Origin of the sequence: Micromonospora cabrerizensis (genome assembly GCF_022230955.1) — a bacterium.
GTDB classification, from domain to species: Bacteria; Actinomycetota; Actinomycetes; order Mycobacteriales; family Micromonosporaceae; genus Micromonospora; species Micromonospora cabrerizensis.
Map to the genome: position 1 here is coordinate 1 of NZ_JAKKFI010000043.1, position 56,629 is coordinate 56,629.

At 68.8% G+C, this 56,629-nt stretch carries 52 protein-coding genes (1 of these 52 cut by a window edge); 20 read left to right on the forward strand and 32 right to left on the reverse strand.

Going from position 1 to position 56,629, the window contains the following annotated elements; all coding sequences use genetic code 11:
- Positions 1-51 precede the first annotated feature (51 nt).
- The 4 genes from LADH09A_RS04350 to LADH09A_RS04365 are packed head-to-tail and all read right to left on the reverse strand — an operon-like array spanning position 52 to position 4,354.
- Positions 52-1,275 (reverse strand): mandelate racemase/muconate lactonizing enzyme family protein, encoded by a 1,224-nt coding sequence (locus LADH09A_RS04350; protein ID WP_238643425.1) that lies wholly within the window; start codon positions 1,273-1,275, stop codon positions 52-54.
- 1 nt (position 1,276) lies between these two features.
- Positions 1,277-2,104, reverse strand: coding sequence for a carbohydrate ABC transporter permease (locus tag LADH09A_RS04355; RefSeq protein ID WP_238643426.1), 828 nt, complete (start codon positions 2,102-2,104; stop codon positions 1,277-1,279).
- Positions 2,104-3,078 (reverse strand): carbohydrate ABC transporter permease, encoded by a 975-nt coding sequence (locus tag LADH09A_RS04360; protein ID WP_238643427.1) that lies wholly within the window; start codon positions 3,076-3,078, stop codon positions 2,104-2,106. Before LADH09A_RS04360 ends, LADH09A_RS04355 begins: the two co-directional genes overlap by 1 nt.
- 10 nt (positions 3,079-3,088) lie before the next feature.
- Positions 3,089-4,354 carry an ABC transporter substrate-binding protein gene (locus tag LADH09A_RS04365; protein WP_238643428.1) on the reverse strand — a complete coding sequence of 422 codons (1,266 nt, stop codon included), beginning with the start codon at positions 4,352-4,354 and terminating at the stop codon, positions 3,089-3,091.
- Positions 4,355-4,500: 146 nt separating this feature from the next.
- Between LADH09A_RS04365 and LADH09A_RS04370 the strand changes: the two genes are divergently transcribed.
- Positions 4,501-5,271, forward strand: coding sequence for a FadR/GntR family transcriptional regulator (locus LADH09A_RS04370; RefSeq protein WP_238643429.1), 771 nt, complete (start codon positions 4,501-4,503; stop codon positions 5,269-5,271).
- A 77-nt stretch (positions 5,272-5,348) separates the two neighbouring features.
- Here LADH09A_RS04370 and LADH09A_RS04375 read toward each other — a convergent pair whose 3' ends face one another.
- From LADH09A_RS04375 to LADH09A_RS04385, 3 genes are all read right to left on the reverse strand, one after another.
- Positions 5,349-6,734, reverse strand: coding sequence for an RICIN domain-containing protein (locus LADH09A_RS04375; protein WP_238643430.1), 1,386 nt, complete (start codon positions 6,732-6,734; stop codon positions 5,349-5,351).
- Between the two features lie 443 nt (positions 6,735-7,177).
- Complete coding sequence (locus LADH09A_RS04380) at positions 7,178-8,644, reverse strand: endo-1,4-beta-xylanase (RefSeq protein WP_372492222.1); 1,467 nt, start codon at positions 8,642-8,644, stop codon at positions 7,178-7,180.
- A gap of 455 nt (positions 8,645-9,099) precedes the next feature.
- Positions 9,100-10,107: a PaaX family transcriptional regulator gene (locus tag LADH09A_RS04385; protein WP_238643431.1), complete on the reverse strand. Its 1,008-nt coding sequence runs from the start codon at positions 10,105-10,107 to the stop codon at positions 9,100-9,102.
- Between the two features lie 263 nt (positions 10,108-10,370).
- On the opposite strand from LADH09A_RS04385, the gene LADH09A_RS04390 reads away from it, so the two are divergent.
- Entirely contained in the window at positions 10,371-11,690 is a 1,320-nt protein-coding gene (locus LADH09A_RS04390; protein WP_238643432.1) for an extracellular catalytic domain type 1 short-chain-length polyhydroxyalkanoate depolymerase, read from the forward strand.
- A 211-nt stretch (positions 11,691-11,901) separates the two neighbouring features.
- Here the strand turns inward: LADH09A_RS04390 and LADH09A_RS04395 are convergent, their stop codons facing one another.
- On the reverse strand, positions 11,902-13,386 hold the full coding sequence (locus LADH09A_RS04395; protein WP_238643433.1) for an arabinofuranosidase catalytic domain-containing protein: 1,485 nt from the start codon (positions 13,384-13,386) through the stop codon (positions 11,902-11,904).
- Positions 13,387-13,670: 284 nt separating this feature from the next.
- Complete coding sequence (locus tag LADH09A_RS04400; RefSeq protein WP_238643434.1) at positions 13,671-15,506, reverse strand: RICIN domain-containing protein; 1,836 nt, start codon at positions 15,504-15,506, stop codon at positions 13,671-13,673.
- A gap of 298 nt (positions 15,507-15,804) precedes the next feature.
- Here LADH09A_RS04400 and LADH09A_RS04405 point away from each other — a divergent pair, with 298 nt between their 5' ends.
- Genes LADH09A_RS04405 through LADH09A_RS04420 form a run of 4 tightly spaced genes read left to right on the forward strand, consistent with a single transcriptional unit; the run spans position 15,805 to position 20,600 of the window.
- Entirely contained in the window at positions 15,805-17,043 is a 1,239-nt protein-coding gene (locus LADH09A_RS04405) for a sugar ABC transporter substrate-binding protein (protein ID WP_238643435.1), read from the forward strand.
- A gap of 28 nt (positions 17,044-17,071) precedes the next feature.
- Positions 17,072-18,034 (forward strand): carbohydrate ABC transporter permease, encoded by a 963-nt coding sequence (locus LADH09A_RS04410; RefSeq protein WP_238643436.1) that lies wholly within the window; start codon positions 17,072-17,074, stop codon positions 18,032-18,034.
- A complete protein-coding gene (locus LADH09A_RS04415) occupies positions 18,031-18,855 on the forward strand; it encodes a carbohydrate ABC transporter permease (RefSeq protein ID WP_238643437.1) in 825 nt (274 codons plus the stop codon). Before LADH09A_RS04410 ends, LADH09A_RS04415 begins: the two co-directional genes overlap by 4 nt.
- A gap of 32 nt (positions 18,856-18,887) precedes the next feature.
- Positions 18,888-20,600 (forward strand): amylo-alpha-1,6-glucosidase, encoded by a 1,713-nt coding sequence (locus LADH09A_RS04420; protein WP_238643438.1) that lies wholly within the window; start codon positions 18,888-18,890, stop codon positions 20,598-20,600.
- A gap of 10 nt (positions 20,601-20,610) precedes the next feature.
- Here LADH09A_RS04420 and LADH09A_RS04425 read toward each other — a convergent pair whose 3' ends face one another.
- The gene (locus LADH09A_RS04425; RefSeq protein ID WP_238643439.1) at positions 20,611-21,624 is read right to left on the reverse strand and encodes a LacI family DNA-binding transcriptional regulator; all 1,014 of its coding nucleotides are present in this window, start codon (positions 21,622-21,624) and stop codon (positions 20,611-20,613) included.
- 199 nt (positions 21,625-21,823) lie between these two features.
- Here LADH09A_RS04425 and LADH09A_RS04430 point away from each other — a divergent pair, with 199 nt between their 5' ends.
- The gene (locus tag LADH09A_RS04430; protein WP_238643440.1) at positions 21,824-23,296 is read left to right on the forward strand and encodes an arabinofuranosidase catalytic domain-containing protein; all 1,473 of its coding nucleotides are present in this window, start codon (positions 21,824-21,826) and stop codon (positions 23,294-23,296) included.
- A gap of 108 nt (positions 23,297-23,404) precedes the next feature.
- On the opposite strand, the gene LADH09A_RS04435 is transcribed toward LADH09A_RS04430, so the two are convergent.
- Complete coding sequence (locus LADH09A_RS04435) at positions 23,405-23,632, reverse strand: hypothetical protein (protein WP_238643441.1); 228 nt, start codon at positions 23,630-23,632, stop codon at positions 23,405-23,407.
- Positions 23,633-23,733: 101 nt separating this feature from the next.
- Here LADH09A_RS04435 and LADH09A_RS04440 point away from each other — a divergent pair, with 101 nt between their 5' ends.
- Together LADH09A_RS04440 and LADH09A_RS04445 are read left to right on the forward strand one after the other, a co-directional pair.
- Entirely contained in the window at positions 23,734-24,318 is a 585-nt protein-coding gene (locus tag LADH09A_RS04440; RefSeq protein WP_238643442.1) for a VanZ family protein, read from the forward strand.
- Positions 24,319-24,479: 161 nt separating this feature from the next.
- Positions 24,480-25,082 carry a class I SAM-dependent DNA methyltransferase gene (locus tag LADH09A_RS04445; RefSeq protein WP_238643443.1) on the forward strand — a complete coding sequence of 201 codons (603 nt, stop codon included), beginning with the start codon at positions 24,480-24,482 and terminating at the stop codon, positions 25,080-25,082.
- Between the two features lie 132 nt (positions 25,083-25,214).
- On the opposite strand, the gene LADH09A_RS04450 is transcribed toward LADH09A_RS04445, so the two are convergent.
- Positions 25,215-25,361, reverse strand: a complete 147-nt coding sequence (locus LADH09A_RS04450; RefSeq protein WP_238643444.1) for a hypothetical protein — start codon at positions 25,359-25,361, stop codon at positions 25,215-25,217.
- A gap of 84 nt (positions 25,362-25,445) precedes the next feature.
- Here LADH09A_RS04450 and LADH09A_RS04455 point away from each other — a divergent pair, with 84 nt between their 5' ends.
- Complete coding sequence (locus tag LADH09A_RS04455; protein ID WP_238643445.1) at positions 25,446-26,294, forward strand: phosphotransferase; 849 nt, start codon at positions 25,446-25,448, stop codon at positions 26,292-26,294.
- 71 nt (positions 26,295-26,365) lie between these two features.
- Here the strand turns inward: LADH09A_RS04455 and LADH09A_RS04460 are convergent, their stop codons facing one another.
- From LADH09A_RS04460 to LADH09A_RS04480, 5 genes are all read right to left on the reverse strand, one after another.
- Positions 26,366-26,977 (reverse strand): HIT family protein, encoded by a 612-nt coding sequence (locus LADH09A_RS04460; protein ID WP_238643446.1) that lies wholly within the window; start codon positions 26,975-26,977, stop codon positions 26,366-26,368.
- Positions 26,978-27,043: 66 nt separating this feature from the next.
- Positions 27,044-27,514, reverse strand: coding sequence for an SRPBCC family protein (locus LADH09A_RS04465; protein ID WP_238643447.1), 471 nt, complete (start codon positions 27,512-27,514; stop codon positions 27,044-27,046).
- Positions 27,515-27,665: 151 nt separating this feature from the next.
- Positions 27,666-28,142 (reverse strand): SRPBCC family protein, encoded by a 477-nt coding sequence (locus LADH09A_RS04470; RefSeq protein WP_238643448.1) that lies wholly within the window; start codon positions 28,140-28,142, stop codon positions 27,666-27,668.
- Positions 28,139-28,459, reverse strand: coding sequence for an ArsR/SmtB family transcription factor (locus LADH09A_RS04475; protein WP_238643449.1), 321 nt, complete (start codon positions 28,457-28,459; stop codon positions 28,139-28,141). The genes LADH09A_RS04470 and LADH09A_RS04475 overlap by 4 nt, the downstream gene beginning before the upstream one ends.
- 101 nt (positions 28,460-28,560) lie before the next feature.
- Entirely contained in the window at positions 28,561-28,782 is a 222-nt protein-coding gene (locus tag LADH09A_RS04480; RefSeq protein ID WP_238643450.1) for a hypothetical protein, read from the reverse strand.
- A gap of 153 nt (positions 28,783-28,935) precedes the next feature.
- Between LADH09A_RS04480 and LADH09A_RS04485 the strand changes: the two genes are divergently transcribed.
- Positions 28,936-30,063: a hypothetical protein gene (locus tag LADH09A_RS04485; RefSeq protein ID WP_238643451.1), complete on the forward strand. Its 1,128-nt coding sequence runs from the start codon at positions 28,936-28,938 to the stop codon at positions 30,061-30,063.
- Between the two features lie 18 nt (positions 30,064-30,081).
- Here LADH09A_RS04485 and LADH09A_RS04490 read toward each other — a convergent pair whose 3' ends face one another.
- The 4 genes from LADH09A_RS04490 to LADH09A_RS04505 all read right to left on the reverse strand — a co-directional run bounded on the left by LADH09A_RS04490 (position 30,082) and on the right by LADH09A_RS04505 (position 34,550).
- Complete coding sequence (locus tag LADH09A_RS04490; protein WP_238643452.1) at positions 30,082-31,092, reverse strand: mechanosensitive ion channel family protein; 1,011 nt, start codon at positions 31,090-31,092, stop codon at positions 30,082-30,084.
- 293 nt (positions 31,093-31,385) lie between these two features.
- Positions 31,386-32,933: a ricin-type beta-trefoil lectin domain protein gene (locus LADH09A_RS04495; protein WP_238643453.1), complete on the reverse strand. Its 1,548-nt coding sequence runs from the start codon at positions 32,931-32,933 to the stop codon at positions 31,386-31,388.
- Between the two features lie 361 nt (positions 32,934-33,294).
- Complete coding sequence (locus tag LADH09A_RS04500) at positions 33,295-33,678, reverse strand: VOC family protein (protein ID WP_238643454.1); 384 nt, start codon at positions 33,676-33,678, stop codon at positions 33,295-33,297.
- Between the two features lie 119 nt (positions 33,679-33,797).
- Positions 33,798-34,550 (reverse strand): alpha/beta fold hydrolase, encoded by a 753-nt coding sequence (locus LADH09A_RS04505; RefSeq protein ID WP_238643455.1) that lies wholly within the window; start codon positions 34,548-34,550, stop codon positions 33,798-33,800.
- Between the two features lie 285 nt (positions 34,551-34,835).
- On the opposite strand from LADH09A_RS04505, the gene LADH09A_RS04510 reads away from it, so the two are divergent.
- Positions 34,836-35,444 (forward strand): TetR/AcrR family transcriptional regulator, encoded by a 609-nt coding sequence (locus LADH09A_RS04510; protein ID WP_238643456.1) that lies wholly within the window; start codon positions 34,836-34,838, stop codon positions 35,442-35,444.
- A 16-nt stretch (positions 35,445-35,460) separates the two neighbouring features.
- Here the strand turns inward: LADH09A_RS04510 and LADH09A_RS04515 are convergent, their stop codons facing one another.
- Positions 35,461-36,696: a low temperature requirement protein A gene (locus LADH09A_RS04515; protein ID WP_238643457.1), complete on the reverse strand. Its 1,236-nt coding sequence runs from the start codon at positions 36,694-36,696 to the stop codon at positions 35,461-35,463.
- 99 nt (positions 36,697-36,795) lie between these two features.
- Here LADH09A_RS04515 and LADH09A_RS04520 point away from each other — a divergent pair, with 99 nt between their 5' ends.
- The gene (locus LADH09A_RS04520; protein WP_238643458.1) at positions 36,796-37,365 is read left to right on the forward strand and encodes a hypothetical protein; all 570 of its coding nucleotides are present in this window, start codon (positions 36,796-36,798) and stop codon (positions 37,363-37,365) included.
- Positions 37,366-37,665: 300 nt separating this feature from the next.
- Here LADH09A_RS04520 and LADH09A_RS04525 read toward each other — a convergent pair whose 3' ends face one another.
- Positions 37,666-38,010 carry a hypothetical protein gene (locus LADH09A_RS04525; protein ID WP_238643459.1) on the reverse strand — a complete coding sequence of 115 codons (345 nt, stop codon included), beginning with the start codon at positions 38,008-38,010 and terminating at the stop codon, positions 37,666-37,668.
- A 175-nt stretch (positions 38,011-38,185) separates the two neighbouring features.
- Between LADH09A_RS04525 and LADH09A_RS04530 the strand changes: the two genes are divergently transcribed.
- Positions 38,186-38,659, forward strand: a complete 474-nt coding sequence (locus tag LADH09A_RS04530) for a hypothetical protein (RefSeq protein WP_238643460.1) — start codon at positions 38,186-38,188, stop codon at positions 38,657-38,659.
- A 775-nt stretch (positions 38,660-39,434) separates the two neighbouring features.
- Here the strand turns inward: LADH09A_RS04530 and LADH09A_RS04535 are convergent.
- Entirely contained in the window at positions 39,435-40,208 is a 774-nt protein-coding gene (locus tag LADH09A_RS04535; RefSeq protein WP_238643461.1) for a hypothetical protein, read from the reverse strand.
- A gap of 404 nt (positions 40,209-40,612) precedes the next feature.
- On the opposite strand from LADH09A_RS04535, the gene LADH09A_RS04540 reads away from it, so the two are divergent.
- On the forward strand, positions 40,613-42,889 hold the full coding sequence (locus LADH09A_RS04540; protein WP_238643462.1) for a glycoside hydrolase family 44 protein: 2,277 nt from the start codon (positions 40,613-40,615) through the stop codon (positions 42,887-42,889).
- Positions 42,890-43,064: 175 nt separating this feature from the next.
- Here the strand turns inward: LADH09A_RS04540 and LADH09A_RS04545 are convergent, their stop codons facing one another.
- Positions 43,065-44,042: a GNAT family N-acetyltransferase gene (locus LADH09A_RS04545; RefSeq protein WP_238643463.1), complete on the reverse strand. Its 978-nt coding sequence runs from the start codon at positions 44,040-44,042 to the stop codon at positions 43,065-43,067.
- A 204-nt stretch (positions 44,043-44,246) separates the two neighbouring features.
- On the opposite strand from LADH09A_RS04545, the gene LADH09A_RS04550 reads away from it, so the two are divergent.
- Positions 44,247-44,786 (forward strand): RNA 2'-phosphotransferase, encoded by a 540-nt coding sequence (locus tag LADH09A_RS04550; RefSeq protein ID WP_238643464.1) that lies wholly within the window; start codon positions 44,247-44,249, stop codon positions 44,784-44,786.
- Positions 44,787-45,163: 377 nt separating this feature from the next.
- On the opposite strand, the gene LADH09A_RS04555 is transcribed toward LADH09A_RS04550, so the two are convergent.
- Positions 45,164-46,621: an SMI1/KNR4 family protein gene (locus tag LADH09A_RS04555; protein WP_238643465.1), complete on the reverse strand. Its 1,458-nt coding sequence runs from the start codon at positions 46,619-46,621 to the stop codon at positions 45,164-45,166.
- A gap of 558 nt (positions 46,622-47,179) precedes the next feature.
- Positions 47,180-47,800 (reverse strand): TetR/AcrR family transcriptional regulator, encoded by a 621-nt coding sequence (locus LADH09A_RS04560; protein WP_238643466.1) that lies wholly within the window; start codon positions 47,798-47,800, stop codon positions 47,180-47,182.
- Positions 47,801-47,984: 184 nt separating this feature from the next.
- Between LADH09A_RS04560 and LADH09A_RS04565 the strand changes: the two genes are divergently transcribed.
- Positions 47,985-48,440, forward strand: coding sequence for an anthrone oxygenase family protein (locus tag LADH09A_RS04565; RefSeq protein WP_238643467.1), 456 nt, complete (start codon positions 47,985-47,987; stop codon positions 48,438-48,440).
- Positions 48,441-48,483: 43 nt separating this feature from the next.
- Here LADH09A_RS04565 and LADH09A_RS04570 read toward each other — a convergent pair whose 3' ends face one another.
- Positions 48,484-49,065 carry a TetR/AcrR family transcriptional regulator gene (locus LADH09A_RS04570; protein ID WP_238643468.1) on the reverse strand — a complete coding sequence of 194 codons (582 nt, stop codon included), beginning with the start codon at positions 49,063-49,065 and terminating at the stop codon, positions 48,484-48,486.
- On the opposite strand from LADH09A_RS04570, the gene LADH09A_RS04575 reads away from it, so the two are divergent.
- A complete protein-coding gene (locus LADH09A_RS04575) occupies positions 48,983-49,978 on the forward strand; it encodes a hypothetical protein (RefSeq protein ID WP_238643526.1) in 996 nt (331 codons plus the stop codon). The two genes, LADH09A_RS04570 and LADH09A_RS04575, sit on opposite strands and share 83 nt — an antisense overlap.
- A 197-nt stretch (positions 49,979-50,175) precedes the next feature.
- On the opposite strand, the gene LADH09A_RS04580 is transcribed toward LADH09A_RS04575, so the two are convergent.
- Together LADH09A_RS04580 and LADH09A_RS04585 are read right to left on the reverse strand one after the other, a co-directional pair.
- Positions 50,176-50,316 (reverse strand): hypothetical protein, encoded by a 141-nt coding sequence (locus LADH09A_RS04580; protein WP_238643469.1) that lies wholly within the window; start codon positions 50,314-50,316, stop codon positions 50,176-50,178.
- Positions 50,317-50,680: 364 nt separating this feature from the next.
- Complete coding sequence (locus LADH09A_RS04585) at positions 50,681-51,154, reverse strand: MarR family winged helix-turn-helix transcriptional regulator (RefSeq protein ID WP_238643470.1); 474 nt, start codon at positions 51,152-51,154, stop codon at positions 50,681-50,683.
- 228 nt (positions 51,155-51,382) lie between these two features.
- On the opposite strand from LADH09A_RS04585, the gene LADH09A_RS04590 reads away from it, so the two are divergent.
- Together LADH09A_RS04590 and LADH09A_RS04595 are read left to right on the forward strand one after the other, a co-directional pair.
- Positions 51,383-52,318, forward strand: coding sequence for an NADP-dependent oxidoreductase (locus tag LADH09A_RS04590; RefSeq protein ID WP_238643471.1), 936 nt, complete (start codon positions 51,383-51,385; stop codon positions 52,316-52,318).
- A gap of 319 nt (positions 52,319-52,637) precedes the next feature.
- Entirely contained in the window at positions 52,638-53,045 is a 408-nt protein-coding gene (locus LADH09A_RS04595) for a carboxymuconolactone decarboxylase family protein (protein ID WP_238643521.1), read from the forward strand.
- Positions 53,046-53,324: 279 nt separating this feature from the next.
- On the opposite strand, the gene LADH09A_RS04600 is transcribed toward LADH09A_RS04595, so the two are convergent.
- Positions 53,325-54,368 (reverse strand): DUF808 domain-containing protein, encoded by a 1,044-nt coding sequence (locus LADH09A_RS04600; RefSeq protein WP_238643472.1) that lies wholly within the window; start codon positions 54,366-54,368, stop codon positions 53,325-53,327.
- A gap of 341 nt (positions 54,369-54,709) precedes the next feature.
- Positions 54,710-56,629: the 3' end of a ThuA domain-containing protein gene (locus tag LADH09A_RS04605; protein WP_238643473.1), read on the reverse strand. 1,941 nt of this gene lie beyond the right edge of the window; 1,920 of the gene's 3,861 nt are visible here — the last part of the coding sequence; its start codon lies off the right edge, out of view — the gene reads right to left on this strand; its stop codon occupies positions 54,710-54,712.

A 56,629-nucleotide genomic window follows, 5' to 3' on the forward strand; every position in this document is an offset into this window, starting at 1 on the left:
GGTGCACCGCCGCGGCGGTGCACCCACGCTCCCGTTGATGTGGTGGTCAGCTCAGTGCCGCGCGGTGGGCGCCACGTCGTTGTGCGAGTTCAGCGAAACGATGGGCACCTGGGGGCCGGGGATGATGCCGTCGACCCCGGCCAGCAGCCGACGGCCGGCCCGCTCGGGCCGGACGTTGGGGCTGTCGGCCGTCTGCGCCTGCGGGCGGCGGTTGGCGGCCCGGATCAGCTCCTCGTCGACCCGGACGCCCAGCCCGGGTGAGTCGCCGAGGACGAAGGCACCATCCTCGACGTGCAGGTCGATGGAGACCCCGACCGGTCGGTGAAGGTCCTGCAACTCGCTGGTCAGGTGGTTCGGCACCGAGGTCGCGGCGTGCAGCAGCCCGACCGGGCTGTTGCCGATCGGGCTGACCGGCAGGTCGTGGGCGTGTGCCAGGGCGGACGTCCGCAGGAAGTGGGTGACCCCCCAGACAGCGGCCATCTGGACGACGTCGACCGCGCCGGCGGCGATCAGCGGGCGGTACTGCTCGAGCCCGGTGAGGTTCTCCCCGGTGGCGACCGACGCACACACTCCTCGGCTCACCGCGGCGTGGCCCTCGGCGTCCCAGCGTCGGACGGGCTCCTCGATCCAGATGAGGTCCAGGCTGCGTTCGAGTTCGCAGACGTGCCGAACGGCCTGCTTTCGGGTCCACGCCTCGTTCACGTCGAGCATCAGACCCGGCCGGCGACCGTGGCCGGCCTCGGTCAGGACGTCCCTGACCAGGCCGAGTCGGTGCCGGTCGCGCTCGATGTCGAGGCCACCCTTGAGCTTGGCGGCCCGCAGACCGTGGCTGGCGTAGACCTCGTACTCGGAGACGAGCTCGTCGTCGGTCAGCCCGATGTCCAGGCCGGAAGCGTAGGCGGGAACCCGCCGGTCGCGTCCGCCCAGCAGCCGCCACAACGGCTCGCCTGCGGCCTGCGCCTTGATGTCCCAGAGCGCGGTGTCGAGAGCACCGATGGTGCCGAACACCGGGCCGGCGTGGCCCGCCTTGAAGGTGTGCCGCAACATGCGGTCGTAGAGGGTCGTCACCGCGCGCGGGTCCTCGCCCTCGATGGCGGCGAAGACCCGCTCGATCTCGACGTGCGGCCCGAGGCCGATTCCCGAGATGCCCTCGTCGGTGTCGACGACGACGATCGAGACCGGGACCACCCCGTCGGCGAAGACGCCGTTGGCATCGCCGACCGGCCGCCCCCATTCCTGGACCGTGGTGAGCGTCCGATATCCCGTGATGCGCATGTCAACCCTTCGTGGAACCGGCGGCTACACCGTCGGCAATTTGGCGCTGGAGGAACAGGTAGACCAACAGGACGGGTATGGCGGCGATCAGCACCCCGGAGGCGAAGGTGGGGATGTTGTCGGAGTACTGCCCGCGCAACGAGGTCACCCCGATCATCAGCGTCCGGTGCTCGGCCGAGGGCATCATCACCAGCGCCATGAGGACGTCGTTCCAGCAGAACAGGGCGTTGAGGATGCCGACCGACAGCAGCGCCGGGGTGCCCAGCGGCAGCATGATCCGGCGGTACACGCCGTACACGGTGCTGCCGTCAATCCGCGCGGCGTCGACGATCTCTGGCGGGATGCCCTTGTAGTAACTCGTCATGAGAAAGACCGTGAAGGGCAGGAACTGGGCCACGTAGACCAGGATCAGGCCCGGGTACGTGTCGATGAGCGCGGTGTCGGCCATGATCCGGGCGAGCGGCACCATGATCACCTGGAACGGGATGAAGAGCCCCGCGAGGCAACCCAGGAACAGCGCCGACGAGCCGCGGAACCGCAGTTGGCTCAGGGCGAAGCCGGCCATCGATCCGAACAGCAGCAGCAGGAACACCGACACCGTCACCACGAACAGCGAGTTGACGAAGTAGCGGCCCATGCCGACGCTGGTCCACGCCGTGCTGATGTTCTCCCAGCGTAGGGCGTCGGTCAGGCCGAACCGGTCGAGGATGTAGTCACGCCGGGTCTTCATCGCGACGTTGGCGGTGAACAGCAGGGGGTAGATCGTCGCCAGGGCGAGCAGCGACATGGGGATGGCGATCAGCCACCGTCCCAGGCGGAGGCGAGACATCAGTCCTCCTTTCCGGAACGTTCGAGCAGCTTGATCTGCAACAGCCCCACCACAAGCATGATCATGAAGAGGATCGTCGAGGCCGCCGACGCGAGAGCCGGACGGTTCATCTGGCCCTGCTGCTTCCAGATGTAGAACTCCGGTAGGTACGTCGACCCCTCCGGGCCGCCGCTGGTCATGATGTAGAGGAGGCCGAACATCGAGGTCAGCATCCCGATCATCGTGGTCACGAAGACGAACTGGATGGTGCGCGAGAGGGCCGGGACGATCACGTGCCAGACCACCTGGCGCAGCGACGCCCCGTCCACCCGGGCCGCGTCCAGCAGCGCGGGGTCCAGCGTGGCGAAGCCGGCGAGGAACACCACCAGGGCCATCCCGAAGGTGGCCCAGATGTGCACGCCGACCACCATGAACATCGCGATGTCCGGGTCACCGAGCCAGTCGATCGGATCGACACCGACCGAGGAGAGGACGGCGTTGAGGGGGCCGTCGAAGGCGAGCAGCAGGTTGAAGATCGCACCGACGATGACCGGTGAGAGCACCGCGGGAAAGAAGTAGACGCTGCGGTAGAAGCGGTGACCCGGCACCCGCAGGTAGATGAACGTCGCGAGCAGCCCGGGGATCGCCACCGCCACCGGCAGCAGCAGCACCAGCAGCCCGACGTTCTTCAGCGCGGTCTGGAACAGCGGGTCGGCGAAGAGCTCGCGATAGTTGCCGAAACCGACAGCCGTCCCGTTCTGCGCGCCGTCGCCGGTGAAGGAGAAGTTGACGCCGAGGATCAGCGGGTAGAGCCGCAGCAGCACGATGATCAGGACGGCCGGAAGGACCAGGATGTAGGGGGCGTAGCGCTCGGCCCCCAGGCCACCACGGGTGCGACGGGGTCGTGTGCCGCTCCGATGCGTGGCGGGGGTGACCGCCGCCCCGCCGGCCCGCCCGGCCGAAGCCGGACGGACCGACGGTTGCGTGTTTCCCATTGGCACGAGGTCAGCCCGCCTGGTCGGAAGCGGCCAACTGCTTCACCACCTCGTCGACGGTGATCGACCCGCTGAGCAGTTGCTGGGAGAGGCGCCCCATCAGGTCCAGCGTCTTCGAGGAGAGCGCCACGTGCAGGGCGGGCTTGCCGCTCTTCAGCTCGCTGACGAGCGTGGCGACGGCCGGCCCGGCCTGCGACACGTCGATGGTGGTGTCGGCGGCGATCGCGCCGGCGTCGGCGTAGAAGGCCTTCAACGCGTCGGCCGAACTCAGGGAGCGCACCAGGTCGGCGGCCACCTTCGGGTCCTTGGTCCACTTGGCGACCGCGTAGCCGATGCCACCGTCGTACGGGAGGCTCGGGGTGGTGCCGGCGGTGACGACCGGGGCCTTCATGACGCCGAGCTTCTCCGGGGTGAGGAACTCGTTGAAGTCCTGCCAGTGCCCCACGTCCGACATGAGACCCATGACGTGCGCGGCCTTACCGGACTGGAAGAGGGCGAAGGAGTCGTTGAACATGGCGGTCGAGTTGGCCCCGTCGCTGTTCATCTTCTTGTCGCCGGTCTCCTTCCAGGTCTGGAAGACCCGCTTGACGTTTGCCGAGTTCCAGTCGCGCTTGCCGGTGATCCAGGCGTCGTACTCCGCGGCGGTGAGGGTGGTCGAGCCCATGCTGGAGAGCCAGAACTGGATGCCGACGCCCTCCTTGTTGCCGAGGGCGAAGCACTTGGAGCCGGCCTTGGCGATGGCGGCGCAGTCGGCGGTGAACTTGTCCCAGGTGGTGGCCGGGCTCGCCGGGTCGAGGTTCGCCTTCTGGTAGATCGCCTTGTTGTAGTAGATCGGGTAACCCTGGAGCGTCACCGGGGCGGCGTAGGTCTTGCCGTCCTTGCCGAACGCCTCCCAGCCGGCCAACCGCTGCCTGTCCTCGGCCACGTAGTCGTCGAGCGGCACCAACGCGTCCACCCGGTCGCGGATCTGGCCACCACCGTTGAACAGCATGACGTCCGGGCCCTTGCCGGACTGGATGGCCGCACCGAGCAGCGTGTAGTACTGGTCGAAGGGCTGCGCGACGAACTCGACAGTGACGTCGGGGTGCTTCTTCTTGAAGTCGGCCTTCGCCTTGTCCAGATACGATTTGGCGAACGGCTCGCCGGACTTCCAGTCCCACACCACCAACTTGCTGTCCGACCCACCGCTGGACTTGCCCGAGTCGCTGGCACTTCCGCAGCCGGTCAGGGCCAGTCCCACAACGAGGACGGCCGACCATATTGCGCGCTGTCTCATCAGTTGTTCCCTCTGAACGTGGGGTGGCCGACGGACAGGCCGCCATGCCAATGTTGATCGGAAAGTAACTCGTATGACGTGTGACGTCAATACTCGGCCGTAGACTGGTGCGGACGTCGTGCCACGGCGAGTCATTCGGAGGGGACATGACGCCAGCGCAGGAGACAGCCCTGAACAATCCGGTGACCCCGGCGTGGGTGCGTCGACCGACCAACCTCGCCAGGGCGGTCACCGCCGAACTCGTGCAACGCATCGTCCGTGGCGTACACCCGTCCGGCACGTCCCTGCCTCCCGAACCGATCCTCTGCGAGACCTTCTCCGTGAGCCGGACCGTCGTCCGGGAAGCCGTCAAGATCCTTCAGGAGAAGGGGTTGGTGCAGGTCCGTCAGGGCGCCGGCACCATGGTCACCCCACCGTCACACTGGGACATGCTCGACGAGCTCGTCCTCGCGGCCACCATCGCCGAGGACGACAGCCTCGCCATCCTCGACGACCTCGTCGTCACCCGGCGGGTGCTGGAGTCGGACATGGCGAACGTCGCCGCCCGCCTCGCCGACGACGAGACCGTCGACCGGCTGCGGGCCATGGTGGACCGGATGGACGAACTCGTCGACGACCACGTCACGTACCACGACCACGACCGGGCCTTCCACGACACGATCATGCAGGCATCCGGCAACCGCATCGCCCGCGGCGTCGTGCGGGCACTGGAGAGCCAGGTCATCAACACCGCGCGCTACATGGGCCGCACCGAACGCTCGCTGTGCGTGGCATCCAACAAGGGCCACCGACGCATCTACGAGCGCATCGCCGCCCACGACTCCGAGGGCGCCGCCGAGGCGATGTTCACCCACATCACCGAGGCCTGGCTGGTCCGCCGCAGCGGCTCGGGCAAGCCGGTACGTCTCCAACGCTGAGGGCGGCAGCGCCCGCTCCGTGAAACCGGAGCAGGCGCCACCGCCCATGTCAGCGCCGACCGGGCCGGCGACCGGGGTCAGGAGAACTGCGCGAAGAACCTCCAGATCTCACCCTTGGTCCAGGTCGTGATGCCGCTCTCGGCGTAGGTGCCGTCCACCGGGCCGGGCATGTGACCGTTGTCGTACGCGGCCCACTGCACGGGGTAACCGGACCGGCAGCCCGAGTAGGTGGTCGTGATGTGGGTGCGGCTGCCCGCGCCCGGCTCGGGCGGGTTCTGCGCCGCACAGCCGTTGTTGCGGACGAACGTGTCCCGCAACGACCGCCCCTGACCGATGCTCAGGACGTTGTCCGAGATGCCGTGCAGCCCGAAGTACGCGATGGGCTGCGTGCCGCCGCTGCACCCGCTGATCTGCCCGCCGGAGATGACCGCGACGGCCCGGAAGACGGTGGGCCGTGCGCAGGCGAGGGCATAGCTCATGCCGCCACCCCAGCTGAAGCCGAGGGCGAAGCGCTGCCTCGGGTTGACGCAGAGGCTGCTCTCGATCCGGGTGATCATGTCATCGACGAAGGTGATGTCCTCACCGCCGGCGTTGCCCCAACCGTTGCCGAACCCCTGGGGTGCGACCAGGATCGCGCTGTTGTTCGACTGCTCCTGCTGCCCGTAGTAGGACCACGGGGTCCCGCTGGTGCCGCCGGAGGAGATGTCCTGCATGGTGCCGCCGCGCCAGTGGAACGCGAAGATCAGCCGATACGGGTTGCTGTTGTTGTAGTTGGTGGGCACCCGCAGGATGAAGGTACGGCTCTTGCCGTTGGTCTGGATCGTGTGCGTGCCGCTGGAGAGCGTCGGCGCCTTGCCGCACCCGCTACCACCCGTCGGCGGCGGGTTGCCGCTGTCCGTGGGGACGAGTTGCCACTGCTGGTTGCTGCCACCCCAGTCGGCGTACTGCACGATGTTGCCACCGTCGGCCGTGGAGGCTCCCTGCACCTCGACGGCCTTGTTGCTGTTGCGGTTGATCAGCCGGACGTGGCCGCCGTCGGAGTCGGCCAGCCGGAACTGCTGGTTCGTCCCGTTGAGGTCGGCCCACTGCACGATCGCGCCGCCGTCGGCGGTGGAGAAACCGCTGACGTCGAGCACCTTGCCCGAGTGCCGGGACTTCAGTCGGTAGAAGCCGCCCCCGGAATCGACGAACTGCCACTGCTGGTTCGCGCCGTTGTTCCGGGTCCACTGGCTGACCCGTGCGCCGTCGTTGGTGGCCGAGCCGTACAGGTCCAGTGCCTTGCCGCTGTTGCGGTTGACGAGGACGTACCAGGCGTTGGTGTCCACGGTCGCCGCCGACGCGGGGGCCGCGTTGACCGCGACGAGCGCGGTGGCCGCCATGACCGCGGCCGCCGCTGCGGCCAACCCTGACCGCCAGCGACGTCTCCGTGGAGAGGCGGGACGAGCCTCACCGATGGCCTTCATGGTCCACTCCTTCGATCGGGGTCATCCGCAAGCAGGACGCACGCGGGTGCCCTGGCGTGTGTGCCGGCGTCTGGTGGTGGCGTCAGCACGTCTGGGGGGATGGGTGCGGGGGGATGCGGCCACCGGCGCACGTCCTCGGCCACGACACGGACCGACCGTGCAGCAGGCCCGCGCCGACTGCCCGGTGCGCATCCGGCTCCCGGAAGCCAGGTGGTCCGCGGGTGAAAATTAGCGCCTTAGACGTCATACGTCAAACGATTGCGGTCGATAGCTGACGGCTGTTCCGCACGTTGCCGTCGACACGCCGGCCCGGTTGCGCAGCGGTCGACGCGGGTCGGTCGACGGCGACCGGAGGCCGCGCCGGTGGCACCTCGACCCGGGGATCCAGGCGGCCCGCCCGGCTGGGCGAACCGCCTGCGTAACCACCTACGACGTGGCGGTCACTATCCGATGCGGACCAGCTGCCACTGTTGGTTGTTGCCGCCCCAGTCGGCGTACTGGACAACGTTCCCACCGTCGGCGGTGGACGCGCCCTGCACCTCGACGGCCTTGTTGCTGTTGCGGTTGATCAGACGCACGTAGCCATCGGCCGAATTGGCGAGTCGGAACTGCTGGTTCGTGCCGTTGAGGTCGGACCACTGCACGATCGCGCCGCCGTCGGCGGTGGAGAAGCCGCTGACGTCGAGCACCTTGCTGGAGTTGCGGGACTTCACCCGGTAGTAGCCGCTCCCGGAGTCCACGAACTGCCACTGCTGGTTCACCCCGTTGTTGCGCGACCACTGACTGATCCGCGCCCCGTCGCTGGTGGCCGAGGCGTACACGTCCAACGCCTTGCCACTGTTCCGGTTGATCAACACGTACCAGGCGCTGGTGTCCACTCCGGAGCCCGGAGGGGGCGTGGTGGGTGGCGTCGAGCCGCCGTTGAGGGCGTCCAGGACGGCGGTGTACGCGGCCTTTTTGTTGCCGTTGCAGTCGAACAGCAGAGCGTTGTCCGACCCACGCCACGAGTCGCAGTCGCGTACGCCCCACGTGGTGATGCCCGTGCAGCGCGACACGGCCAGGCAGGCGCGGGTGACGGCGCCGAAGATGCTGGCCTGGTTGCCGCCGGTCATCACGTCCAGCTCGGTGATCTGCACGTCCACGCCAAGGTCGGCGAAACGCTGCAGATTGGCCTGGTAGTCACCGGCCAACGAGGTGCCCAGGTGCGACTGGAACCCCACACAGTCGATCGGCACACCACGCGACTTGAAGTCACGCACCATGTTGTAGATGCCGGTCGACTTCGCGTTGATCCCGTCGGTGTTGTAGTCGTTGTAACACAACTTCGCACCCGGATCCGCCGCCCGCGCAGCGCGGAAGGCCGCCTCGATCCAGTCGTTACCCGTGCGCTGCAGGTTCGAGTCACGACGCGCCCCCGACCCACCGTCGGCGAACGCCTCGTTCACCACGTCCCACGAATGGATCTTGCCCCGGTAGTGCGTCGCGACCTGCGTGACGTGGTTGATCGCCGCGTTCCGCAACGCGCTACCGGACATGCCCTGCGCCCAACCCGGCTGCTGTGCGTGCCACAGCAGCGTGTGACCCCGCACGCTCATCCCGTTGGCCTGCGCATGGCTGACCAGACGATCACCACCGGAGTGGTTGAACTGGCCCTGCTGCGGCTCGTTGGATGCCCACTTCATCTCGTTCTCGGCCACGACACTGTTGAACTCACGGTTCAGGATGGTCGTGTACGCGCCGGTGGACAGCTTGCCCGTCGCGACAGCGGCACCGAAGTAGCGGCCCTTCTCCGCTGCCGCCGCCTTCAGGGTCGTGCCAGCGGCTGCTGCGGGGTTCAGCGCCACGGTCATACCGGTGGTGAGGGCGACGGCGAGGGTCGCCGCCGCCAGCATCTTTCTCATGGGCTTCATGTCGTTCCTTTTCAGTGGTTGCATCGGTGGTGGTGATGTGCCACTTCGCTCGGGACAGATGATCGGGACGGCCATCCTGGCCGCCAGGCGTCAGCGCGCCCGGTCCGAGAGGGCCCGCCGGCATCTGCCGGGTCCCGAGGTGACGTCCGCATGCCCTGGGGACGTCGCGATCGGAGGTACGACCCGTGCGGCTCGCCCGGTGAGCCACCACAACGATCGGCCTCTATATCGAGAGTGAGCGATAACATGTCGATCGTCAAGACGTAACGAGCCGTTCACGCCGATCTGCCGGAACGCCGCGTTTCGCCCGGTACCAACCGGCCCGCAGCAGCCGTGCTCAGCCAGCACGCGACCAGCGGACGAGCCGCGGAGCCGCTCCGCCGGGGTGCTGCCGCACGGCGACGCTGTTATCGCTCACAGTCGTCAGCCGAGGACGTACGCCGGCTCCTGGTGGTTCACGGACACCCGGTGGCCGGGCTGCCCGGTGCCGACTGCGCCGGGTCCGCGTCGGCGCGCAGCCCGGCGAGGATGTCGGCGGTGGTGTGCGCCTCGATGCCGGGCGCGACGGCGTCGGTGAAACGCGCGACGACCGCCCGTACGTGTCGTTCCGCGGGTATGGCGAGTCCGTCGTAGACGGCCGCGAACAACTCCCGTGCCGGCCGCCTGAGCCACCCGTCCGGGAGGAGTTCCACGGGCAGTTGCGGGTCGAGGACGGGAAAGCGGCGGAAGGTGTCCATGATCTCGGTACGGGCCCGCACCGCGGCAGCTCCCTCGACCGCCCCGGACGCCACCGGAGACACCAGCGGCGTCCAGCGCCGGAGGAACTCCTCGTAGCCGCGCCTGATCGCCTCGATGTCCCAGGCCTCGATCGGGGCACGGTGTCCGGCCGAGTCGAGCGGGACCTGCCGTCCGCGGAACACCGAGACGGCACCGTCGGTGAGCTGGTCGAGCTGAGCCCGAGCGGGAGCGGCCAGCTCTCGGGGCGAGATCCACAACCCGTCGTACAACGGCGCGTATCCGAGCCAGCGGAGCTGGGCGCGCAGGGCCCGCCGCTGCGTGCTCAGCCCCTGGGGCAGCGAGAAGGCGACGACCGTCCAGCACCCGTCCCACGCTGCCGCAGCGATGGTGGAGGTGATGATCCAGTGGCCGCCGGCGGAGAGGTTGGCGGCGGCGGCCCGGCTGAGCCGGTAGGAGCTGCGCCGCCCCAGTCGACTGCCCTCCAGGACGCCGCGTCGGGCCAGCCGGCTGATCGCGGTACGCGCCCCGGCCGTGGTCACGCCGGTCTCGGCCAGCAGCGCCACGATGGCGGCGGACGGGAGGGCCGCCCGAGTCCGCAGGGTGTAGTCCGCCAGCAGGGTCACCGCGACGCCCTGGGGCGAGTTGCCCGCCTGCCGCCGGGGCAGTCGCAGTGGCCGGTCTCCGTCGTCCGGATAGATCTCGTCGATGTCGAACGGGCTTGCCACAGGCGCTCCGTGCTCCGCAGGGACGGTGTGCCGACTGTAGACGGGCCGCCGTCGAGCCGGGCCGCGGAGGCCGGCATCGATAGAGACACGTCGATTGACACTTGTCGGTCCCGGGGGAACACTAATTGCCACACGATGCCGTCCGGAGCCGGGCAGGGCGAGCCACAGACAGCGGGCATCGCGCGATCATCCGCGGGGGTCGGGCGCACCCGCGGACCGCGCAGCCAATCCCAGCCCGCACAGGCAACCGAAGGAGTCGTTCGTTGAGAACCAGAAGGAAACTGCTGCTCGCCCTCGCCCTGGCCCTGGTGGCTGCCGGCTTGGTGGTCCCCGCGGTCCGGCCCGCGTACGCGGCGTCGCTGACCGAGGTGACGAGCTTCGGCGACAACCCGGGCCGGATGCGCATGCACGTCTACGTGCCGGACAACCGCCCGGCCAGGCCGGCCACCGTGGTGGCCATGCACGGCTGCGGCGGGTCCGGCCCCGGCTTCTACTCCGGGAGCGAGTTCGCCAGCCTCGCCGACCGGTACGGGTTCATCGTGATCTACCCGTCCGCGACCCAGCAGGCCGGGTTCGGCAACTGCTTCGACGTCTGGTCGGACGCGGCCAAGCGCCGCGGCGGTGGCAGCGACCCGGTGTCGATCGTCTCGATGGTCCGGCACGTCCAACAGCAGTACGCCGCCGACCCGGACCGGGTCTACGCCACCGGCAGCTCGTCCGGCGGCATGATGACCAACCACATGCTGGCCCTGTACCCCGACCTGTTCAAGGCCGGCGCTGCGTTCATGGGGGTGCCGTACAACTGCTTCGCCAACGCGGCGGACTTCCCACCCACCAGCAGCCAGTGCACCGGCGGCACCATGAACCGGACCCCGCAGCAGTGGGGTGACGCGGTGCGTCAGGCACACCCCGGCCATTCCGGCCCCCGCCCGCGCGTGCAGCTGTGGCACGGCACCAACGACACCCTCGTGCCGTACTCGCTGTTGACCGAGACGATCGAGCAGTGGACCAACGTGTTCGGGCTGAGCCAGACACCGACCTCCACCGACACGCCCCAGGCCAACTGGAACCGGCGGAGGTACGCCGACACCAGCGGCACCGTCCAGGTCGAGGCGTACAGCATCCAGGGCGCCGGGCACAGCCTGCCCTCCGGCGGCATGGCCGCGTCCGCCATCCAGTTCTTCGGCCTGACCGACCCGACCACGCCGCCGCCGAGCACGCCGCCGCCGACCACACCTCCCCCGACCACGCCTCCCCCGGCGTCCGGCGGCTGCGGTGTGGCCGTCGCCATCAACGCCTGGAACACCGGTCTGACCGAGAACATCACCGTCACCAACACCGGCACCACCGCCGTCAACGGCTGGTCCCTGGTCTTCACCCTGCCCGCCGGGCAGACCATCACCTCAGGTTGGAACGCCTCCTACTCCCCGAACTCCGGGCTGGTGACAGCCAGGAACGTCGCCTACAACGCCGGCATCCCCGCCAACGGGTCGGTGACGATCGGCTTCCAGGCCACGCACTCCGGTAACACCGCCAAGCCCAGCGCGGTCACCCTCAACGGCGCGTCCTGCACGGTCGCCTGAGACGAGGTCGCCGCGACGAGACCGTGCACCGGTCACCACGACCCCGCGAGGTCTCACGCCAGGGCATATGCGCGGAGAGCCCATATACCTGTGAGTCATATTTATGCCTCACAGGTATATGGCTCTCCGGCACGTCCGAGCCGGTGGCGCGGGCCCGACGCCCGCGCCACCGACCAGTGGTGACCGGCGCACGGTTGGCGCGCCGCCAGGGTCAGCGGTAACCGGCGGTCACCACGTTGGCCTGCACCGCGTTCTCGGTGGCGTCGGACGGATAGCCGGCGACCATGGCCCCCTCGTAGAAGGTGCCGGCGCTCAGGTTCGCGCCGCCGTCAGGCTTGCAGCAGTCGCCACCACTGCCCAGGATGATCGCGCCCTGCTTCTTCATCGGGCTGTATCCCGGCGGGAGCGAGCCGTCCCAGAGCGTGTAGAGGCTGCCGGACTGGGCGTTGCTGCCCTTGATGGCGAAGCGACTCACGCCGTTGTTCTTGAGTGTCGCGGTCACGAACTTGCTGGGGAAGGCACGCTGGTTCGGGTTCCAGGAGCTGCTCCCGCCGGGGAAGAGGCCCCACTCCAGGTCGGCCTGCACCCAGGGGCCGGTGCCCGAGCAGCCGCCGAACCAGCACTGCGTGCCGAAGTTGATGGCGTCCATCGCCCCGGCGGCGTCGGCCTTCCTCGTCGTCTCGCTGTTGCCGTAGTCGAAACAGCAGCCGCTGTTGACGTGCGTGCCGCTGGTCACCATGTACATGCCCTCGGGAGCCGCACCGGTCGGCACTCCGGTCAGGTGACCGTCGCGCCAGTAGCTGTTGCCGGGGTTGATGTAGAGCGAGTACGCCTTGTTGCCGCCCACCGTCAGCGACTCCGACGTCGCGGTCGCCGGCCGGCTCTGCGGTGAGCCCGGCACCACGCTCGACCCCTGGTACCAGAGGTCGTTGCCACGCCCGGACTGGTCGAAGACGACGGTGATCACGCAGGTCGTTCCGCTGCAGAACGAGTCCTGCGTCGCCGCGTTGGCGGTGCCACCCGTGCCGGTGAGCCCGATGTTGCGGGTCGTGTTGTCCGACGAGCGCCGGACCTGGTAGAGGTTGCCGGCGTACGCCTCGTAGAGCGCCCGCGTCGTGCTGTGGGCCGCGATGCACGGGGTGCCGCCGGAGGCGTAGATGTCGCACGGGCGCGCACCGGTCGGCGGGGTGGTCGGAGGCGGGGTGGTCGGCGAGGCCCACTGTTGGTTGGTGCCGCCGTTGCAAGCCCAGAGGATGATCTTCGTGCCGTTCGCGGTGGCGGCGGCGTTGGCGTCGAGGCAGAGCCCGGACTGCACGCCGGTGATGGTGCCGTTGGTGTTGACGTTCCACTGCTGGTTGTTCTGACCGTTGCAGTCCCAGATGATCGCCTGGGTGCCGTTGGTGGTGCCCCGGCCGGAGGCGTCGAGGCACTTGTTGCCGTACACCTGGAGTTGTCTGGTCGACGTCCAGGTCCAGGTCTGGCCGGCGGCGCCGTTGCAGTCCCACAGTTGTGTCTGGGTGCCGTTGGTGGTGCTGGAGTTGGGCACTTCGAGGCAGCGGCCGGACGCCGTACCGGTGATCGGGGTGCTCTGCCCCGGCTCGATGGCAGCGGCCAGCGGTGCCACAGCGGCTGCCTCGGCGGTCGGCGAGGGGGCACCGGGGGTGGCGCCGATGCCGACGAGGACACCGACCAGCACGCCGGCCAGGGCGGTCAGGCTTCGGGCGCGATGACGCCTCGGAATGAGATCGGGGGCTGTACCTGGCCCACCGGGGGACGGGGTTCGCACGAGGTTGCTCCTCGAAGGTCGGGAGAGCGCGGGGGATTGTCGACGTGCCAGGGCGGTGGTCGCGGCGGCGGTGCTGGCGAATCGATTCGCAGCGAATCGTATGACCTTTGTTGAATTCATGTCAATAAATGTGTGGCTCTGGTGACGCGCTGGCCGGCGGGCCGACGGCCAGCGCATCACCTCCCCCGAGACGCCTACCGGCCCAGGACCCGCCACGTCTGGTTCAACGGGCTGCCCTGACCGGCTCCGACGCAGGTCCACTGGTGGACCGGTGCGCGCGCGGCCGTGGAGACAGTGCTGACGTCGACGCACTTTCCGCTGTGCCGGGCGACGAGTTGGTAGTCGTGCGAGTCGTTGCCCGAGTAGGTCACCTTGCGCAGGGTGAACTGCTGGTTGGTGCCGTTCAGGCAGGTCCACTGGTGTACGGCCGCGCCGTCGGCGGTGGACACGCCACTGACGTCGAGGCACTTGCCGCTCTGCTGGTTGACCACCGTGTAGGTGTTGGCGACCCCGGCGACCGGACGGAAGTTCCAGAGCTGCTGATCACCACCCTCGCAGTGGAACTGCTGCTGGACGGTGCCGTCGACGGTGCTCAGGTTGGGGTTGTCCAGGCACTGCTGCGAGTGCTGGGCCACCGCCACGGACTGGAAGCTGCCGTCCGACGGCGGCAACAGGGTGACCGTGTAGGTGTCGGTCTGGTTGGTGTACGGCAGGGTCACGGTGACGTTGGTGCCGGACACGCCGACCACGCTGTTCGAGACGGTGACCGGCCCCTGCACGGCGCCGCCGCCGTTGTGCGGAATGCGCTGGGTGAGCACCCGGACCTGGTTGTTCTGCACGATGCCGCTGGTGGTGTCCAGGCGTTGCAGGTTGACGGTCAGGTTCCCGGTGGTACGACCACCGCCGATGAGCACCTTCGCCACGCCGGCTGCCTTCGTGGCGTACGCGTCGTAGGACTGGCTGGGGGTCACCGCGGCGATCTGCCCGGTCTGGGAGGCGTAGTAGCGGTAGGCCCACCACTCGCCCTTGGGCTGGTGCTGGCCCGCCGAGTTGCGGATCAGCAGGTTGCCGAGGTCGTTGTGCAGGCTGCCGCCGCTGGCCCAGTTCGCCCGGAGGCCGTCCGCCCGGGCCCGCTCCAGGCGCGCGATGTACCAGGCGCCGTCGGCCGGGTTCTGCTCGTCGGGGGCACCGTACTCGTTGATCTGGTACGGCCGCGGGTGGGCGATGCCGCGCGGGTCGAGCGTGGCGTTGGCGGCGGCGACGTTGGCGACCGGGTCCCCCGGCAGCGAGTGCCAGCTGATGATGTCCGGCACCGTGTTGGTCGAGCGGACGAAGTCCAGGTACTGGTTCCAGAAGGTGTGTGACGTCGACGGCACGCAGGCGCAACTCGGCCCGACGATGAGCTGGCTGGGGAACTCCGCTCGAAGGCGCTGGTAGGTGCGGCGCCACAGTTCGAGGTACTGCGAGATCGGGCGGTTCCAGAAGATGGTGATGTTGGGTTCGTTCCAGATGTCCCACTGCACGGACAGCCCGGACGCCCGTACGTCGCTGACGAGGCGGGTCAGGAAGGTGTCGTAGTCGGTCCAGTTGCCGTTGTCGCCGGGGAAGCGGGAGATGCCGGCACCGTCGGCGCCCCAGAGGTCGTGCGGCAGGATGATGAACTGCCCGCCGAGGGCGGTGGTCCGACGAGCCTGGGCGAGGGTGGAGTTCCACCGCCGGTCGTAGGTGCCACCGACCCAGCCGCTGCCGGGAAGCTGCGCGCCACCGGCGCGCATGTACTGGAACTTGACGTCTCGGTAGAAGTGGTCGGCCGGGCCGCTGGCGTTCTCGGTCATGCCGTAGATCCAGCCGGACGCACGGTAGGTCGGCGTGCCGCTGGTGGTGGAGAAGTCGACGCTGATCGACTCGTTGGCTGCCTGGGCCGGGGACGGGACAACGGTTACGGCGGCAGCGGCGGCGAGCAGGCCGACCACGAGTCGGGCGACGAGCGCACGGGCGCGGTCTGACCTGCCGCGGGACGGGGTTTTCACGGGCGGCTCCTTGGTGGGGCGCGGGGGACGCTCTCCGGAGGCAGCACTTGCGAATCGATTCGCACGGATCGTAGGACCGGGAACTGATCTGTGTCAATGAAGTGAAGATGCGATGAAGCTGGCGTTTCCGCTCTCACTCCGGATGCGTCGGCCGATCCCTTGACCCGTAGGCGCGGCCAGACCTATCTTCGGGCGAACCGATTCGGCGAATCGGTTCGCCTCATGGTCGGACTGGGTCCGGCCCGCGACGGTCAACCCGCACACCCCACCTGACGATCGACTTGAAGTGAGGCACCACATGACAGGACTCAGTCGTCGGCGGCGCCTGGCCGCCATCGTCGTGACAGCGCTCGCCGCGGCGGCGGGCAGCGCCTGCTCGTCGTCCGCCGACGACCCCGCCGGCGGCGGCGCGTACGTCGTCTGGGACCCGTACCCGCAGTTCGCCGACGACTCCGACTGGGTCGCGCTGCTCAAGAAGTGCGGCACCTCCGCCGGTGCGACGGTCGAGCGAACCGGCTACGACACCACCGACCTGACCAACAAGGCGCTGCTCGCCGCCCAGCAGGGAAACTCGCCGGACGTGCTGATCGTGGACAACCCGGTGATCTCGACACTGGCCGAGGCCGGCGCTCTCACCACCACCGACGACAACAAGCTGGACGTCTCGGCCATGGAGAAGAACCTGCTCGGCGCCGGCCAGAGCGAGGGCAGGACGTACGGGGTGCCGATCGGGGCGAACACCCTGGCCCTCTACTACAACAAGGATCTGCTGACCGCCGCCGGCGTCGACCCGGCCACGATCACGGACTGGACGTCCCTGAGCGCGGCGCTGACCACGGTCAAGGCCAAGGGGAAGAAGGGCATCACGTTCTCGGCGATCGGCACCGAGGAGGGCAGCTTCCAGTTCCTGCCCTGGTTCTGGGGATCGGGAGCCCAACTGACCGCTCTGGACTCGCCACAGGCGGTGTCCGCGCTGACGCTCTGGACGGACTGGCTCAAGCAGGGCCACGCCCCCAACTCCGTCATCAACAACACCCAGACCACGAGCTGGCAGGAGTTCGCCACCGGCGACTACGCGTTCGCCGAGAACGGCACCTGGCAGCTGGCCAACGCGGAGAAGCTCGGCTTCTCGTACGGCACCATCGCGATCCCGGCCAGCGCGGGCGGCCCGGCCCCCGCGCCCACCGGCGGTGAGTTCGTCTCCATCCCGGTGCAGAAGAACACCGGCCGGTACGAGACGTCGCAGAAGCTCGTCACCTGCCTGACCAACGCCGACAACCTCCTCACCACCGACACCACGCTCTCCTACGTCGCGCCCGTCGCCGCGGTCCAGGATCGGCAGGCCGCCGCGGACCCCAAGCTCACGGTGTGGGTCGAGGCGGTCCGAGCCGCCAAGGGCCGCACCGGTGACAACCTCGGCACGAGGTACCCGAAGATCTCCGAGGCGCTGTGGACCGCGGTGCAGGCGGCGCTCAGCGGCGGGAAGTCACCGCGCGAGGCGCTGAGCGCCGCGCAGGCCGCCGCCACGACCAGGTGAGCACAGCCGAACCGACACCATGCCCCCGATGACACAGAGCTCCACCACCGCACGAGACCGGGGTGAGGCGGCGAAGACCGCCCCACCCGGGTCTCCCCCGTCCCGTGTCCGCCGGCCCAACCGATGGCTGGCGTGGGGCTTCCTGGCACCCGTGACCATCTACCTGTTGGCCTTCTACGCCTACCCGCTCTACCGCAACGTCGAGCTGAGCCTGCGCGAGTACACCGTCCGCTCGTTCGTGCAGGGCGGCGCACCCTTCGCCGGCCTGGACAACTACCGGACCGTGCTGACCGACGCGACCTTCGGCCCGACGCTGGCACACACCGTGGTCTTCACCGCCGCATCGCTCGCCTTCCAGTTCACCATCGGCATGGCCCTGGCCCTCTTCTTCCACCAGCACTTCCCGCTGTCGGGAACGCTGCGGGCGTTGATCCTCGTACCGTGGCTGCTGCCCCTGATCGTGTCGGCGTCGACCTGGTCGTGGCTGCTCAACAGCGACTCGGGGCTGGTCAACGCGGCGCTCGGTGTCGTCGGCGTCGACCCGGTCAACTGGCTCACCTCGCCGGGCTGGTCGCTCACCTCGGTGATCATCGCGAACATCTGGATCGGCATCCCGTTCAACCTGGTGGTGCTCCACAGCGGCCTACAGGCGATCCCCACCGAGATGTACGAGGCGTCCGCGCTCGACGGCGCGACCGGGTGGCAGCGGTTCTGGTCGATCACCTTCCCGTTGCTACGCCCCGTCTCCGCCATCACGCTGCTGCTGGGGCTGGTCTACACGCTGAAGGTCTTCGACATCATCTGGATCATGACCCGAGGCGGGCCGACCGGTTCCTCGGCCACGCTCGCCACCTGGTCGTACCGCCTCGGCTTCGGCAACCTGCTGCCCGAGTTCGGCCCGGGCGCGGCCGTCGGCAACCTGCTCATCGTGATGGCCCTGATCGCCGGGCTCGTCTACATCCGGATCGAGCGAAGGCAGCAGCTGCGATGACCACGTCAACACCCCGGGCCTGGTGGAAGACCGGTGTCGGCCTGGTGCTGACCGGGCTGATGCTCTTCCCCGTCTACTGGATGATCAACGTGTCGTTCACCCGGGACCAGGACATGCGGGCCACTCCCCCGCACCTGTTCCCCACCAACGGCACCCTGGACGGCTACCGCGCGGTGCTCGACCAGCAACTGCCGTACCTCGGAACCAGCTTCCTGGTCGGCCTCGGCACGGTGGTGCTGACCGTGGCGCTGGCCGCCCCCGCCGGCTACGCGCTGGCGAAGCTCCGGCCGCCCGGCGGGCCGGCGCTGAGCTTCGTGCTGCTGATCGCGCAGATGATCCCGGGAATCATCATGGCGATGGGCTTCTACGCCATCTTTCTCACCCTCGGCGTCCTGAACACGCTGCCCGGCCTGATCCTGGCCGACACGACACTCGCGGTGCCGTTCGGCGTACTGATCTTCACGGCCTTCATGTCCGGAATTCCCGACGAGCTGCTCCAGGCCGCCGTGGTCGACGGCGCGGGACGGCTGCGCACCTTCTGGTCGGTCGTCCTGCCGGTGAGTCGCAACTCGATCGTCACGGTGTCGCTGTTCGCGTTCCTGTGGTCCTGGTCGGACTTCATCTTCGCCTCGACCCTCGCCGGCGGCGGCGACCACCAGCCGATCACCCTCGGCATCTACCACTACATCGGCAACAACAACCAACAGTGGAACGCCATCATGGCCACCGCCGTCGTCGCGTCCGTCCCGGCCGCCGTGCTGCTGATCCTGGCCCAGCGGTACGTCTCGATGGGCGTGACCGCCGGCGCCGTCAAGGACTGACCACCCGCACCACAGAAAGGCACCCGCCACCCATGACCGTCGCCCCGCCCGGTCCGGAGTTCGCAATCCAGGACATCCCCTTCAGCTACCGCGGATCCTGGTTCAACATCTCCCCGGTGGTAGCCGAGAAGACGTACGCCGACGACCTGCACCTGGTCTCCCACCAGACCGGGCTGCATCCCGTGCTGCGCCTGGCCCCCACGGCCCCCGGCACCACTGTGGTCGCCACACCCACGCTGCTGACCTGGCGCGACGGCGCCGGCCGGATCGAGGCCGTCTACGACGGAACGGACACCCTGCGGATCCGGGGCCGAGGGCTCGGTCTGCGGGTGGCCGCGGCCGCGCGCACCCTCACACCGTTCAGCGGCACCTACCTGTACCTGGACCCGCTCGACGGGTCACACGTGTTCACCTCGTACGAGACGGGTCGCCGCTACCGGGTCACGGTGCTCTCCGGCGCTCTGGCGCGGACCGATGGGGCGGAGGCGCTCGGCACCGCCGACCGGTCACTGGACCTCCCAGGTGACCAGCCGTGGGAGATCGCCATCGAGGAGTACGCGACCGCCCGCCGCCCGTACGCCGGATCGGTCGCCTTCGAGCGGTTGTGCCGGGACCGGATCGCGGAGTTCGCCGCGTTCGTCGACGCGGTCGCGCCGTGGCGCGGCGCGGAGACACCGGCCGCCGAGCTGGCCGCGTACGTCCTGTGGTCGGCCACCGTCGCCCCGGCGGGCTTCGTCACCCGACCGGCGGTCCTGATGTCCAAGCACTGGATGGACAAGGTGTGGAGCTGGGACCACTGCTTCAACGCGATCGCCCTGGCCGCCGGTGAGCCGGAGCTGGCCTGGCATCAGTTCCACCTGCCCTTCGACCACCAGGACGAGGCCGGCGCGCTGCCCGACTCGGTCACCCATTCCGAGGTCCTGCACAACTACGTCAAGCCCCCCATCCACGGCTGGGCCCTGCGACACCTGCGCCGACGGCTCCCCCAGCCACCGGACCGGGCCGCGCTGACGCAGACGTACGACCGGCTGGCCCGCTGGACCCGGTTCTGGCTCGACGCGCGTCGAGCCCCCGGCCAGGACCTGCCCCACTACCAGCACGGCAACGACAGCGGCTGGGACAACGCGACGACCTTCGACACCGACCGGGTGCTCCAGACAGCCGACCTCGCCGCGTTCCTGGTCTCGCAGCTCCGCTGCCTCGCGGACCTCGCCACCGAGCTGGGCGAGCCGGCCGACCCGTGGTCGCGGGAGGCCGACCGGATCTGCGCGGCCCTGCTCCGGGACCTGTGGGACGGCGAACGCTTCAACGCCCGCAACCCCGGCACCGGGCGACGCAGGGCCAGCCGTAGCCTGCTCGACCTGATGCCCATCGCACTCGGGGCCGACCTGCCGGCACCGGTCGCCGACGCGCTGGCGCGGGGGGTCGAAACCCACCTGACCACGCACGGGCTGGCCACCGAACCGACCGATTCGGCCCACTACGTCGCCGACGGCTACTGGCGCGGCCCGATCTGGGCACCCTCCACCGTCCTGGTCGAGGACGGTCTGCGGCGGGCCGGCCAGAGCCGGATGGCCGACGACATCAGCCGACGATTCCTGGCGCTGTGCGAGAAGTCCGGGTTCGCGGAGAACTTCGACGCCGAGACCGGGGCCGGGCTCCGGGACCGCGCGTACACCTGGACTGCCAGCAGCTATCTCATCCTCGCCGCCGCGCAGGAGGAACGGCGGGCCGCGGGCGGCTGACCGGGTCGACTCAGCGGGCCCGGACCGGGCCGGTGCTGGAGCGCAACGAGATGGGCGGGTTGTACAGCCGGTGCCGTGGCACGGCGCCGCGCTCGGCGATGGTCTCCAGCAGCAGCGACACCGCCTCGGCGCCCATCTCGACCATCGGCACGTCGGCGGCGGTCAACGGCGGGCGGAAATCCTCCGCCCAGTGCTGGGCGGCGACGCCCGTGACGGAGAAGTCGCCAGGCACGGACAACCCGGCCGCGGTCAACGCGCGCTGCATCCCGGGCAGCGCGGCCTCGTTGATGGTGGCCACCGCCGTGACGTCCGGGTGAGTCGCAAGCAGTTGCTCGACGCACGCCTCACCGGAGGCCGTGTCGTCGCCGCAGCAGACCTCCACGCCGGTCAGGCCCCGCTCCGCGGCAGCCGCCCGGAACCCGGCCAGCGCCCGGTGGCTGGGGCCGTAGCCCGCGGCCACCAGCTCGGCGGAGCGGTTCACGAGGGCCACCTGCCGGTGCCCCAGATCGGCCAGGTGGTGCACGCACCGGGCGATCAGCCCGGCGTAGTCGATGTCGATCCAGCTCATGCCGTGTGGTTCGGCCGTCCGGCCGATCGTGACGAACGGCAGGCCGGCCCTGGTCAGTCGAGTCACCCGCTCGTCCTCCAGCCGGATCTCCATCAGGATCACCCCGTCGACCCGACGCCCCGTGACGATCCGCTCGAACGACCGGTCATGGTCGCCACCGGACGGCGACAGCAGCACATCGAGGTCGTGGCGAGCGGCCGCCTCGACGACGCTGGCGACGAAACCCAACTGCATGTCGGTCAGGCGCTGGCTGGCCGGAGGGATCACCAGGCCGAGAGTGCGGGTGCGGCCTTCCTTCAACGCACGGGCACTGGCGTTCGGCCGGTAGTCCAGCTCGTCGATGACCGCCTGGATCCGTTGCCGGGTCGCCTCCGACACGCTGCGTTTTCCGCTGAGCACGTAGGAGACGGTGCTGCGGGACACCCCGGCCCGGCGAGCGATCTCCCCGATGTTCATCAATCGCCCTCGAATCGATTTTTGCCCCGACACGGGGACGCACCTTGCTCCGCTGATCAGCATATCCGTCCTCAGGCTCATCGATCGATGACCAACGCACGCCAACTAGCGCCAGTACATGGACGAGCATTAATGTCACAGGTATGACGTGTGACGTAAATTCCTCCGCCACACCCCATCGCACAGCGGAAAGGATCCGATGAACGTAAAGAGAGGTCTGGGTCGTCTCCTCGCCACCGCCGGGACCCTGTTGGTCCTCGTCGCCGGCGCTGGCACCTACGTCGTCTCGGACGCGCCGAGCGCTCGGGCCGCCGTCTCCGGCCCGTGCGACATCTACGCCACCGGCGGCACGCCGTGCGTGGCCGCGCACAGCACCACCCGCGCGCTGTACGGCGCGTACAACGGCCCGCTCTACCAGGTCCGACGATCGTCGGACAACACCACCCGCGACATCGGTGTGCTCAGCGAGGGCGGCTACGCCAACGCCGCCACCCAGGACACGTTCTGCGCCAACACCAACTGCGTCATCACGATCATCTACGACCAGTCCGGCCGCAACAACCGCCTCACCCAGGCGCCCCCCGGCTACTTCGTCGGCCCCGCTCCCGGCGGGTTCGACAACCTCGCCGACGCGAAGGCGGCGCCGGTCACCGTCGGCGGGCAGAAGGCGTACGGCGTCTACATCGCGCCCGGCACCGGCTATCGCAACAACAACACCAACGGCGTCGCGACCGGCGACCAGCCCGAGGGGATCTACGCGGTCGTCGACGGCACGCACTACAACCAGTGGTGCTGCTTCGACTACGGCAACGCGCAGACCAACAACCTCGCCGACGAACGCGCGATCATGGAGACCGTCTACTTCGGCGCCAACAAGCAGTGGGGCTACGGCGCGGGCAGCGGCCCCTGGATCATGGCCGACCTGGAGTGGGGGCTGTTCTCCGGGGTGAACGCGGGCTACAACAACATCGCGTCCATCAACCACCGTTTCGTCACGGCCATGGTCAAGGGCGAGCCGAACCACTGGGCGATCCGGGGCGGCAACGCCCAGTCCGGCAGCCTCACCACCTACTTCGACGGGCCGCGCCCCAACGGCTACCACCCGATGAAGAAGGAGGGTGCCATCCTGCTCGGCATCGGCGGCGACAACAGCATCACCGGTCGCGGCACCTTCTTCGAGGGAGTGCTGACCTCGGGCTACCCGTCGGCGGCCACCGAGAACGCCGTTCAGGCCAACATCAACGCCGCCGCCTACGCGCCGGCCGGCGGCGGCAACCCGCAACAGAACGTCCAGGTCGTCGGCGGCCAGTCCGGCCGCTGCATCGACGTACCGAACGGCAGCACCACCAACGGCACCCAGACCCAACTGTGGGACTGCACCGGCGGCGCGCCGCAACGCTGGACCTACACCGCCGCCAGGCAACTCCAGGTGTACGGCAACAAGTGCCTCGACGCCTCCGGCCGGGGCACCACCAACGGCACCCAGGCGATCATCTGGGACTGCAACGGTCAGAACAACCAGCAGTGGAACGTCAACACCAACGGCACCATCACCAGCGCGCTGTCCGGGCTCTGCCTCGACGCCAACGCCGCCGCCACCTCCAACGGCACCAAGCTCATCCTCTGGGCCTGCAACGGTGGCACCAACCAGCAGTGGTCCACCCGTAGCTGAACCAGGTCGGTCGTGTGGGCTCAGCGAGGTCTGCGAGCCCACACGACCGCCGTGAGCCGACGCGGACGAACCCTCCGCGAACCCGCGTCGGAAGCATTCGTGCCGGCCTCAGCGCGCGCCGCCTGGCGTGGATGCCGTTCCGCGCGCCGGGCTGGCCCCACCGGAGCGCTTGAGCATGAACACCCCGCCGGCAAGGAAGACGACGCCGAGGATGATCCCGACGAGATTGCCCTGGGCCAGACTGGAGAAGATCCCCAGGATGCCGAGGATGACGGCCACCCCGCCGAAGAATCGCAGGAAGTAGCCGCCGACAGACGTGACCCGTTCATTCGCCATGGTCTTTCTGTGCCCGGCGCGTCGGTCCGACAAACGGTCTCTGCCGCTCCCCGGTGGTGACCTCGGCGGGTAGGTTCCGTGTGAGTGGAGGCGGGGGTCGCATGATCACGGGGTGGCACGGCTGGCTCGGCACGTTCAACGGCGTCGTCCTCCTCACGATCGCCGCGTTGCCGTTTGCCGTGCTGGCGGTGTGGGCCCTGGCACGTCACCGGAGTGACATCGACGCGCCGCTGGCGTGGCGGACATCGCTGGCCGAGGTCGGCATCGTCTACGGCACGGTCCCGTGGGTATGGATGATCATGCTGCCGGGCGACCAGGCCGGGGCCGTCCCCGGTCGATTGAGCCTGGTGCCGCTGCGGGATCTGTTGACGATCGTCGCCGACGGGGGCCCGCTGACGGCGACTGTCCAGGTCGTCGGCAACCTGCTGGTGTTCGCGGCGCTGGGGTTCTTCGCCCCGCTGCGATTCGCAGCGCTGGCGTCCGTACCGCGGATCCTGGTGCTCGCGGCGGGCTGCTCGGTCCTGGTCGAGACCGCCCAGTACGTCCTGCGGCTGGACCGGGTGTCCTCGGTGGACGACGTCCTGCTCAACGCCGCCGGCGCCGGGCTGGCCGCACTGGCGTCACGGCGCTGGTGGCGCGCCACGGCCGGAGAAGATCGGCGACCGCAACCGGCACCGGCACACTGAGCGCCTGGCGGCCGGCACCAGCACGGGCCCGCGCGGCGACCTCAGTCGGGCTTCGGCTTGGACCGGAGGCGACGCATCTGGGCCTCCGAGCGCCGGCCCTCGACGAGGGTGTAGACCTTCACGGCCTACGCACCCACTCCGGTGACTCGTATAGTCCCGGGGTGGACAGGGACAAGGTCCGGCACGCGTACGCGTCCGTCGCGGAGCTGTACATCGGGCTGTTCGGCAGCCGCGAGCAGGTGAACCCAGCCGACCTCGCCTTCATCGGGCGACATCTGGCGACCCGGGCGGGCAGGGTGCTCGATCTGGGGTGTGGCCCCGGCCATCTCACCGGTTACCTGCGTTCGCTGGGCGTCGACGCGGCGGGGATCGACCTGGTGCCCGAGTTCCTCGCCCACGCACGGGCGGCCCACCCGGACGTCGAGTTCCAGCTCGGGTCGCTGGAGAAGCTCGACGTCGCCAGCGGCTCCCTCGACGGCATCCTCGCCTGGTACTCGCTGATCCATCTGCCGCCGCAGGAGCTGGACGGCGTCCTCAACGGGTTCCGGCGGGCGATCGCCCCGGGCGGAACTCTGGTACTGGGCGTCTTCGTCGCCGACGAGGTCGGCGCCTTCGACCACAAGGTCGTGACCGCCTACCGCTGGCCCCTGGACGAGATCTCCGAGCGGCTCAGCCGGGCCGGCTTCCAGGAGGTCGAGCGCCTGGAGCGGCCCGGGGAAGGCGACCAGCGACCCCATGCCGCCGTCGCGGCGACCGCCGTGTGAGGGCGAGCCCGCGTACCGGAGGAGAGGGCTTGGTCTCCACCGCGCGGCACCGCGCCGCGACATGGCACGCGGCGGGCGGGCGGCAGTGTGTGACTGCCGGCCACCGACCGCGACGACGACCCACCCCTCACGTCAGTTGGTGATCACCGGCCAGGCGTAGGCGAGCAGGGCGCAGGCCGCACCCAGGAGCGCGAGCGAGACGCCCCGCGTGGGCAGGGGCAGGGCGGCGAGCACGATGAGGATGACGGCGACGACGTAGAGAAATGCCTGGATCGACATGGGACTCTCCTCGATCAGGGGGGATTGATGGCGGCTGACTGTATCCCCCGGAGAGCCACCGCGCTCGGTCGTATGATTCCGGCCGTGACCTCTGCTCTCGGCAGCCTCTCCTCGCAGCAGCGGGCACTGGTCGACCAGTGGCTGCCGGACGCGTCCGTCGAGCGGGACCACAGTTGGGGCCTGACGACGACCACCGTCGTCGAGATGACCCACGCCGGATCACGATTCATCGTCAAGGCCGGCGGCGCCGACGACCACCACATCCAGCGCGAACTCCATGCCCACCTCACCTGGTTGCACCCCTGGACCAGCAGGGGGCGCGCTCCGGCTCTGGTGCACGGCAGCGCGGACGCGAAGGTCCTCGTCACCCGGTACCTGCCCGGTGACCTGGTGCTCGGCAGCACGTACGCCGACGACCCCGCCGCCTTTCGGCAGGCGGGCGAGTTACTGGCGTTGTTGCACGCGCAGAATGCCGTCGTGGACGACGACTACGAAAGGCGCGAGAACGAGAAGTCACTGGCGTGGCTGCGCCAGCCGCACCGGATCGCCACGGCCACCGTGGAACGCCTACGCGCCGAGATCGCGAGCTGGTCGACGCCGCCCGCGACCCTGGTGGTCACCCACGGGGACTGGCAGCCCCGCAACTGGCTCGTCCACCAGGGCGTCGTCGGCATCATCGACTTCGGCCGTACGGCCATGCGTCCCGCGTCCACGGATCTCGCCCGGCTGGCCGTCCAGGACTTCAACCGCAACCCGGACCTCGAAACGGCCTTCCTCGACGGGTACGGGACCGATCCCCGCGATGCGGGCGCGTGGCACCGGGACCGGGTCCGCGCGGCGATCGGCACAGCCGTCTGGGCCCACCGGGTGGGCGACGAACCATTCGAGGCCCAGGGCCATCGGATGATCGCGCAAGCGCTCTCGTCCTCCTGAGCAGGACGACGGCAACCCCTGGCCGGGCGGCCATCGCCGGCCCTCTCGACGGGTGCCGTCCCCGCCGGCCGTCAAGCCCTGGGCGGCCGGTGGCCTCCGTGGGACGCGAGCAGCGCCTCCGCGACGATCTCGGCGTCGGCCTCCGCGACGTCGGCCGGATACTCCGGCAGCAGGTCGTCCCAGATGACCAGCCACGACCCGTACAACTGGGACTGCCCTTCGGGCCGGGCGAAGAACCAGACGTGCAGGTGGGCGCCGCCATCTCCGACGCGGTACAGGTGGGCTCGCGAGATGTGCGGCAGCGCCTGGATGTGACGAACGATGCGGGTGCTCAACAGCCCCAGCTCGGCGGCCAGCTCGTCCGGCAGGTCGGCCATGTCGTAGTGGTCGCGGGGATGCAACATGAGCACCAGCGGGACGCCCACGCCCGGGATCCGGACCAGCCGCCAGTGGTCGTTCAACCAGAGGCCCTCGTTCCGGTCGCGGCACGCGTCGCAGTCCGCCGGATCCTCGCCGTGCCGCGGGGGCTCCGGGAGGACCGGCGGGCGCAGCGGCGCCACGCGCAACCCGTCCGGGTCGAAGGGACTGATCTCCCAACCTGTCATCCGCGCCAACGGAAGGCGGCGCTCGCTGTCGGCAGCGGCGATTGCGTGGTCGTAGAACTCGTCCGGTCGCAGAGCCATGCGGCGAAGACTAGTCCGTGAGGATTCCGGATGATCGACAGCCTCTCGGGGCCGGCCCGACACGCGTTACGCCCTACGGTCGTGGGCTTCCGCCACGGACCTGATGTGCGCTGCCCGCTGCCTCAGGAGACGTCGCAGATATGGCGCGACCAGCATCCGGGTGACCACCGCTCCCAGCGGCCCAAAGGGTGCGCGCATGGTCACGCGGTCCGTCATCCGTGTTCCGCCGCCGTCGAGGCCTTGGAAGTGGTGCTCGTGACGGAACTCGCTGAAGGGACCCCGTGTCTGCTCGTCGACGAAGCGGTGGGGTCGTTCATGGACGGTGATCCGGCTGGTCATGCACCAGCGCACACCCAGATGGCGAGCGCGGAAGGTGACCTCGTCTCCGAGCGTGAGTCGACGTCGCCCGGTGCTGGTGGTGGCCGTTTCCTGGCTGCCGCGCAGGGATGCGGCGTGCACGTCCACATCGAGTTCCAGGTCGAACACCACGTCCGGGGCGGCGTCGATGAGGGACACGATCTCGATCAGCGCCGGCACGTCGGCAGCTTAGAGCAAGTGTCTTGCCCAGGCTGCTGCTCGTGACGACCCGTCGATCCTTGGGGCGGTCGGAGGCCGACCGGACCGCGTCCAACCGGCCTCCGACCGTGCTCCTCTGCCGCACTACTCCGGCGGCACGGTCGTGCGTCAGCTATCCCGGAAAGAACGAGTGATACCGGCCGAGGTAGAGAGGCCATCCGGCCTCGTCGTCGACCCCGTCCCGAATCGATTCCCAGCCAGGCCCGTGCCGGTCGAGGTGCCGGTGCTCCAGCTCGACCCTGGTCGTACTCGGAGTCTCGACCACGAAGATGACCTCGACCTCGCTGGTCAGGTCCAGGTCGGTTTCGAGCTGCCAGGCCGGTCCGATATCCCAACTGAAGACGACCCGGGTCGGCGGCTCGAAGGCGAGAATGCGCGCCCACCGACACTCGCTGCCGTCGACGCCCCGGTCGTAGATGTGCCCGCCGACCCTGGGCTCGAACACGGTCTCGGCGATCGGAACGTGGAGCAGCGTGTGCTCGCGGGGCTTGAAGTCTCCGAACCGCTCGGTGAACACGGTGAAGGCCTGCTCGATCGGTGCCTTGACGACGATCTGTCGGCGGACCACCGCCGTAGCTGCTTGCGTCATGAACTCTCCTCGGTCTCTTCGACGACGTCCTGATAGCCGTCCAGCGCCCGGCGCCAGAACGTGTCGAGCTGGTCCCGCAGGGCGGCCAACCCAACCGGGCTCAGCCGGTAGACGCGACGGGTCCCCAGCGCCTGGTCGACGACCAGGCCGGCGCCCTTGAGCACCTTGAGGTGCTGAGACACGGCGGGCCGGCTGATCGGCAGCTCGTCTGCCAGCTCCCCCACGGCGCGGGGCCGCTCGGCAAGGCGTTGAACGATGGCGAGCCGGCTGGGGTCGCCCAGCGCTTCCCAACCCGGATGCATTCGGTAAGTCGCCACGAACGTAAGCTACGACTTACGGCTGCTCGTGGTCAAGGTGAATCGCCGACCGATGACGGCGCTCCGCCTGAAGCGTCAGAGGCCCCACCGAAAGTTGGGTTTCACCGAGTTCGACGGTCGCAGGCTGCTGGCCGGGAGGTCGCCTGCCGCAGGCTCTTCGCGACCATGCCGGTGCCGACGGCCATGGGTGCCAGACCCACCAGGTAGAGCGTCGGCATCCCCCGCCAGAGGGCACAGAGCATGAGCGGAGCGCCGACGATCCACATCACTGCGCCGAGCAAGAATTGCCGTTCACCGGCCCGGATCAGTGATATCAGCTTCACTCGGTCATGAGAGCACGCCGCCTCCCGCCTCCGCCTCAGCGGCACGGCCGACTCTGACCCGTCCGTCAGCCCAAGCCCTCCGACAGGACCGGCACGCCCGATGGCAGCAGAACGAGGAACGTTGACGAGCCCGGCTAGCGGTCAGGAGCACCGATGACCCACAGTGAGAAGCACCGCCCGCAGATCGTCGTCGGGCTGGTGGCGACCCCGCCTGATCACCCGGCCCGGGTGGCCGCGCGGCTCACCGCCGAGCTGACCGGAGGGCTCGTCGAGCGGGTGGACGCCGACGTGCGGTGGACGGTCCGGGAAGGCTGGGGCGAGGTGGCGCCGCGCCGCGACGGCGGTGTCGAGGCGCTGCTCGACGATCTTGCTCGGCGGCGTGCCGAAGACCAGTGGGACGTCGCAATCTGCCTGACCGACCTGCCACTGCATGTCGAGCGGCTGCCACTGGTCGCGCAGACCTCCGCTCGGCGGCGAGTCGCGGTGCTGTCCCTGCCCGCGCTGGGACTGCACCAGCTGCGAGCGGCCCGCGCGGCCGTTCCGGATCTGGTGAGCCGCCTGCTGACCGATGCCTCGGACCAGCGGGTGCCGCGGGCCCACTGGGCACCGGCCGATCTGGCAAGCCGCGTTCCCGCCGTCCATCGGGTGGTCGGCGAGGCTGACGCCGGGGAACTGAGCTACGTCGCCTCCCGGTTCACCGGCCGGGTGCGGCTGTTGACCGGCATGGTCCGGGCCAACCGCCCGGGGCGAGCCCTGCTGGGCCTGTCCAAGCTGCTGGTCGGGGCGTTCGGCACGGCCGCGTTCGCGCTCACCACGGACACGGTCTGGCAGATGGGCGCCGCCCTCGGCGGCCTCCGGCTCGCGGTGATCATGCTCCTCGGGCTGACGGCGTTGGTGGCCTGGCTGGTCATCGCGCACGACCTGTGGGAGAAACCATCCCGCGAGTCACCGCCTGAGCTGGCACGGCTGTTCAACCTGGGTACGATCCTCACCCTCACACTGGCCACGGCGCTGTCCTACGTGGTGCTGTTCGCGGGAACGGTGCTCGTCGGGGCACTGCTGATCGACACCTCCGTGCTGGAACAGACGTTGCAGCGGCCGGTCGACGTCACCGACTATCTGACGCTCGCCTGGATCACCAGCTCGTTGGCCACCGTCGGCGGCGCGATCGGCTCCGGCCTGGAAAACGAGGAGACGGTCCGGGCTGCCGCCTACGGCTATCACCCCAAACCCGATGGCTGGCGGGACGAGAAAGACGGGCAATCCCACAACAGGAGGTAGGCGGGCACACCCCGCCGGTCAGGGCTGGTACTGACTGCGCGTGCGGGGCAGCCACTGGGGGTGGTGGTCGCGCAGGTACGCGACGAGTCCCTCGCGCAGGTCGCAGCGTAGGTCCCACGCGCTGGCGCCGTCGGCGGCCGAGGCCTGCACCTGGATGACCGTCGTCTGAGGGGTGGAGTCGACCATCTGGAGCACCCACTGGCCGCGATCCCACAGCGGCGAGGCTTCGACCAGCCGACGCGCCTCCCGGCGCAGGTCGTCGAGGTCGGCGGTGTGGTCGACATGGATCTGGATCTTGCCAACGACCCTGGACTCGTTCCGGGTCCAGTTCTGAAACGGCCGCTCGGTGAAGTACGTGGTCGGCAGGATGAGCATCCGCTCGTCCCAGAGCCGGATCACCACGTTGGTCAGCTTCACCTCCTCAACCCGGCCCCACTCGCCGTCCACCACCAGCACGTCGCCGACATGCAGACCGTCGGCGAAGGCGACCTGGACGCCGGCGAACGCGTTGCCGAGCGCGGTACGGGCGGACAGACCGATCAACGCGCCGACCACTCCCGCCGACGTCAGCACGGAGACGCCGAAGAGGCGTACCGGCCGAAAGGTGATCAGGATCAGGCCGATCGCGACGATCGTGACGACGGCGACGGTGAGCCGCCGCACGGGGCGAATCTGCGTCCGGGCCCGGCGGACCCGGCGGCTGGCGACCTCGTCACCCGGCAGTCGACTGAACGCGACCGCCTCGGCGACGTGCAACGCCTTGTTCACCAACCAGGCCCCGGACACGATCAAGGCCACCCGGACGACATGCCGCAGATCACGCTGCCACCCGAGCGGCCCCAACGGCAGCGCGTAGTACAGCGCCCACACCAACAGGACCGCTGCCGCCGGGCGCCGACAGGCTTGCCGCATCGGCTCCAGCAACCACTGGTAACGGCCACGGGCTGCACGGCGGACCAGCACGCCGGAGATCAGGTCCACGACCACCGCCGCCGCGAGCGCGGCCCCTACGATCAACGCGGTACGCATCAGAGCCCGTTCACCGCAATCCTGATGCCAGCTTCCCCCGGCCCCCTGCCCTGTCCACGTGCCCAGGGTGCCATCCGGTGCGATCGTGGGCAGCCAACATCGGCAACCACCGCTGAGTAGCAGGCACGACCACCGGGGTCAGTGGCCCGTGGTGTCGCAGGTTGGGCTGGCGACGGGGCCAACCACTTGACGGTTGGCCCCGCGTACATCCAGCGCGTCGTCAATCCCAGCGGATTGACCGCCATCGAGCCGCAGCGATCGACCGGATCGTCCGGCAAGCCGAATCTGGGGGGTCAGCCTTGGCGCCACTTCTGGTTGGCGGTGCCGGCGCAGTCCCAGATGATCAACCGTGCGCCGTCGTTGCCGTTCCAGCCGTCGATGTCGACGCACTTGTTGGCCTGCGGGTTCACCAGGTCACCGGCCGCCGACAGAACGAACTGCTGGGCGCCGGTGCCGTTGCAGGACCAGAGCTGGACGACAGCGCCGTTGGCGGTGGACCCGCCGGCGACGTCCATGCACGTGTTGTTCGCCGACCGCAGCGCCCCGCCGCTGAAGGTCCACGCCTGGGCTGCGGTGCCGTTGCATCCCCAGGTCTGCAGCGGTACGCCCTCGGAGAAGTTGGACGACGGGACGTCGACGCACTTGTTGTTCCAGTTACTGATCAGGCGGGTGCTCCCGCCACCGCCGGTGGTGACCAGACTGAGCCCGTAGGTGCTGAGGATCTCGTTGACCGGCTGGAACCAGATCGTGGCGCCGGAGCTGCAGTTGCCGGACCCGCCCGAGGTCACACCCTGCGCCCGGTTTCCCGAGATCCATGAGCCGCCGGAGTCCCCGGGCTCGGCGCAGGCGTTGCTGCGGGTCAGGCCGGACACGGCGCCCTGGGCGTAGTTGATCGTCTCGTTGCGGCCCAGAATCGTGCCGCAGCGCCAGCCGGTCGTGCGGCCTGACCGGCACACCGAGCTGCCGATCGCGGCGTCCTGCGAACCCGCGACGGTCACGTTGCCGCCGGAGTGGTTGTTGACCCACGGCTGGGGTGCCCAGGAACTGTTGGTGCGGATCCACGAGTAGTCGTTGCCGGGGAAGGACGAGCCGGCGAAGTTGCCCTGTGCGGCGTTGTTGTAGCCGAGGGTGGGGCTGCCGACGCCGCCACAGTGCCCGGCGCTGACGAAACCGCCAACGACCGCGAAGCCGACCGAGCAGAGCGTGTTGCCGTTGATCACGTACTGGTCGCCGCCCCGGATGTCGTACAGCGGCCGGGGTGCTTCGGGGGCCTCGACGACGGCGACGGCTTCGGCGGCGACGCCGCTGGCCCGGGCGAACGACCTGGCAGCCGGCTCACCACCGGGCTGCACTCGTACGACGACGCGGTTGGTGAGAACGTCGACGTACCAGCCGTGGACGCCTCCGCCGGCCTTGGCCCCGTGCCGGTCGAGCGCCGCCAGCGTGGTGTTGAGCTGCTTCTCACTGCGGGAGACCACTGTCGCGTCCGCGCCCTGCGCGCGTACCTCGGTGATGGCGGCGGTGTCGGTGACGGCGACGGTCAGGCGGTCGCCGCCCTCCGGAATCCAGGCGCCGGCGAACGACGGGCCGAGCCGCTCGCGCAGCCGCCGCTCGACGGCCGGCGCGGTGGCCTCGACCCGCACCCGAGTGGCGATCTGGACGTCGGTGAGGCGCAGATCCCGCCGCAGGGCGGCGACCATCGCGGGATCCATGTCCAGGGCGGGCGAAGCGGTCGGCGCGGCCGGAGCCGGACCTGCGTCGGCGAAGCCGACGGTCGGCGGGAGACCGAGCGTGGCGAGCACCACGGCGGCGATGCCGAGTGTTCTCGGAGGACGGTTCATCGCGAATTCCTTCCAGCTCCCGGTCGCATGTCGAGCGCGGACCGGCGATGGCGGAGGAGGTACCGGAACGGGCGCGGAGAGCGCTCTCTCGCATAAAGAGTCTGACCCTGGCATCCACGTCTGTCAATTAGTTGGTGGGGTGATGCGGCAAGGGGCCCGGCTCCGGCTCGTCCAGCCCCGCCGACCGTCACACGTGCGCCACCTCCCGACAGAGCGACGGCGACGGGGCAGGCAGAAAAAGCCAGCCCATCGAATGGGCTGGCTTCGACCTCGCAGTCGATCTCGGCCGTCGAGTACGGCCAGAAGGTGTGGTTGATGCGGTGGGGCGAGATTCAGTGGCGGAATGCGCCCCGAAGACGGATCAAGCGACGCAGAACTCGTTGCCCTCGGGGTCGAGCATGACGACGTGCCCGAGGACATCGCCGTACCACTCCTCGCGGACCACCGTCGCGCCCGCGGCAACCAGGTCGGGCACTTTCCGCCGAATCAACAGGGCACGCTCGGCCATGTCACCGGCGCCCGGACCCGCGACCCGGATATCGATGTGCATACGATTCTTTGCGGACTTAGCCTCGGGCACCCTGAGAAACGCAATGGCAGGGCCTCGGCCGTCCGGGTCGACGATGGACGCGCTGTCGGGCTCGTCGAAACCGGGTTCCTTGACATAGCCGAGGGCCAGCGCCCAGAAAGCGGCGATCCGCTGGGGATCGTCGGCGTCGCACCCCAGGGTCCAGAAAGTGGCCACCGCGCCAACGTACGTGAGTCATCGACACCCTGTCATCGGCGCGAGGTGCCGTTGCCGTTGGGCGCACCTCACGGTCGCTGGGTGCACCCTGTGGCGCCTAACGGGCACGGCCGAACGACCTAGCGGTTGGTGGTGGCGCGGGCGGCGCTGTCGATCAGATCGGAGACCGGGCCGGGCTGAGAGACCGCCACGGCGTGGGACGCGGCAATCTCGACCGTCGTCGACCCGGCGCGCTTGGCCAGGAAGCGCTGCAGGTCCGGCGGAATCCCCTTGTCCTGGGTGCTGATCAGGGTCCAGGACGGGATCGTCTTCCAGGCGGCCTTGGTCACGCTCTCCGTCTGGGCGGCCTCGGTGGGCGGCCGCTGCGTCACCGCCATCAGCTCGGCGGTGTCGCGGTCGACGTCGGCGGCGAACACCGCGGGGAACTGGTCCTGATGGATGTACTGCTCCATCCCCGTGCTGCCGTCGTCGGAGGTGAACGGCACCATCTTGACGGACGTGAGGAGCGCACTTCCCGGAAACTTGGTGACCAGGTCGGCCACGCTCTCGCCGACGTCCGGGCTCACGCTGGCGACATACACCAGAGCCTTGACGTTGGAGGCGCCATCCGCAGCCTCGGTCATCACACATCCGCCGTAGGAATGAGCGGCCATCACGACCGGGCCGGACACGCTGTCCACGACCGATCGAACGTATGCGGCGTCCTTCTGCACACCGCGCAGCGGGTTCGCGACGGCGATAACCGGATAACCCCGACCCTTGAGGTGAGCGATCACCCCATTCCAACTCGACCCGTCGGCGAATGCGCCGTGAACCAGCACGACAGTGGGCATCCCTGCGTCCTGGGCGGACATGTCAGAAGCGGCATTCATCGTGGCATTCCTTCCGAGAGGCCCCGCCGTTCGCTGGAAGTGCTGGCCCAGACCGGACGACGGGGACATGTCGACAGGGCGTTTCGTTGGCGGCCGCACAGGCTCCAGCAGGCAGCGTCCGGCCGCGCGTGAAGAGACACCGTCACCGGCCGTATGCCTCCGGCAGCCGTAGCCAAACCTCGCTGACGGTCGGGTAAGCCCAGCAGAGCGCTGCTTCCGGTCGCCACGGTGACCCTTTCGGCGGAGGCTCGAACAGAACGAACGTTCTGTCGCTAAGATGGTGGGATGCTGCGCACCGAACCCGGCACCCGGCCTTCAGAGGCGCGACTCCGGCTCCTCACCACGGCAACCAGGATCTTCTACGCCGAGGGCATCCACTCCGTCGGTGTTGACCGGATCATCGCTGAGGCGAAAGTGACCCGGGCCACCTTCTACCGGCATTTCCCCAGCAAGGACGACCTCATCCTGGCGTACCTGCGGGAGGTTCATCGCATGGAGCGCGACACGGTCGAGGCGGCCGTCGCCGCCGACTCCTCGCCGGCCGACCGCCTCCTGGCCGTCGCCGGCTCCATCGCCGGAAACATCCAGTCCCCCGGGTTCCGCGGGTGCGCCTTCCTGAATGCCGCGGCCGAGTATCCCGACACCGACCACCCCGTGCACCAGGAGATCGTCGCCCACCGGCAATGGTTCCTGGACACGCTCACCGGGCTGATGGCGCAGGTCCACGAGGAGACGGCGGATGACGCCGCACGTCACTTCGTCATGCTCCGCGACGGTGCCATGGCCGCCGGGTGCCTCTACGACCCCGCACTGGTGTCCGAGACCTTCCTCCGCGGGATCCAAGGGCTCCTGCGCATCAACTCCGAACGCCAGTCAGCCGAGTCCAGCCGCTAGCAGCGTCGCCCGGCGTTCACGCCTCGGAGTCGCGTTCGCTGGGTGTCTCCCGCCCGATCGGCGAAGCGGGCACCTCCACCTGCCGTCCTCTACTCCGCAGCCCGTCGAGCAGCGCGACCAGTGCCAGCACCGCGGCGACCACGCTCAACCCGACCATCGGGACCCATCGGGCCAACGCCGGCGTGAACAGCAGCAGGACCACCACGCCAAGGACCCGGGACGGGGAGACCCGGCCGAAGATCTCGTACTCCAGCCGCATCCGGGCGCAGAGGAAGAGCACCGGACCGCCCACGACGAACAGAAGCCAACTGGGCCGGGGCAGCCCGTACGGATGATCGATCACCAGCTCGTAACCGACCGCGGTGACGAGCACGCTGAGCACGATCAGCAGATGAGTCCGTTCCGACGCTGCCCCCAGCCGGCCGGGCATACCCGCTCGGTCCAACGCGTCGGCCAACAGCAGACCGGCCCGGTGGAAGTAGATCCGCCACAGCAACGCGCTGGTGACGAACGCGACCGCGAAAGCAGCTGCCCGCACCTCGGAATAGTCCGTGCCGCTGAAGACCACACCGATGACCAGGATGGACTCACCGAGCGCGATGAGGAACACCTGCTGGTAACGGTCGGCAAGGTGCGTCCCGGCGATCCGCCAACGGCTGACCTTGGAGGCCCCAAGCCACGGCAGCGGCCAGCCCAGCGTCCAGGCGAGGTAGTCGACAGCGAGGGCGGCAGCCCACAGCGGCAGGCGAAGTCGGTCCGGACCCAACGCCCCGAACAGCCACAGCGGCGCGCTCGCCGAAGCCCAGATGGCAAGCCGATACGGCACCAGCCGCCGCGGATGGCCGCGCAACGCGACGGCGACCACCAGCGGCCGCACCACCATCACCATCAGGTACGCGACCGCGAACGGCAGCGCCCGCTCCTCCATTGCCCCGGGCAGCGTCACCGCCATCACCAGACCGGCGAACATGGTGCCGACCACGACGGCCTGGATGAGCGACCGCTCTGGTTCGTAGCGACTGGTGATCCAGGCGGTGTGTGACCAGATCAGCCAGAGCGCCAAGAAGAGCAGCAGGGTACGGCCGAACCCTTCGACGAGCGCCCAGCCGGTCTCATCGCTCAGACCGGCGAATCGTTGCGAAACCCGGGTGAGGGCCACCACGAAGGCCAGATCGAAGAAGAGTTCCAGGAATGTCGCCCGACCCGAACTCGCGGGAGGGCGCAGCAGTGCGGCGCCGCGTTCCGCCGCCATCGTCCGCCCCCGTCCGCCCCTTGTCGCACCAACGATCGGCCGACCGAAGAGTTGCGTCAGCACCGCGTGGCGTCCCCCGGGAGCCCCGATCCCGCGACCATGGGTCTGCTGGACCTGCGTCGCATGGAACCAGATCGAGCCGAGCGCATCGTCGCCGCTCTCAGCCAGGGGTCAGTGGAGCTGACCAGGTTCTGTCATCCTGGCCCGATGAAGCCCAACCTGGAGAGGATTCCGGGCAAGCAGGACCCGCTGGCAGAGGCGATCCTCGCCCGTGCGCCGCAGCGGATGGATCAAGGGTTCGTGAATTCCCTTGATCCCTCCACTTCACTAGCGCTGGGACGATATGGCGTTCGTCTCGCCACACTGGCGCTGAGGCAGGGCTCTCCGGGCTTGTTAAGCCGTTCATTGCTTGCGACAGGGCTCGCTGGATGTGTGCAGCCCGACGATGCCCGGAACATCATGGTGGGTCTGGCGTTGCCATGGATCGTGGCACAGCAACTTGACGCGTCCCCGGCCACGGTGTTCGCCACCGTCGCCGACAGTCTTCCGGGTGGTCCTGTCGCCGACTTGTTCAAGAGCTTCGGCGCCCGGACGGACATCACGTTGGAAGCCTTCGGCTGGGAGTTGATCCCAACCGCCAGCGGCCCGGACTTCCGCCCGCTGTACTGACCACCAGGAGCACCGGCGGCGTCAAGGGTCCCGGCCTGCAACCAACACACGGCCGACCCGGGCTGGCACGAGCATTCCAACTGTCCAGGACCGTCAGTGGACGTCCGCCGCCGCTGGTGTCCGTTGTCACCCAGATGGTCACTTAGCCGTTGCTGGGGCTGGAGATCCCTCGATCCGTGAAGGACGCCGCGACGTGGTCGAAGACTCTGACGGCAAGCTCGGGCTGCGCGAGGGCAGCGGACAACGGTAGTTCCAGCTGGGGGTCGTAACCGGGCAGGCCCGTGACGGTCTGGACGGCCTCTACGACGAATCCGTCACCGGCCAGCCTCGGCGTTGCAGCTCGTCAACCACTGTGCCAGCACGAAGCGCCCAGAAGATGACCGCACCGTCGTGGCCGTTCCGCACGAACCGGACCCCGTCGGCCAGCACGGGGACACGCCCGAATCGGGAGATCGATACGAGGTTCGCGCGGGTGACACGGAACTCTCCGAACAGGGACGTGACTGTGAGGTCGCTCGTTCCCACGCGGAGCCGCGCCAACGGCCAGGTGGCGTTCTTGTTGCTTCGGTAACCCAAGCCCCACGACCGCACACCAGAGTCAACATAGGCGACACCCCCGCGCGTGCTGAACTCCTCGTCAATCACCTGCCGATCATCACTGACGCTCGCAACAACCGAGCGTGAGGGATGCGAGCCCACGTCCGCAGAGCGTGCGGCCGGCTGGGTCAATCGACCCCGGGGACGCCGGGGAGGACTACGCGGACTTCGCGCGAGCCAGGAACTTTGGCCGACGATCCGCGCACCGCCTAGCCTCTTCGGCATGGGACAGCTGCGCGGCTTTGCCATCCGCCTGGCCATGGATGAGCCGGTCGGCGATGACCTGCCGATGGCGGCTGCTTACGCTCTCACCCGAGGTGTTGACTCTCCGAGCTTGCGTGAGCTCGCTGGTCTTTCGAAGGGCCAGTCACGGGAAGCCGTTGACCTGTTCCGGCAGGCGATGAACGAACTCGGCTGTCCGGTCCCGGACGAGAGCGGCGCCCGGCTACACCTGATGCGTGAGGCAGCAGCGAACATCGTTGCTGGAAAGGGTGACCCCGAGGACCTGGCCCACGAGATCTACTGGCAGGCGTGCGGCTCCGGGATGCCAGAGCTGCGAACGGTGGGCGATCGCTTCTTGGAGCTGTACGCCGGATGGGGCGTTACGAATGACCAGGCAGAGGAAGCGGTAGCGGCGATGAAGGCAGCGGCGCAGTCGTTCCTTTACGACCACCCAGCAGATGACCCGACTCCGTGACCCTCTGGTTGCCGTTTCATGGACTTTGGCTGCTTACGGGCGCGGCTTTGCTGACTCATCAGTGGTCGCGTGGTTCCAGCCGTCCTGAGGCGGGACCGGCCCAGAAGGAGCCACAATCGGCGGAGCAGGCACTCGGCTGATGGCATCCGTGATCCGGGCCGTGGGCGTCGTCGGTGTTGCTGGAGTCCTGGTCACCGTGGTGGTCCTCGCGCTGATTTCCTTCGCGAAATCACGGCATCGTCCGGCGGACGATGACGCCGGGGACTTCCCGCTCAGCCCCCCGCTGGACGGGGGCGGCGGTGGTGACACGGGCGATGGCAGCTGCTAGACGTTGGATGCAACCTTGAGCAGTGATTGCCCAGCTGGATCACGGATCACGCGACCAGGAACCCGTCTCGGTAGTCGCTGCCTCCATGTCTCCTTGTCTCCCTCGCCTCCCCTCCAAGACCGTGCAGCGCAGCGGAATCGTTCTCAGCCGAGCAGTCGCCTACCGCGGTCTTCCTCGTCCCGCCGCCTTCAGTGCCGCGGCCGCCACCACGTCGATCAAACCGGACCTTGCCGCCGTCGTCGGCACAGTCATCTGGCGGCGCCCATCGTCGTGCTCTATCTGGTCAGTTCGTGTCGCACGTCAACGCGCGCTCGGTCTGACTCATGGCCGCCTGGTTGGTCAGTGCCCTGCTGATGATCATGGCGGTCATGGGCTTCCGGGCCCTGGTGGTCAGCCTGGCCAGCAAGCGGCGGCCCTCCACACGGCTGCGCCGACCGGGGCTCCAGATCAGCAGCCGAGGCGCTTACTCGAAAGGGCGATGTCGTCGATCCAGAGGTCAAACTCGCCCGGCGTCGTGCCGCCCTGGTAGAGCTGCCAGCCGATCTTCACCGTGTCAACCGTCGGCAGGACGAAGGGAACATCGTTGCCACCGTGGTCGCTCGTGGAGGCTGTCAGCTCCGGGTTCGCCACGCCATCGATCCACACCGCGACGCGGTTGTCCGCCGCGTCTAGCTCCCACTCGACGCACTGCCAGGTGTCCTCAGCGACCGGGGCGGACTCCCGCCAGTTGGTCCAGTCGCCGGTCGGACCGCCGTCGGCACCGACCCCCCAGAAGGTCCCGGGGACCGTAGGCGCGTACTGGCCACCGACCGGGCGGACGACCTCGGCGCTGCCGGTGCCGGTCGCTTCCACCAGGGTGAAGTGCGCCCAGTCCGGGGCGGTGGGGAAGGCATCGACGCGCAGACGCATCCGGCCGTAGAAGTGGTTGCCCGGCGCGGCGAAGTCGTCGACGCGCAGGAAGGCGCGTCCGTTGTCAACGGTGTGGATGTGCAGCACCTGGTTGCCACGGCGGGCACGTTCGACGGTGAGCGTGCCGTGGCGGGTGTCGACGCCCCAGTTCAACGTGCTGGGCCCTCCGGGAGGCAGTCGCTCGAAGTCCTCACAGAAGAGCAGGCCACGGGGGCACGAGGGCGGGGAGGCCCCCGCTGCGCCGGCCGGAACGCTGCCGACTGCGGCACCGAGGATCAGGGCGGCGCTGAACACCGCGAGAAAACTACGCATCGTCATCCTCCAAGATGGCTGGTTCCCGACCACAGGGGTCGGGCCAGCAGGAACTTCCCGGCCATGCGACGCTGAGGCGCGTCCGCTCGCACCGCTGCGGCGGCGTTGCCTCCGCGCTGCGCGATCCGAGCTGTCCCGGCACGACCGCACCAACCAAGACATCGATGCGCGTCATTATATATGTGAAGAGGCTGACTTCGTTCGACCGGCAGTCGGTCGACCCTTGAGTCCCCCTGAAGCCGCCTGGGTGTAGCCGCAAGCAGAGGTGCGACTCGCCGTACCAACTCCCCGCACAGGTCGAATCGAATCGACACGCCCACAGTGAGCCTTGCGGCGTTGACTCAGCGCCAGGAAAGCGCCACGCTGTGGAAGCGCTCCCATCGTCGAGCTCCTAATCGAGAGGAATGCTCGTGCGACCCACCACAGCTCTACTCCCGGTCGTGCTCGCCACGGCCCTCGGTGGTCTGGCCCTGCCGGAGCCCGCCCTGGCCGCGGCCGGCCCGGCGCTGGCCGTGGACGCCACCTCCACCCGGCACCCGATCAGCCCCTACATCTACGGCATGAACTTCGCCGACCAGGCACTCGCCCGTGATCTGCGGCTGCCAGTCCACCGCTACGGCGGCAACGCCACCACCCGGTACAACTTCCGGGCCGACACCACCAACCGCGCGTCGGACTGGTACTTCGAGAACATCCCCAACGACAACCCGAGTCCGGCCGACCTCCCGCAGGGCTCCGAGACCGACCGGTTCGTGCAGCAGAACAAGGCCACCGGCGCCGCCACGGTCATGACGATGCCGATGCTCGGCTGGATCGCCAAGGACCGGTCGCGGGCCTGTGGCTTCAGCGTCGCCAAGTACGGCCCCCAGCAGTCCACCGACACCTGGGCGCCGGACTGCGGCAACGGCACCAAACCGGACGGTTCGCCGATCACCGGCAACGATCCGGAGGACACCAGCGTCGCCGTCGGTCCCGATTACGCCACCGACTTCGTCAACCACCTGAAGGGGCAGTTCGGCGCCGCCGCCGACGGCGGGGTCCAGTTCTACAACCTGGACAACGAGCCGGACCTGTGGCACTCCACCCACCGCGACGTCCGCCCGACCGGGCTGGGCTACGACGAGCTACGCGACCGCACCTACGAGTACGCCGCCGCGATCAAGGCGGCCGACCCCGGCGCGAAGACCCTCGGTCCCGTTGGCTGGGGCCTGAACTCGATCCTCTACTCGGGCCTCGACCAGGACACCTGCTCGCGCACCGGCTGCTGGTCGAACCCGCCGGACAAGGCCGCACACGGCGGCCAGGACCTCGGCCCGTGGTATCTGGACCGGATGCGCGAGTACGAGCAGCAGCACGGCACCCGCATCCTCGACTACTTCGACGTCCACCTCTACCCGCAGCAGGCCGGCGTGTTGGGCGACGCGGCCGGCGACGCCAACACCCAGGCGCTGCGACTGCGCTCGACCCGCCAGCTCTGGGACCCGACCTACGTGGACGAGAGCTGGATCAACAGTCCGGTCCGGTACATTCCGCGCCTGCGCGAGCTGGTCGACCAGCACTACCCGGGCACGAAGATCGCGATGACGGAGTACAACTGGGGCGCCTTCGGGTCGCTCAACGGCGCGCTCGCCCAGGCTGACGTGCTTGGCATCTTCGGCCGCGAAGGGCTCGACCTGGCCACCCTCTGGACCGCGCCCACGGCCGACCAGCCCGTGGCCAACGCCTTCCGCATCTACCGCAACTACGACGGCAAGGGCGGCGCGTTCGGCGAGACCTCCGTCCGGGCGACCAGCGCCGACCAGGGCAAGCTGGCCGTGTACGCCGCCGAGCGCAGCGCCGACAAGGCGCTCACCCTGGTCGTGGTCAACAAGACCGGCGACGACCTGACCAGCCCAGTCGCCCTCACCGGCGCCTCCGCCAGCACCGCTCAGGTCTACCGCTACAGCGGTGCGGACCTCGCCGGCGTCGTCCGGGAGGCCGACCAACCGGTGACCGCCGGCGGCCTCACGGCCACCTTCCCGGCCAACTCGATCACCCACCTGGTGCTGCCGCGTGACACCACCCCCGGCGACACCCAGGCGCCCACCGCCCCGGGCAGGCCGACCGCCGGCACGATCACCGGCGACAGCGTCGCGCTGGCCTGGACGCCGTCCACCGACGACACCGCCGTCACCGGCTACGACGTGCACCGGGTCGACACCACCGGCACCGTGAAGGTGGGCACCGCCACCGGCACCACGTACACGGTGACCGGGCTGACGCCGGACACCCCGTACACCTTCGTGGTGACCGCCCGTGACGCGGCGGGCAACGTCTCGGCGGCCTCGCCCGGCCTGGCCGTGCGGACCGCGCCCACGGCCCCGACCGTCGGCTGCACCGTCGGCTACACGGCGAACAGTTGGCCGGGCGGCTTCACCGCGACCGTGACGATCAAGAACACCGGCACCACCGCGATCGACGGCTGGAAACTCGCCTTCGACTTCTCCACCACCGGCCAGAAGGTCGGCCAGGGCTGGTCGGCCACCTGGAAACAGAACGGAACGAGCGTCACCGCGGACAGCATGAGTTGGAACGGCACACTCGCCCCCGGCGCGTCCACCAGCACTGGCTTCAACGGCACGTGGAGCGGCACCAATCCGGCACCAACCGCCTTCACCCTCAACGGTCAACGCTGCGGGTGATCCGAGAGACCCCCACTCCGTGCCACACCGGCGGAGCAGGCCCGAGGGGTTCGGGGCGCAACGGCGCCCCGAACCCCTCGCTGCCTCAAGGTGATACGAATGAAGCCTGTGCGCCTTGGCAACCACCGCAGCTGTCACGCGGCCTGCCCGGCAGAGCAAGCCGCGCAACGCAGTGTCAGCTGGAATCAGGGCCGAGGCGTCGCATCAACACCGCGTACCCACGCCCCGAGCCGACGAAGCCGAGCTTGCGGTAGAGCGCCAGAGCCGCCGGATTGGTGTCACTCACCCGCAGGCGAACCTGATGAAAGCCTGCGGACCGAGCCCCGCGGAGGGCGTAGGTGATCATGGCGGTGGCGAGGCCATGGCGGCGCCAGGAAGCTCGGCTGCCCAGACAGTGCAGCACTGCGGTGGGTTTCTCCGTGTCGTCGTCGGCGAGCGCAAACAGGAAGCCGGCCACCGGGTTCCCGGTCCCCTCCGGCTCCACGAGCACCAGGCGGGACAGGTCGGGTAGGAACCGGGGGTGCGCGGTGGCATGCGCTGGCCACATGCGCTGGTCTGGTCGGATCGCGGACGGGCTGTCGGAGTAGGCCTCGTTGTGGGCCAGCCGGGCCAGTTCCTCGTAGCGCTCGTCGACGGGGCTCAGCACCAGGCCAGGCGGCAGCACCTCGGTGGGCAGCGAGTCCGGCAGCGTCAGGACCAGGTCCCGCTCGTGCCGGACCAACTCGAAGCCGTGCCGGGCCAGAAGCTCGCGTCCGACGCGATCGTTCTCGGCACACCGGGTGCCGAGGACGGCTGCCTGCGCGGGTCCGCGGGCCTGCCGCACCTGCTCGGCCTGCCCGAGGAGCCAGTGGTACAACTCCGCACGGACGTCGCTCGCGGTGTCGGGACGGACCACGTTGGCCAGCCGGATTCGGAGGACGTGATCGACCTCGCCCATCTCCGCGACCTCCCCGTACGCGGCGACGGCCCCGTCGTCATCGCGGCCGACCCGGGTACCCGACCCGAGTTCCGGCCCGAGAGCCGCCAGCCGTCTCGTGACGTCGTCGGCGTGCTGCTCGAGGCCGACGGGCGCAACCGCCTCGACTCGCCGGAACAGGGCTGCCAGCGACACCGCATCGGCCAGCGTGGCGGGTTTCCAAGGCGCGATCTTCATCGATGCTCAAGGTACAGACCGCCGGCAACACCGGCTTGCCACCGCGGAACACCGACCGGGTGTACGGCAAGGTGGTATTCATCGAACAGGTCAAGTTCGGCGGGGCTGGCGGCCAGGCCGGGCCAACCGGTCAGCAGAAGCCCGGGTTCGGTGTCGTCGGAAACTCTCTCGATTCGAGCGACAGGAATCGGCCACAATGCCCGTGTGGAACGCGAGCACCTGGTGAAGTTGAGCAAACGGTTGTCGAAGGCACTCCGGCACGATCCCGACCGGGCCGGCCTGGTGCTCGACCCGGCCGGTTGGACTCCCGTCGACGCCCTGCTCGCCGCCCTCCGGATCGAGCGGGCCGAGCTGGACGCGGTCGTCGCCGGCAACGACAAGCAGCGGTTCGCTGTCGAGCGCGGCACCGACGGGGTGCTGCGGATCCGGGCCAACCAGGGCCACTCGGTCCCGGTGGACCTCGGGCTGCCCCCGGTGACTCCACCGGACCGGCTCTATCACGGCACCGGCGCCGGTGCGCTGGAGTCGATCCGGGCCACCGGCCTGCACCGCGGCGGTCGGCACCACGTCCACCTTTCCGCCGACACCGAGACCGCCCACCGGGTCGGCGCCCGACGGGCCGGTCGGGTCGTGATCCTCACCATCGACGCGGCGGCGATGGCCGCCGACGGGCACGTGTTCCACCGCAGCGCCAACGGCGTCTGGCTAACCGACGCGGTCCCTGCCAGCTATCTGCTCGACTGAGCCGGGCCGGGCCCGGACCGCTGTTTCCGGCGGAGTGCAGGCGGCCTCGAACGGGATGCGGCACGAGAGACCGGCGCGGCGAGCCCGCGGGAGGCTCAACCAGTCCCCAGGCGGCGACGCGGATCTCCCGCTGGTCGATCATCTCGGTGCCGTCGCCGTCATCGAACGGGTGACCGTCGACGATGTTGGCGGACGTCGCATCCGGCATCGCCAACCTCCACAACACATCATCCTCGCCGGCTGAACACCGGCCTGGTGCCAGGCAACGCATCACCCAGGTCCGAGACGTCCCTCAGGTAGCTCGAGAAGCCAAGCGGAGCCACGTTTCAGCTACCCGGCGGAGCCGATACTGCGCTGTTCGGCCTGGCGCAGACGATTCAAAGGTCGCCGGTGACGGTGTAGAAGCTGCTGTCGCGTCCGAATGCCTGCGACCAGCGGGCAGCGTCACTCACCCCGGCAGATCCACCCAGCCCGGCAGCGGCCAGCTGGGCCGGTTTCCAACCGGAGGCCAGCAGCTCCGTCCACTGGCGGCCGTTGAGGGTCAACACTCGCAGCACAGGGAACGTCGCGATCGCGTCGATGTCCGACACCGCGGCCCCTGACAGATCTAGACGGACCAGGTTCGGCAGGGCGGCCAGCTCGGCGACCGACGTCGGCTCGTCGTTGCCACCCAAGGTGAGGTCAATGAGGCTCGGCGGCAGTGCGGCAAGTTCCCATCGGGCCGCATCCACGTGCAGGCGCTCGATCTGCGGCACGGCGGCACGAGTCAGATCGACGCGTGGGACCTCTCCACGTATCACCAGAGATCGAAGGTTGGTGAAGGGCTCGAACTCAGCCAAGGAGACCGGCGCTTCCGTGCGGAGCACAACGCCCTGCGCCGTCACCGGCAGGTCCGCGGTCTTGTCCGCCCTGATCTCGGGGCTGGGCGGTGAGGGGCGCTCGTCGTCAAGAGTCGCGATCGCTCGGCGGAGCAGGTCGGTGACCGAGGCGGCGACATATTCGACCGGCGCCCACACGTCCCGCCCGTGCGTGACCACCTGACCGATGCGGCCCAGCGGTCCTGGATCGAGATCGACGGCCGCGAAGTTCATGCCGTAGTCGCGGGCGAACGTCACCCAGCCGTTGCTCGAGGACACGCGCCGCACATGCCCGCCCGGCACGCAGTCGAAAATCATCGCGTCGTCGAACGGACCGTCGTGGTAACCGGGGTAGTTCTTCCGGTTCCACTCGACGAGTACGTCCAAGGGTGCGAGGACGAACGGGTCGAGCAGTCCCGACTCGCCGCTGTCGTCATGGATCAGCCGGTAGAGGGCCCGCAGATCCTCGGGCAGCCGTAGCCCGAGGTGCTGTTCGGCGGCGAGGATCTCCTCCTCGGAGTAGCCGGTCGCGTACCCCTGCGAATGATGCCGTGCGGCGAACTCGCCGACCAGCCGCTCGACCTCGGCAAGGACCGCCGGATCGGTGACGCCGGTATCGGTGGCGCCAGGTTCACGGGCTGGCGGCAGTTCATGTCCGGGCAGACGGTAGTCCTCGTCGAGGACGATCCGGGCCGGCAACGACGGGACGTCCCGCGACCAGTGGATTGTGTAGGGCCCGCTCGGATCACCGATCATCTCCACGACCAGTCCACCGCCGGCAACCCCGGGCAGCGCCGCCACGGCATTGTTGAGGTCCAGGTTGTTCCAGCGGCCGAGCAACGCCGGCTCACCGGCCATGGTGTAGGTCTGGCTCTGACTGCCATGCCGGTGCACGGTGGTTAGCTGGTAGCCGGGCTCCGTCAGGCCCGCCACGAACGCCTTGCCCAGCTGGTGCAGAACCTCGTCGATCTGGGTCACGCCGGGATTGTCTCAGCCGCGCCTGGTGGCTCACCTTCTTGACACCATGGACGGTTCACGCCGTGGCGCTTACGGGCTTCTGACCTGCACAAACCAAGGGTGGACGATGCTGGTATCGAACCAGCGACCTTCTTCGGTGTGTAACAGGACGCCACACCGACTTTGACCTGTGACAACGTGAAGCCGCAGGTGGGGGTGGGTGCAGTTGAGCGCCGTTCGATGCTGTCAGACGCAGTTCTAGGCTGTTTAGAGCAGTCCGCTGCTCCCAACCTGCTCCCCCGGACCGGGCTGGCACCCCGCCGCCGACCAATCGTGAACTGTCGGCCCAGTGCTTTGGTTGGCACCAGCGCTGGCTCCAGCAGCCGCACCGGTCGATCGGCGAGCACGCCCACGATCGCCGAGCCTTGTCAGCGGCAGATCCGGATGATCGATCAGCGTGAGCGCCGGACGCCGGGATAGCCGGATGCGCTGCTTTCCCCGCACGGCGGGTCAGGCCCGGATCCGCAGGTGGAGAACGCAACATCGCCCTAGGAGAGGAACGGATGACCCACCAGCGGATCAAACGCCAGCCCCACCTGGTAGAGGGGCGACGCCATCGTAGGCAGCGGTGACGGTCCTGAGGAGCTCGACATTGCTCGGGTAGGTCGCCGAGAGGAGTTCGCGTATTACGGGTTCACGGTCGTAGTCGTCGGCCAGACGTAAGCCGAGGATGACGTTGGCCATCATGCCGGCGGCGAGGGTCTGACTGGCTTGTTCGGGTGTGAGATTGCCGCGGTTGACAAGCACTCGGTAGACGCGGAGGAAGCCGTCTCTGGCGAGTGGCCCGATCTCCGGATCGGCGCCGGCGGTGAAGGCGTGCGCGAGGCAGAGTTGCAATCCCTGCTCCTTGAACAGTTGAAGGTAGGCGACACCGATACGCGGCGCGAGGTCGCCAGGTGCGTCGTCGTCGATCGTCTGCTCGAACACCTCGACCACTCTGCCGAGCGCGTGCTCTATCGCGGCTCGGATGAGCGCGTCTTTGCTGCCGAACAAAGACACCACGTAGGGCTGGCTCACGGCGGCCTCGCGGGCGATGTCTGCCGTGGTGGTTGCGGCGAAGCCCTTGCTGCCGAAGATCCGGATCGCCGCAGCGAGCACGGAGGCGCGTCGCTGGGACGAGGAGAGTCGTTTCTGGCCCATGGTTGACATGTTATCAATCAATCAATAATCTTTGCCGATCGGCCACCTCGGCGTGAGCGCCGGCGATCGCGGCGATCGGCTCCAGCCGTGCTTTCTCATGTGCGGTGTCACGTCGCGGCTGGTGCGGCACAGCTCGCCGATGGGGCGTGACACTGTGCAGTCCGGCACGATGAGGGGACCGGGTATGGACGTGCTGATGTTCGCCACCGTCGCGGTGCTGGGGTTCACGGCGTGCGCCGAGTTCGGCTCCTATGCTTTTGTGCATCCGGTGGTCAAGCGTCTGGCGCCGCGTGACCACATCCTGGTCGAACAGGGCCTGCTGCGTACCTTCGGGATTGTGATGCCGGTGCTGATGACAGCTTCGCTCGTGCTGGCCATCAGCTACGCGGCCCGCCCTGATGGGGCGGGGTTGCCCGAGGTGTTGCGTTGGGTTGCGGCCGCGAGCTGGGCCACGGGCATCGTCACGACCGTGGTCGTGAACGTGCCGATCAACCTGTCCACACTGCGCTGGGACAAGGATTTCCCTCCGGAGCGCTGGCAAGAGCGCCGTAACCGCTGGGAGTGGTTTCAGGGATACCGTTCGTGGGCCTATCTCGCGGCCTTCCTGCTCGTCGCTCTCTCGGTCGCCACGGTCGGCTGAGAGAGGTGACAGGACGGCCCGTCATGAGGCGCCTCACGACACTTCAGGCCAGGAGTTCGCGGGCCAGGGCATCGGTCCACCAGCGCTCGACTCGATCGGGTTGCCAGCCGCGTTCGCCGGTCAGTGTGGCGTAGACGTCGATGTTGCAGATCGCCGCGTAGATGTCGACGGCCGACGGAATGTCCAATCCTCGCCGGAGAACGCCGCCCGGCCACGACGAGAACACCTGGATCCTGGTCTCGTCCCCCTGCTGACGGCCGTCGCGGTAGGCGGTCGCCAGCGCAGGCTCGGTGCGGCCCGCCTCGCGCACGAGCGCGATGATGTCACCGGCGCGCTCGAAGAGCCGCCGGTCGTAGCCGGCCATCGCCGCGAGCTGCCGCACCGGATCGTTCTCGGCCCCTTCCAGTTCGGCGAGTGACTGCGATGGATTTGCGGCGATGTCTGCTGCGTCGGCCAGGGCCTGGATCAGCCCGGTCTTGTTCCCGTACACCGCGTAGACGGTCGGCACCGAGACCCCCGCCTCCCGCGCCACGTCACGTACCGTGGTCGCCGCCCAGCCGCGGGAGAAGAACAGTCGACGAGCGGCGCTGGCGATCTCACCCCTCGTCTCTGCCGCTTGCGCCACCCGGCGCAGTGATTCATACCTTCGCCTGCCTGTCTCCGCGGTCAATGGCTTGCCTCCTTCAGTTTTCGGGCCTTATATTGAATATATGTTGCGTAAACCTGGCGTCGCGGGCACCTGGACGTTCTCGCGGATCGCCGGACTCGCCGGACTCGGCTTCGCCATCCTGATCGCCTCCACCAACGCCTTCCTGGTGCCAGCCGGCCTGCCCCACACCGGCGCTGAGACCAACGATGTTGTCCAGTTTTTCACCACCCAACAGAACACCGTCGGCCTCGCGTCAGCACTCGCCCCGATCGCCTGGGTGCTGGCCACCCTGTTCGGCGCCGGCGCGGTCTCCGTGCTGTGGCGTTCCGACCTCGAACAAGGCACAGCCTGGTCCCTGGTCGGGTTCGCCGGGGTGATCATGCAGAACATCACCTTCACCGGCGTGATGGCCACCCGGCTCGCGCTCGCATCAACGACCGCGCACGACAGCAGCACGATCGCCGGGCTCTGGGCACTACACAACGCGCTGTTCATCTTCAACGGCACCTTCCTGGCACTGGCCATGACCGGCCTGTCCATCAGCGGCCGACGCGCCGGCCTGATCCGCCGCTGGCACAGCGGGATCGGTTTGCTTGCCGCCGCACTCCAGTTCGGCTCGGCCGTGCTGAGCCCTCTGGCCATCGACGACCCCGCTACGGTCGGTCTCCTCGGCCTTGTCGGCTGGCTAATCTGGGTCGCGTGGGTCGTCGCCTACGGCATCACCCTGATCCGCCCGACATCCGTCCCCATCCAGGCGATACCGAATAACCGACGCACCGGTCCCGTTGAGTCATCTCAATCAGACCATCGGCAGGCCGACCTACCCGACGGCCAGCGTCGCCCTCCAGCACAGCAGCGCGTCGAACCGCCGGAGAACGCGCAGGCATAGGCATCCGCTCATCCGCGGATCAGGATGCCGAGCGGTAGCGGGCGTCGTCACGCGCGGATCGTGGCGGATCCGGATGTCAGGCAATGGCTTCGAGGGATCCGCAGGGCTTCATCGATCATCACCGCTTGCAAAGCCGTGACCACAGCACCATCAGCAGTTGGTCCAAGAACCTAGTGTGGCGAACGATCCCTGTTGGGCTACGTGCCGGCGGCCTGCCGCAGGAGTTCGAACATGAGCCGGTCCTGCGGCTTCAGGGCCCCCCGGCTCTTGTAGTTCGCCTCGCGGAAGAGTAGTTGCCGCTGACCGTTGCCGACCGCCGAGATGGGCGACGAGGACACCACGGACCCGTTTTGTCGCTGGGTCGACAACAAGGAAGTCTGAGCCCGTCACCGGGTCAGGACGCCATGGCGATCTCCGGCTACGAAAATCTTGCCGGAGCCAACTTCATGCAGAGGCAGATACGCCAGATGTGCGGAGGCTCCGCCGGCCAGGCGCTGGGGAGGGCACGACGGCGGCGGATCGGCCACCCACGTCCGCCGACAATGAGTAACTAATGGACGTGAGATGGCAGCACCCGGATCGCGGCAGATGCGGATGCCGAGGGTCGTTCCGTTCCGCCATGCCGACCGCTTCTATCGCCGTTGCTGAGACGGAACCCTGGGGACCCGGCTGAGGTGTCGAGCTCAGTTCGGTGGGCGTCGTTCACCGCTCGTCGAGTTGCTCGCGTACCAGAGCGGCGATGCGGGAGAGCGCGGCGCCGAGGTGGCGTTGCTGTGCAGCGCTGAGTGGGTCGAACACCAGTTGCCTGACCCGCTCGACGTGAGCTGGGGCGCTGTCCTCGACTTTACGCAGTCCGGCGTCAGTCAGGGTCGCGAGGGTGTACCGGCCGTTGTCTGGGTCAGGGCACCGGGTGACCCACCCGTGCTGCTCGAAACGAACCATCAGCTTGGACAGCCGTGGTTGCGTGCTGTCGCACTGCGCGGCCAGGTCGCTGAGCCGCATCGTGTGCGTCTCGGTCATGGACAGCCGAGCCATCACGCTGTACTCGAAGTTCGAGATGCCCTCGTCCCGCTGCAACTGGCGGTCCAGCAGCGTGGGCAGCGCGACGACCACGGTGCGCAGGTCCTGCCACAGCTTCTGCTGCTCGTCGTCGAGCCATTGGGGGGTGCCGGTCATTCGCGCAGCTTACTTGACTGGGCAACCCTGGCACCCAGATGCCTTTCGCTGTTCAGAGGCCGGCACTGACCCGGCCGGCCTCTGTGATGCCGCGCACCTTGACTTGCCTAGGCAAGTGAAGAACACTCGTTCACAGTTGCCCAGGCAAGTGCGGCGGCGTCGCGCGGCGTCCGGAGATTGCCCTGTTCGCCACGGATCCGGCACCGGCGAAACCATGAGGAGAGTGCAGTGAAGGCTATTCGCTACCACGAGTTCGGCAGCACCGAGGTCCTGCGCCAGGAGGAGGTGGAACGTCCGGTCCCCGGCGCCGGCCAAGTGCTGGTGAAGGTGGTGGCCACCTCGTTCAACCCCGTCGACGACCACATCCGGCTGGGTGTCCTCGCTGAGATGATCCCCACCCCGCTGCCGATCACCCCCGGCCTCGACGTCGCGGGCACCGTTGCCGAGCTCGGCGACCACGTCAGCGGACTGCAGGTCGGCGACCCGATCATCGCCATGTTCCCGCTGCACGAGCACGGCGGAGCCGCCGAGTACGCGGTCGTGGCGGCCGACCTGGTGACCGCCGCGCCTCGCAGCATCCCTCTGGCCGACGCCGCCGCACTTCCCCTGACCGGGCTGGCCGCTCGCCAAGCGGCCGTCGAGCTCGCCGGGATCAAGACTGGCCAGACCGTTCTCGTCAACGGGGCAGGCGGTGCGGTGGGAAGCATCGTGGTCCAGCTCGCCGTCGAAGCCGGCGCGAAGGTGACCGCTGTCGACGGCCCCCAGCATGCCAACCGCCTGAACGGCTACGGTGCGGAGAAGGTCGTCGACCCGCTGGACCTCGATGCAGGCCCGGCCCCTGTCGGTGGTCCCTTCGACGTGGTGGTGAACCACGTACGCCTGGCTCCCGAGAACCTCGCGAAGCTGGCCCCCTACGTGGCCGACGGCGGCATCGTCGTCAGCTCCGCCGGCCCGGTGCCGGCCGACGAGGCACGCTCGGTACGCACAGCCGGCGTGTGGGTCGGCCCCGACGCCTCACACCTAGCCGACCTAGTCTCCCGCATCGACAACGGCGTACTCAAGCTGCACATCGCCGACCGCCGACCGCTGGAGGAACTGCCGACCATCCACCAGGATGCCAGCAACGGCAAGCTGCTCGGCAAAACGGTCATCGTCGTCGCCTGACGCCACGTCCACGTCCACCATCGAAGCCCCTCGTCGGTGGTGGACGCCGACGTACACGGAGCAGCTCGGCCGGCCGGGCGGAGCTGCGGCCATCTCGGCGTCGTTCGTAGTCGTCATGGGCGCGGTGCTCGCAGCAGCCCGGCGACCGGCACGCCGTCTTTCCCGTTCGGAGGGCCGCCATCGGGAAGGACGACTTCTTCGAGCTCACCGGCTGCGCCCCGCATCAACTGACACGGGGAGGCGATCCGTTTGTCCGGCACGGCCACGGGTACCCGCCGGACCAGCCGACAGGACAATTGCGCAAAGGTAGGGCGTGACCATGGCGGAAGACGACCAGTACGAGCGGGGTCTTGAGGCCCTGCGGCAGGCCGACGGCGGCGCCGGGCAGAGACTCCTGGAAGCCCTCGCCGACATCTCACCCGAGCTCAGCCGTCGTTCCGTCGCCTGGTCTTACGGGGATCTCTATGTCCGGCCCCAACTCGCGCGCCGGGACCGGGAGCTGCTCACCCTCGGCATACTGACGGGCCTTGGTGATGCCGAGGCCCAGCTAGAGGTCCACGTCCACGGCGCGCTCAACGCGGGCCTGACGCCGTCGGAGATAGTCGAGGCGCTGCTGCAGGCGGTGGTCTACTGCGGCGTGCCGCGGGCCGTCAACGCCACGCTCGTCGCCAAGAAGGTTTTCGCAGAGCGCAACCTGCTCCCCGTCCGCCCCACCCCAGCCGGCTGACCCGAGACCCTTCACCACAAAGCGAAGCGGTAATAAGAAACCCTCGGACTTCGTACCGCTATGGCGCCAGACAACAGAGCAACGCCCACGATGGCAGCGATCCAGACCGACCTTCGACTCACCTGCATACGAAGTAGCCCGATGGCGACGACGACACCAACACCGCGCCAAAACGGCCCACCAGCGAAGAATCCGACTCCACCAGGTACGGCTGGAGTACCAAGCGCGGTTCAGCACCAGAACGCCTGACCCGGTGGTCGAGTTGCGATGTTGTTGCGGTCAACCTCGCGGCGCTCGGTCCGCAGGAGCGTCGCGACGCCGAGCTGCACGGCTCGGCGGCGCGGGGATGGTGCCGTCAGTACGAGTCGTGGCCGCCGCAGTCGCAGTCGCAGTCTCAGCCTTGGATTTGCGGCGGTGGAGCGTGAGAGTCATGACCAGCACGACCAGCGCTCCGACGATCAGCCCGAGGATCGCGCTGGCCACCGTGCTGACGAGCCAGCCGACGAGCCCGCCGAGAACACCGGTGGCGTCGTGGGCGGCGACCTCCACGTGGTGCACGGCCTCGTACAGGAAGTGCAGGTTCAGCTCGTTCGTGCCTAGCAGCAGAATGTGCCCGCCCACCCACAGCATCGCCGCGGTGCCGACTACCGTCAGCACGGTGAGGACCACCGGCATCGCCCTCACCAGACCGCGGCCGAACGTGGCGACGGCGCCGGAACGTTGCGACAGGCGCAGCCCGGCGTCGTCCATCTTTACGATCAGGGCCACCACGCCGTACACCAGGACGGTTATGACGACGGCGACGACAGCCAGGATCGCCAGGCGGGACCAGAACGCCTCATCGATCACCTCGTTGAGGGTGATGACCATGATCTCCGCCGAGAGGATCAGGTCGGTTCGTACCGCCCCGGACACCAGTGTCGTCTCGTCCTGCACCCTTTCCTCGCCCGCGCCGTGGGCATCGTGATGGGCGATCTTGGCCCACACCTTCTCCGCGCCTTCATAACAGAGGTAGGCGCCGCCGAGCATGAGGATCGGAGTGAGCAGCCAGGGCACGAACTGACTGAGCAGCAGCACCGCCGGCAGGATGATGAAGAACTTGTTGCGCAGCGACCCCACGGCAATGCGCTTGATAATCGGCAACTCGCGCTCGGCCGCCAGGCTCCGCACGTACTGCGGCGTGACGGCAGCATCGTCGACGACGACGCCCGCAGCCTTGACGCCGGCCTTCGCGGCGGCCGCCCCGATGTCATCGATCGACGCGGCAGCGGCCCGGGCCAGCACCGCCACGTCATCCAGCAGGGCTACAAGTCCACCGGCCAAGGGAGGGTCCTTCCAGGGTTGCGCAGAGTTCGAACTGCCATTCTCGCCCAAGTCCCCGCGCGCGGCATGCCACCGCCCGGTCGCATCTGGCGCGGGAAGCCGGGCGAGAGCTCGAGGTGACCGGCTATCGCGCCCAGCCGACGACCCACCACCACCGCGTTCGGCCCGCGCCAGCCATTGCGGAACGACACGCCCGAGTCGGCTGCTGCGCAGAACCGCGGAGCACTCCGCGTTGAACCAGGACGCCGCACCGACTGGGACCTGCGGCAACGTCCCGGGACAGACCAGGGGCGCAGGCACCTTCGAAGGTCCCTGCGCCCCATCGTGCGCGGTCTACCCGATCAGCTGTAGACCTCGAACTCGAACAGCGAATATCCCCAGGCTGTGGCGCGGGTCGTGCCGTTGATCCGCACATATCGGCCGGTGGCGGCCAGCGCGGTGTTGTCGTCCACGGCACCGTCGCCACCGGCGATCGTCCGGGCTGTGGTCCAGGTTGTCCCGTTGGCCGACGTCTGGATCTGGTACCCCGAGCCGTACGCCCCCTCCCAGGTCAACTTGACCCGGTTAATGGGGTATGACTGACCGAGATCCACCTGGATCCACTGCGGGTCGGCGAAGGCACTCGCCCACCTGCTGGTCAGCGAACCGTCGACCGCGGCGGAGGCCGGGTAGGCGACCGCCTCGGTGCTCGACGCGGTCGCCGGCTTGTTCAACGCCAGGTTGCCCGAGGGCGGCTGTACGACGCCGCCGCCGTAGACCTCGAACTCGAACAGCGAATATCCGTAGGCGGTGGCGCGGGCCGTACCGTTGATCCGCACGTAACGACCCGTGGCGGCCAGCGCGGTGTTGTCGTCCACCCCACCGTCGCCACCGGTGACTGTCCGGACCGTGGTCCAGGTCGTCCCGTTGGCCGACGTCTGGATCTGGTACCCCGAGCCGTACGCCGCTTCCCAGGTCAGCTTGACCCGGTCGATGGAGGTCGACTGGCCGAGGTCCACCTGGATCCACTGCGGATCGCTGAAGGTGCTCGCCCACCTGGTGGTCAGCGAGCCGTCGACCGCAGCCGAGGCCGGGAATGTGCCGGACTCCGTGCTCGACGCCGTCACCGGCTTGTTCAACGCCAGGTTCCCCGACGGCGGTTGCGTGGTGCCGGAGGTGAACGTGAAGTCGTCGATGTCGAACAGCGATCCCGCGCCGCCGGTGAACACCAGGTACAGCTGGTGCGTTCCGGCAGGTGGGCTGATCGTCCCGGTGACGTCGGCCCACGTTTCCCAGCCACCGGTCGGGGCGACCTGCACCGTGCCGGCCACCGGGCCGGTCGGTGAGTCGACCCGCACGGTCAGCGTGCCACCGACGCCGGCCGAGGCGACCCGGGCCCTGATACCGGTGACGCCGGCCAGGTTGTACGGCGTGAAGGAAATCCAGTCACCGTTCTCGATGTACCCGATCGCGTTGCCGCCGTGGGCGCTGGGCTTGGCGGCGAGCTGGACGCCGTTCATGGTGCCGAAGTGCTCGGCCTGCCGAGTCCGCGGCTGCAGCACGTGCTGGTCCTGGACCGCGACCCCAGTGACCGGGGTGTACACCGCGGCGAGCACCCCGAAGATGTTCGCGGAAGCGTCGTGTTCACCATCCACTGTGGTCTGGATCGACCCGGTGCAGCCGTTCTTGCTGGTGATCGGGTGACCGTGACTGTCGTGGCCGAGGATGTAGTTGAGCTGGACCCGGTTGCAGTCGATGGTGCCGGCGTTCGGATCGGTGACCCTCACCTCGTAGGGCACCAGGTCGCCGAACTGGAACACCGATCCGTCGGCCGGTGTGACCAGTTGGATGGACGGTCGACCGACCCCGATGACGGTACTGGCCGTCGAGGTTCTGCCGCCGGGGTCCCGTACCGTCAGCGTCGCGGTGTACTCGCCGTTAGTCGGGTAGGTGAACGTCGGGTTGGCCGCCGTGGAGTCGGTGCTGCCGTTGCTGGTGAAGTCCCAGGCGTACGTGATCGGGTCGCCGTCCGGGTCGTTGCTGCCCGCCGAGCTGAACTGCACGGCCAGCGGCGCCGCGCCGGAGGACGGGGTGGCGCTGATCTGCGCGATCGGTGCCCGGTTGCCGCCGGTGTTGTACTCGATCCGGTAGAGGGCCGAGTTGGCGTCGCCGCCGAACCAGGTGGTGCCGTAGTCGAGCACGTACAGGGCGCCGTCAGGCCCGAACTCCATGTCCATGATCGCGGTTCCGGACCACGGGATCGGCTCGATCGCGCCGGCCGT

Coding starts and splice junctions, on each gene's coding strand:
- LADH09A_RS04350 (WP_238643425.1), bottom strand. CDS start 1,275: ATGCGCATCACGGGATATCGGACGCTCACCACGGTCCAGGAATGGGGG.
- LADH09A_RS04355 (WP_238643426.1), bottom strand. CDS start 2,104: ATGTCTCGCCTCCGCCTGGGACGGTGGCTGATCGCCATCCCCATGTCG.
- LADH09A_RS04360 (WP_238643427.1), bottom strand. CDS start 3,078: ATGGGAAACACGCAACCGTCGGTCCGTCCGGCTTCGGCCGGGCGGGCC.
- LADH09A_RS04365 (WP_238643428.1), bottom strand. CDS start 4,354: ATGAGACAGCGCGCAATATGGTCGGCCGTCCTCGTTGTGGGACTGGCC.
- LADH09A_RS04370 (WP_238643429.1), top strand. CDS start 4,501: ATGACGCCAGCGCAGGAGACAGCCCTGAACAATCCGGTGACCCCGGCG.
- LADH09A_RS04375 (WP_238643430.1), bottom strand. CDS start 6,734: ATGAAGGCCATCGGTGAGGCTCGTCCCGCCTCTCCACGGAGACGTCGC.
- LADH09A_RS04380 (WP_372492222.1), bottom strand. CDS start 8,644: ATGAAGCCCATGAGAAAGATGCTGGCGGCGGCGACCCTCGCCGTCGCC.
- LADH09A_RS04405 (WP_238643435.1), top strand. CDS start 15,805: ATGACAGGACTCAGTCGTCGGCGGCGCCTGGCCGCCATCGTCGTGACA.
- LADH09A_RS04410 (WP_238643436.1), top strand. CDS start 17,072: ATGACACAGAGCTCCACCACCGCACGAGACCGGGGTGAGGCGGCGAAG.
- LADH09A_RS04415 (WP_238643437.1), top strand. CDS start 18,031: ATGACCACGTCAACACCCCGGGCCTGGTGGAAGACCGGTGTCGGCCTG.
- LADH09A_RS04420 (WP_238643438.1), top strand. CDS start 18,888: ATGACCGTCGCCCCGCCCGGTCCGGAGTTCGCAATCCAGGACATCCCC.
- LADH09A_RS04425 (WP_238643439.1), bottom strand. CDS start 21,624: ATGAACATCGGGGAGATCGCTCGCCGGGCCGGGGTGTCCCGCAGCACC.
- LADH09A_RS04430 (WP_238643440.1), top strand. CDS start 21,824: ATGAACGTAAAGAGAGGTCTGGGTCGTCTCCTCGCCACCGCCGGGACC.
- LADH09A_RS04435 (WP_238643441.1), bottom strand. CDS start 23,632: ATGGCGAATGAACGGGTCACGTCTGTCGGCGGCTACTTCCTGCGATTC.
- LADH09A_RS04440 (WP_238643442.1), top strand. CDS start 23,734: ATGATCACGGGGTGGCACGGCTGGCTCGGCACGTTCAACGGCGTCGTC.
- LADH09A_RS04450 (WP_238643444.1), bottom strand. CDS start 25,361: ATGTCGATCCAGGCATTTCTCTACGTCGTCGCCGTCATCCTCATCGTG.
- LADH09A_RS04460 (WP_238643446.1), bottom strand. CDS start 26,977: ATGGCTCTGCGACCGGACGAGTTCTACGACCACGCAATCGCCGCTGCC.
- LADH09A_RS04470 (WP_238643448.1), bottom strand. CDS start 28,142: ATGACGCAAGCAGCTACGGCGGTGGTCCGCCGACAGATCGTCGTCAAG.
- LADH09A_RS04485 (WP_238643451.1), top strand. CDS start 28,936: ATGACCCACAGTGAGAAGCACCGCCCGCAGATCGTCGTCGGGCTGGTG.
- LADH09A_RS04490 (WP_238643452.1), bottom strand. CDS start 31,092: ATGCGTACCGCGTTGATCGTAGGGGCCGCGCTCGCGGCGGCGGTGGTC.
- LADH09A_RS04495 (WP_238643453.1), bottom strand. CDS start 32,933: ATGAACCGTCCTCCGAGAACACTCGGCATCGCCGCCGTGGTGCTCGCC.
- LADH09A_RS04505 (WP_238643455.1), bottom strand. CDS start 34,550: ATGAATGCCGCTTCTGACATGTCCGCCCAGGACGCAGGGATGCCCACT.
- LADH09A_RS04510 (WP_238643456.1), top strand. CDS start 34,836: ATGCTGCGCACCGAACCCGGCACCCGGCCTTCAGAGGCGCGACTCCGG.
- LADH09A_RS04515 (WP_238643457.1), bottom strand. CDS start 36,696: ATGGCGGCGGAACGCGGCGCCGCACTGCTGCGCCCTCCCGCGAGTTCG.
- LADH09A_RS04520 (WP_238643458.1), top strand. CDS start 36,796: ATGGGTCTGCTGGACCTGCGTCGCATGGAACCAGATCGAGCCGAGCGC.
- LADH09A_RS04530 (WP_238643460.1), top strand. CDS start 38,186: ATGGGACAGCTGCGCGGCTTTGCCATCCGCCTGGCCATGGATGAGCCG.
- LADH09A_RS04535 (WP_238643461.1), bottom strand. CDS start 40,208: ATGCGTAGTTTTCTCGCGGTGTTCAGCGCCGCCCTGATCCTCGGTGCC.
- LADH09A_RS04540 (WP_238643462.1), top strand. CDS start 40,613: ATGCTCGTGCGACCCACCACAGCTCTACTCCCGGTCGTGCTCGCCACG.
- LADH09A_RS04545 (WP_238643463.1), bottom strand. CDS start 44,042: ATGAAGATCGCGCCTTGGAAACCCGCCACGCTGGCCGATGCGGTGTCG.
- LADH09A_RS04560 (WP_238643466.1), bottom strand. CDS start 47,800: ATGGGCCAGAAACGACTCTCCTCGTCCCAGCGACGCGCCTCCGTGCTC.
- LADH09A_RS04565 (WP_238643467.1), top strand. CDS start 47,985: ATGGACGTGCTGATGTTCGCCACCGTCGCGGTGCTGGGGTTCACGGCG.
- LADH09A_RS04585 (WP_238643470.1), bottom strand. CDS start 51,154: ATGACCGGCACCCCCCAATGGCTCGACGACGAGCAGCAGAAGCTGTGG.
- LADH09A_RS04595 (WP_238643521.1), top strand. CDS start 52,638: ATGGCGGAAGACGACCAGTACGAGCGGGGTCTTGAGGCCCTGCGGCAG.